Source organism: Agrobacterium tumefaciens, assembly GCA_025559845.1.
GTDB lineage: Bacteria > Pseudomonadota > Alphaproteobacteria > Rhizobiales > Rhizobiaceae > Agrobacterium.
In genome coordinates, this window is record CP048470.1 from 2,261,728 (window position 1) to 2,319,398 (window position 57,671).

Consider the following 57,671-nt stretch of genomic DNA (forward strand, 5'->3'; position numbering starts at 1 on the left):
GAACACTTCATAGGGGGGCTCCAGACACGTGATCCATCGAGATTAAAGCTTGGTGACAACCGGTTTCATACCGCCGCGCTCATTCGTTGTATTCGCTTGGATTGTTATAGGCTTGCCTGAGAGTGCTGGTCATCGGGAGCTTCAGGTTCATTCCGTTCGGGGGGATCGGAGAGGTGAACCATTTCGTGTAGAGCTCGTTGATGGTCTTACTGGTGAATACCCTCCTCAAGCTCGTATTCACGACTGCTTTGAATGCAGGATCATCGCGTCTGAACATCAAGCCGTAGGGTTCGGGTGCACTCAGCGTATCTTCGGAAAGGCTGTAGAGTTCAGGATTTTCGGACGTTGCGGCGAGTGCTGCAAGCAGGATGCCATCCATGACGAACGCCGAAGCCTTGCCCGATGCAACGAGCTCGAAGGACTCCTCGTTGGTTTTCGTGGGCATCACTGAAATGTTGAGCCCCTTCTGCCGATTGACGGCGATAAGTTGCTCAATATTGACGGTACCCGATGCCGACGTGACGGAACGGCCAGCAAGATCCGAAATCGTTTTAAGATGATCGGCGCTCCGGGACAGGAACTGGGTCGCGGTCATAAAATTGGGGTAGGAAAAATCGACCATTTTCCTTCGCTCTGCATTGTTGGTCGTTGCAGCGCATTCAAGGTCGATTTGACCGGTTTTGACAAGAATAAAACGTGTCGCGGGCGTTGCCTTGACATATTCGATATCAAGTTTTTTGAGCCCGAGTTCCTTTCGGACATCGTCAGCGATCGTTTGGCAAAGATCGGTTGAGAAGCCGACAATTTTTCCGTCCGGCAATTGATAGGAGAATGGCGGCTCGGCTTCGCGATAGCCGATCCTGATCTTTCCGGATTGAGAAATTCGCTCCAGCGTGCCGGCGTCATCAGCGGCATGCGAGACGTTGTTGGGGGCCAAGGACGTCAGGAGAAAAAGGCAAGGCATGAAAAAACGCATGTCATTTTCCTTTTGCTCAGCGCGATTGCGCTTCTTTCGGTCTAGTTTCAAATAGCTTGTGCTGAAATTTCATGTTCCCTCTCCGGCGACGGATCGATGTGCCGATGCGCCAGCGAGGGTAAAGTGTCTGCAGTCCGGTTCTTTGTAATTTCGGCAAGTGGAGCAGGTTCGGCAAAATAATATCCCTGCGCCTCGTCGCATTGGAGGAGCCTGAGTGCTTCGACCTGTGCCTCGGTTTCGACCCCTTCGGCTGTTACTTCGAGGCCGATCTGTTCAGCCATATCCGTTATGGTCCGAACGATTGCCGAGCACATTGGATTGCCAGGAAGTCCGGAAACGAACTCGCGATCGATCTTGATTTTGTCGAATGCTATGTGTGTGAGACTGCTCAAGGCCGCGTAGCCCGTTCCAAAATCATCAAGAGCGAGGCGCACGCCGCGGTCTTTCAAGCGCTTCAGGGCCCGGACGCCGCTGTCTTTTTCCAGGATAGCCGTCTCAGTTACCTCGAGTTCAAGTCGCGCTGCTGGCAGGCCCGATTTGGCGAGGGCACTGTCGACAATCTCGACTATATCGTCGTGGGACAACTGTACGGCCGAGAGGTTGACGGCGAGGCGGATATCCTGCGGCCAGGCCATGGCATCGCGGCAGGCCTGCGATATCACCCATTCACCCAATGGTTTAATGAAATTGCTTTCTTCTGCGAGAGCGATGAAGCGCTCCGGGGAAATGACGCCGAGTGTGCTATGGCGCCACCTTGCAAGCGCCTCGTAAGCCGCGATCCGGCCCGTTTTCAGGTCGATGATCGGCTGGTAATGAAGCTCGAACTCGTGGTTTTGCAGCGCCGCCTTCATGTCTATCTCGAGCGCATGTTTGTCTTGTGTCGCCATGTCCATGCCTGGCTCGTAAAAGACGAACAGACCGCATCCCATCGACTTTGCGCGATAAAGACCAAGGTCAGCGTGCTGCAGAAGCTGGCTCGAGGATGTGCCGTGAACCGGTGCGCAGGCGATGCCGATGCTCGTGTCGATGCTCACAGTTGTACTGCTGAGGCTGAAGTTCTGAGAGACGGCTTCCACCACCCGCCTTGCCAGCGCTTGGCCTTCTTTCTCTTGATCTTTATCCACAGCCTGAATGATTGCGAACTCGTCACCGCCCAGCCTGCTGACCATGTCGTTTGGGCCGAGAGCTGAGGAAATTCGTGCTGCTACCGCCACAAGCAATGCGTCCCCGGATGCATGCCCGAATGTGTCATTGACGGCTTTGAAGCGATCCAGATCAAGAAGCATCACGTTTACGCGGGTGCCTGTCGCGGCAAGTTGATCAAGGCATGCATCAAGGGTTTTCATCAGAAGGACACGATTGGGGAGGCCGGTCAGCGCGTCATGATGCGCCATGTGTTCCATCTGTTGGGCCATGTCGCGGATTTGTCTGAGATGACTGCGCTCCACTACGGCCTCGCGAAGCGTCTCGATGGCGACCGCCATATCGCCGATCTCGTCACGGCGATCCTGGAACGGCGTCACCATGTCGGTTTTCTCGCGCGCGATTTGCAGCGTCGCCTGAACGAGCACAGGTACGGGTTTTAAAACGCGACGGGCCATCACGGCGACCAGAATTCCGGTCACAAGGAGGACGGCAACCAGTGCTATCAGCGAGTTATAGAAAAGCTTGCGTTGGGCCCCGTATAGTTCTTCTGCACCGCCAATACTAACGGCCACCGCACCGATCGGCTGCCTTGTGGCGTTATTTATGATTGGCAGGAGGCCAATGTAGTGATCGGCATCGCCTATGGTTGCGAAATCGGCCACAAACTCGCCGCGCGCTGCGCTGTCCGCAAGTATCGGGCGCGTAATCAGTTTGCGTTCATCTTCCTGATTGTCGTCGTCGTAGGCCGCAGCAATTTGTTTGAAACTGGCATCTTTGGCATCGAAGCGGAAAAGCCATGACGGCTTCTTTGTCTGGGCGCTGATAAGGGCCAGCACATCGCTCGGATCAAACCCGGTGACGAGGATGGATTCGTCATCGCCGATTGGCTGGGACGTCAAAATGCCGTTGACCTGCCCGTCCGGATCGGCGTTGACGCTTACGTAAGTGTAGACGCTGCGTAGCGTTGCACTGGCAATTTGGGAGTTCAGACGCGCTTGACTTAGCCATTGTTCACCTGCTGCAGCAACAAACATGTACCAGCCAACCAGTGCGCCGACACTGTATGAGAAGATGACACCAGCCAGGAAAATAAACGTAATCTTGTTGACGAGGGAGCGGCGACCGGGCATGCGGGACCGCTTCGGCGTTTTCGCCGAGTCCGGGTTTAGCCCGTGCTGTTTCTGTCTATCCCTATGCCGATAGGCAGGCTCGTCCATTCGCGATATTCCCCCGTCGCGTGGCCTGATTGCGTGTCATGGAAATTCATAAAATATGTATTGGAATGCTGCCTGCTAATTAATTCAACAAAGTTTAGATGTGATTAAGAATTAGCCCATCTTTTTACGATCAGTGCTTGCGAATTGGAAATAATTCAGCGGCGGCGCGCATAACATGGCGAGCGTTGTCGCGGGAGCGTCCATTTTCGTTCCGTTGGGCAAGATCGCAGGCTTGCCAAGCAGATCAGAACCGGCAAGGTGCTCCGGCATGTCGTTTACCGAGGAATTCAAAATGAGCCATACCGGCAAAAACGTCTCGCAGCTTTCCGCTTTGATCCAGTCTGGTGCGCTCGATCCGCGGGAACTCGCCGAGCAAACACTGGACGCGATCCGCTCGTTTGACGACCAATCGATTTTTATCGACCTGACCGAAAAACGAGCTAAGCAGGAAGCAGAGGCTGCTTCGCGCCGCATCCGCGAGGGTCGAAGCATGGGGTTGCTCGACGGCATCCCGGTCGCGTGGAAAGACCTTTTTGACCTTGAGGGAAGAACAACGACGGCCGGGTCGACGGTGCTCGCACAAAACGTAGCTGCAGAGCGCGACGCAGATGTGGTCACGGCGCTGCAGCAGGCAGGTATGGTCTGCGTCGGACGAACCAATATGAGTGAATTTGCGTTCTCCGGACTAGGAATTAACCCGCACTACGGGACACCGCGCAATCCAGCGTCGAAGGATGGTCATCGATTGCCTGGTGGATCTTCCTCGGGAGCAGGCGCTGCCGTCGGTGCCGGACTTGTTCCCGTGGCGATTGGTACGGATACGGGCGGCTCTGTTCGCATCCCGGCAGCATTCAATGGTGTGGTCGGCTACAAAGCAAGCCGCGGTCGTTACTCCATGCGGGGTGTCTTTCCGCTGGCGAAAAGCCTCGATTCGCTCGGGCCGCTGACCCATACGGTCAGGGATGCCATCTGGGTCGACGCTGCCATGTGCGGAAAAGCCGCTCCTGATGTGGTCAGTCCGGCGTCACTCAATGATTTATCTGTTGTCGTGCCCGAGACGGTCTTTTTCGATGGTATAGAAGATGGTGTCGCGAATGCCTTTGAAGGCGCACTCGACCGTCTAGCCGGAAAAGGCGTCAGGGTCCGGCGGCAATCGTTTCCTTCTTTTTCGGCACTCTTCGATCTCATCAAGGAAAAGGGCGCGCTCGTAACCGCCGAGGCATTTGCATTGCACAAGGCTAGACTGGAAGGCGCTGAAGCCGAAGGAATGGATCCGCGTGTGGTTGCCAGAACACGGCTTGGAGCGAATATCTCCATGCCGGATTACATTGCGATCAACGATGCCCGTGAGCAGATGATTGCCGAGTTTTCAAAGCTGGTGGGCGAGGATGAATTGCTTGTTTCGCCGACACTTCCGCATGTCGCCCCGAAAATAGAACCGCTTTTGGCCGATGACGACGCGTTTTTCGCCATGAACGGAAAGACTCTACGCAATACCCAAATCGGAAATTTCTTTGACTGGTGCGGAGTTTCGATCCCATGCGGAAGGGGGGGCGCGGATATGCCGGTAGGGCTGATGCTCTCGGCGCTTTTGGGTAAGGATGAGCATCTTCTAGCTATCGCGCTTGCTGCAGAAGAAACAATTCGCGGATGACGTCGATGGTCATGCCGGGATTAACCGGCATGACGCGTTTCACTTTAATGGGGCACTTATCGTGCTGCCCAGTTTGCGCCCCGCCGAAACATGGTCTTCATCTCGGGGACGCCAAACTCCTTGGCTTGATGACCAAGTGCTGAGTAGAAAACTCGGCCCTTGCCGTATTTGCGTTTCCAGACAACAGGCATAACCACGCCGTCAATCCACCAGGCATGGTCTCCTGTAAATGTGGTTGTCGCAAGAACCTCGTTGGAGGGATCTACGTGCATGTAATACTGCTCTGATGTGTAGGGGAAATCGGAGATCCCCTCCATCAAAGGATCATCGGGGCGGGTAATGTTGATCTTGTAGTCGATGATGTTGCCGGGGTGTGCCACCCACTGTCCGCCGATCATAAACTGGTATTCGACGCACTCGCGGAAGCTGTCGCCCGCGCCGCCATGGAAACCGGCGATGCCTACACCGTTTTCGACCGCTGCCGTCAGGTTCTTGATCTCTTCCTTTTCGATCTTGGACATCGTGACAATGGGCACTACGAGGCTGAGATCATGGACCGACGGATCGGCAAATGCCTCCGTGCTGTGCTCCACATAGACCTTGAAACCGTCTTCCTCCAGAATATCCTTGACGATCGCAGCGCATTCTTGCGGCTCATGCCCGCTCCAGCCGCCCCATACAATCAGTGCTTCACGCATTTAATTCCTCCTCAGGATTATTTACCGAGCTGGCCGTCGACCAGCGAGATGTCGAGTGGGGCAGGTCGCTCCACACCGGTGGTGATGGATACGGTATTGCCGGTATCAGACGCGGTCTGGAAAGCCTCCATGACTTCCAGGACATGAAGCGCAAGATCGCCATTGGCACGATGTTGACGGCCGTCGCGGATGGCGTAGGCCATATCTGCCACACCGATAGAGCGGTAATTTCCGTCTGCATAGGGCGAGGAGAGATCCTGTGTTTCGAACGCGCCACCTTTTTTCAGCAATTGCACCTCGCCACCGAAATGGTTCGGATCGGGTACAATTAGGGTCCCCTCCGTACCGTAGATTTCGAGTGGTACGTGTTTGTGACCGGCGACATCAAAGCTCATGCCGACCTGAACGACTGCCCCGCTTTCAAATGCCAGTACGCCCGCAACATGCGTTGCCACGTGGACAGGGATCTTTTCGCCGTTCTTGGGCTGGCTGGTGATAAGGCGCTCGCTTCTTGGTGTCGTAGCAAACCCTGCAACCTTCGCTACTGGGCCGAGGAGATTGACCAAATCGGTGATGTAATAAGGGCCCATGTCAAGCATTGGACCGCCGCCGACCTCGTAATAAAAGCCGGGGTTTGGGTGCCAGCGCTCGTGTCCCGGGCACATGAAGTTGGCCGTCCCGCCAACCGGTATGCCAAGCACACCCTCGTCGATGAGCCGGCGTGCGGTCTGGTGTCCGCCGCCGAGAAACGTGTCGGGTGCTGAACCGATACGCAGCTTCTTTGCTTTTGCTTCCTCTGCCAGGCGCTTGCCTTCGGCGAAATTGATCCCGAGAGGTTTTTCAGAATAGGTGTGCTTGCCTGCATCGAGCGCGCGCAATCCAACCTCGACATGCGCTTTCGGGATTGTGAGGTTGACGATAATCTCTATTTCGGGATCGGCAAAAAGCTCATCGATTGAGCGCGCCTTAAGACCAAATTCCTCTGCGCGTGCCTTGGCCGCGTCCGCATTCATGTCAGCAAGACCGCGAATGTCCAAAATGGGAAACGACGCCATAGCCTTCAGATAGGCACTTGAGATGTTGCCACAGCCGATGATGCCGATACCTACACGTTTCATGTGATTTCCTCCCGTAAATCAGAATTGGGGGCGCTGCTAAAGAGCCGGCCCTGTTGTATTCCACGGCGATTCGTAAAGCTCATAGAGTGCGACAGCCGCCGCCCCCTGTGCCCACAATTCGTCGCTTGAAAGATCGAAGACAAGTTCCGCAACGCCAGCCAGAGACGGCGGGACCGCCGCAGTGTAGCTGTCGCGAATGGCGGCAATGAAGGGCTCTCCCAGTTCAAGGCTAGACCCGGTTATGATGACGCGTGGCGGGGCAAAGAGCGTAACGATATTGGCGAGCGTCAACCCTATGGCTTCGCCCGCGCGTTGCGCTGCCGAGATCAACCCGTCATCTTCCGCTTCGATCAATGCGTGAGCGTGTTGCATGCCGCGTCCGATGCGGATTGCTTCAGCAAAGCGACTGTCGACGGGACGTGAGCCGAGAATCGCAGTCTCGCCTGCCTGGCTCGCAAGGCGCACAGTGCCTTCACTGGCGAGATGAATAACGAGATCTCCGAGATTGTGGCTTAAACCGCCTGCGCCCCGAAAAAGCTGGTTCTGGTGCAGCACGCCTAGTCCGAGTGTTTGCTCAAGCGAAATCAGGACCATGTCTTCAAGTTCGCGCGCGTGCCCGAACCAATGATGGGCAAGCGTTATCGCGTGGGCATCGCTTTCAATGATCGTGGCGGTCGTCAGTCTGGCCGTCATCGCTTCGGCGAAATCGACGTTGACCTCCCGCAGGATCGGGCTGCTGCGGATCCTGCCTGTCCGGTGTTCGATGACGCCGGGCAATCCAAGGCAAACCATATCTACGTCTTCCAGCGACAGGCCAGCATCAAGTACACAGCGCCTTACCCCATCCTCTACAAGATCTGCAATGACGCCAATCGGTTGGCGATCGACGCGGATTGGCAGGGAAAGGGTGGAAAGGACGTTTCCGCAAAAATCGGTTACGACAAAGACCATCCGGTTAGCCGCGATCTTAGCACCAACGACCCTGGCTGCATCCGGATTGAGTTCAAGCATGACGCGTGGTCGTCCCCGTGCACTTTCAGCGCGAATGTCACCGACGTGGCGCGTCAGAATGAGACCGTCGTCGAGCAAAGATGCCGTGATGGCTGAAACGGTTGTCGTGGAAAGTTGAGTTCGTTCGCTGATCTCCACCCTTGAGATCGGGCCGTGGCGACGGATGGTATCCAGTACGCTTAACCTGTTGATCGCGCGCATCAGTTCTGGGTCTGCGGTCTTCATGGGGTCCTGCTGCGCTGTTTGTGGGTCTCGAAGGTAAATTACATCGGGATGCGGATTAAATAACGTCGCCTGGAGGGGGTGTGTCAAGCTGTTTGGGTAAAAAATTGGCAAGGCGCCTTGACAATGTGCGGCATGTCGGCTGAATTAATCCGCATTGGGGAATAAATGGTGAGGAAGTCCCCAGGGAGGATCACAGACATGACTTATTGGCACGCAGGCGCTAGCCTGGGCGGCAGGATGATGTCCTTTGCCGCGACAACAAGTATTACCCTTATGCTGGGTACGGCGAATGTTTCAGCGGCAACTGTCGTGAAATGGATGCATGTGGAGCTTGACCCGAAGGCTGTGGCAGTTTGGGAGGAGATCGCCAAGGACTACGAGGCGAAACATCCTGATGTCGACGTCCAGCTTCAGTTCCTGGAAAACGAGGCATTCAAGGCAAAGCTTCCCACACTCCTGCAATCAAACGATGTCCCGGATTTCTTTTACAGCTGGGGCGGCGGTGTCCTCCAGGAGCAGTCTCAGACGGGCGCACTGAAGGATCTGACTGAAGTTTTCGACGCCGATGGCGGCAAGCTTCGCCAATCGTACAATGGTTCAGCCATCGATGGCCTTTCGTTCGACGGTAAAGTATGGGCCGTCCCCTACAAGGTGAGCCTGGTGAGTTTCTTCTACAACAAGGAACTTTTTGCCAAAGCGGGTGTGAAAGCAGACGACATCAAGACCTGGGATGATCTCGGTAGTGTCGTCAAGAAAATCAAGGACGCAGGTATCGTTCCGATCGCAGGTGGCGGCGGTGAAAAATGGCCAATCCATTTTTACTGGAGCTATCTCGTCATGCGCAATGGCGGCCAGACAGTGTTTGAGGCGGCGCGCAAGGGGGAGGGTGAAGGGTTTAAGGACCCCGCAATCATCAAGGCAGGCGAGCAACTGGCGGAGTTCGGCAAGCTCGAGCCCTTCCAGCCAGGGTATCTTGGATCTACCTGGCCCCAGGCGCTCGGTGTCTTTGGCGACGGCAAGGCCGCGATGATCCTTGGTTTCGACAACACTGAAGCCAACCAGCGCAAGAATGCCGGCGATGGCAAAGGCCTTGCTGCTGACAATATCGGTCGCTTCGCATTTCCTGTGGTTGAAGGCGGTGCTGGAAAGGCCACGGATACGCTTGGTGGCCTCAATGGATGGGCGGTGACAAAAAATGCGTCGAAGGAGGCCATCGACTTCGCCACGTTCCTGACCAGTAAGGAAAGTGAAGAGAAGATGGCGGCTGCGGGTATGTTGCTGCCGGTCGCGACTGGTGCAGATGGTGCCGTCAAAAACCCACTTCTGGCCGATTCCGCGAAACAGCTCGCCGGGTCCACATGGCACCAGAACTTCTTCGACCAAACGCTTGGTGCTGCTGTCGGACGTGTCGTCAACGATGTGTCGGTCGAAATCGTCTCAGGGCAAATGACATCGGAAGAAGGTGCGCAGCAGATCCAGGACGCTTTCGAGCTCCGTTGACATCTGCCAACGGGATGTCGCGTGCCGTCGCGGCATCCCTCGATTTGAGAGCGTTGGTCCAGCAGGGCGTTAGGCAAAGCTCTCACCTGATTTTGGGGCGGATGGCCGAGCTTTGTTGGGTCGACTCCTCCACGGGAAATTCTCTATCTGCACTCAAGAAAGCGGATAACGATGACGGACATCTCCATGACTTCTGCACCCACAGCCGTGCGCGTGGCTGCTAAAGCCAAGCATAAGCAAAGCTCTGTTGCCCACGACCGGGCGCTCACGCTTCTTGTTTTTCTTCCGCCGGCGCTGTTGCTTTTCACGCTCTTCGTCATTTTGCCGATGGGCGAGGCCGCGTGGTACAGTCTCTATCGCTGGAACGGTTATGGTACGCCCACCGAGTTTGTCGGCCTTAGGAACTTCCAAGTTCTTTTCGGCAATGCGGCTTTCTCACAGGCGCTTCTCAACAACGGCCTCATCATCCTCATTTCCGTGTTGATTCAGATCCCACTCGCCATCTGGCTTGCGATGATGCTGGCGCACCGGATTCCAGGCGTCGTTGCCTTCCGACTTGTGTTTTTCCTGCCCTACGTGCTTGCTGACGTCGCTGCAGGCCTGATCTGGCGGTTCGTTTATGATGGCGATTACGGACTGTTTGCAGCGATTTCCAGTTTCTTCGGATTTGCCAACCCCTATGTTCTGGCGGACAAGGATGTCGCAATCTATGCCGTGCTAGGGGTTATCGTCTGGAAGTACTTCGGGTTCCATATGATGCTTTTCATCGCGGGCCTGCAGTCGGTCGACAAGAATGTCCTGGAGGCTGCCGAAATCGACGGTGCCAGCGGCTGGCAGAAGTTCCGCTACGTCACATTGCCGATGTTGGGCTCGACCGTCCGCCTCTCTGTGTTTTTTGCAGTGATAGGTTCCTTGCAGCTCTTCGACATGATCATGCCGCTCACCGGTGGCGGCCCGTCCAATTCAACACAGACCATGGTCACCTTCCTCTACACCTACGGCGTCATGCGCATGCAGGTTGGGCTTGGGAGTGCAGTTGGCGTCGTTCTTTTCATTATCTGCGTGACGCTCGCCTTCGGTTACAAAAGGATTTTCATGCGCCATGACTGATACATCCACCTCCGTCCGCATGCCGCTTCAGACGAAGCTCTATCTCTACGTTTCTTTGAGCCTGATTGCCGCGATCGTGCTGGTGCCGCTTTTGACAACTGCGCTTGGCGGCTTCAAGACGTTGGGCGACCTGCGTGTCAATCCCTTCGGTGTGCCTCAGGAGTGGCAGTGGGCCAACTACGGCGACATCCTGTTTGGCAAGCGTTACTGGCTGCAAATATTCAATTCGCTGGTGATCGCAGTCCTGACGGTCTTCTTGACCCTCACGGTGTCTGCGATGGCTGCCTTCACCTTTGCGCACGTCAAATTTTTTGGTTCATCGTTCCTTCTCAATTACTTCCTGTTGGGGCTGATGTTCCCGGCAGCGACTGCAATCCTGCCGCTGTTCATTCGTATCCGCGATCTCGGCCTGCTCGATACTTACTGGGGCGTCGTCCTGCCCCAGGTGGCATTTGGTCTGGGTATGAGCATCCTGCTTTTTCGCAATTACTTCCGCAATTTGCCCGAGGAGTTGTTCCAGGCAGCATTCGTGGATGGCTGCGGTTATTTACGCTTCTTCTGGCATATATCTCTGCCACTTTCTCGACCGATCGTAGCGACTGTCGGCATCGTGTCATTCGTCGGAAGCTGGAACAGCTACATCCTGCCTCTCATCATGCTGAATTCGGAATCCAAGTATCCGTGGCCCCTTGGGATCATGGTCTATCGCGGCGAATTCGGGACGGAATGGCAGCTTGTTCTTGCTTTTATTACCCTGACCATTCTGCCCACCGTCATCGTCTTTTTCCTTGCTCAGAAACACATCATCGCAGGTCTCACGGCCGGCGCCGTCAAATCGTGACTTGAAAGGAGCATAAATTGGCTTCCGTTGAACTTAAGGATATCCGCAAGTCCTACGCCGCGCTTGATGTCATTCACGGCATCTCTCTCGATATTGCAGATGGCGAATTCATTGCTCTGGTTGGCCCTTCCGGCTGCGGCAAGTCCACGTTGCTGCGCATGATTGCCGGTCTCGAGGAAATCACTGACGGTGACATTCACATTGGTGGCACCATCGTCAACGGAATGACACCGCGTGAGCGCAATATTGCGATGGTGTTTCAGTCATACGCGCTTTACCCGCACATGACCGTTGCCGAGAACATGGGGTTTAACCTCAAGCTTGCTGGCCAGCCGAAAAATGTCATTGATGAACGCGTTGCGGAAGCGGCGCGCATGCTTGATCTCGGTAAGTTGCTGGAACGCAAGCCTTCCCAGCTTTCCGGTGGTCAGCGGCAACGTGTCGCCATGGGACGTGCGGTCGTGCGCAACCCTGCCGTCTTCCTCTTCGATGAACCTCTGTCAAACCTTGATGCCAAGCTCCGAGTGCAGATGCGAAGCGAAATCAAGGCGTTGCATCAGAAAGTTGGGACCACATCCATTTACGTCACCCACGACCAGATTGAGGCAATGACGCTCGCGGATCGTGTTGTCGTTCTCAACCATGGCCGCATCGAACAGCAGGGTACTCCGCTCGAACTCTACAAGACGCCTGCAAATCTTTTCGTGGCGGCCTTTATTGGTTCTCCGGCGATGAACCTCATTGAATGCGTGGTTGATGGTGAAGGCAACGAACCTGCCGCTCGCCTGAAGGACGGCACGGCCATTCGCATTTCGACGGGCAAAAAGGTCAAGCGCGGTCAATCGGTGACAATAGGTTTAAGACCCGAGCATATCGGCTCGACCACAGGAGGCGACGTCGCTCTGTCCGGTCGAACGGTTCTCGTCGAGCCAACCGGTGCGCAAACCCATGTGATTTTCGAGCTTGCAGGAGATCAGGTCACTGCGGTCGTTGACGGCGAACAGCCTGTCCGCGTCAATACGCCTTTCGCTGCCAGCATCAGTCATGAGCGCGTGCACGTCTTTGATCGCGCAAGCGGTATCGCTTTGTGATCTTCTGCTCCACACGTTCTGAGTGAAATATGCTGTTTGTCTCCTCCCGATCGCATTTGGGGGTTGCCAGAAAATAACGAGCGGTTAGCTTGGCGATTGGGAGCCAAAGCGATTTTATCGCGCATCTGTATCGATACAGGAGGAGTTTTTATGAAGACGATCAAAGGGCCGGGCATTTTCCTTGGCCAGTTTGCTGGCGACGCTGCGCCGTTCAATACCTGGGACGGAATTACCAAGTGGGCGGCGGAAAAAGGTTACGCAGGTGTCCAGGTTCCCACCTGGGCAAGCCAGCTCATCGATCTGAAAAAAGCAGCTGAATCGAAAGACTATTGCGATGAGTTCGCCGGCGTCGCCCGCACAAACGGCGTGGAGGTGACCGAACTTTCAACCCATTTGCAAGGCCAGCTCGTTGCCGTGCATCCGGTGTATGACGAAGCGTTCGATGGGTTCGCCGTCCCCGAAGTTCGTGGCAACCCTAAGGCTCGTCAGCAATGGGCCGTTGAACAGGTCAAGCTCGCTCTGAAAGCCTCACGTAATCTCGGTATCAAGGCGCATGCGACATTTTCCGGCGCATTGGCCTGGCCATTCATTTATCCATGGCCACAACGTCCGGCAGGTCTGGTGGAAACGGCGTTTGATGAACTCGCCAAACGCTGGACGCCGATCCTCGACTATGCGGATGAGCAGGGAGTTGACGTCTGCTACGAAATTCATCCCGGCGAAGATCTTCACGACGGCACTACGTTCGAGATGTTCCTGGAGCGCGTGAAAAACCATCCGCGTGCCAACATGCTCTACGATCCATCACACTACGTACTGCAATGCCTCGATTATCTCGACAACATCGACATCTACAAAGACCGCATCAAGATGTTCCACGTCAAGGATGCCGAGTTCAATCCGACCGGACGACAGGGCGTTTATGGCGGCTATCAGGGTTGGGTCAATCGTGCCGGCCGGTTCCGGTCGCTTGGTGACGGGCAGGTGGATTTCGGTGCGGTCTTTTCCAAAATGGCAGCCAACGATTTCGATGGATGGGCTGTTGTCGAATGGGAATGCGCCATCAAACATCCTGAAGACGGTGCAAGAGAAGGTTCTGAGTTCGTAAAGGCGCACATCATTCGGGTCACCGAAAAAGCGTTCGACGACTTTGCATCTAGCGGCACTGACGATGCAGCCAACCGTCGTATGCTCGGTCTGTAAGTAATGGAATAGGTGAGGAAATATTATGGCAATTGAAGGAAAGACGACCGACAAGGCGGCAAGCAAGCGCATTCGTCTCGGTATGGTGGGCGGCGGTACAGGCGCATTTATCGGCGGTGTTCACCGTATGGCGGCGCGGCTCGACAACCGTTTTGACCTTGTGGCCGGCGCCTTGTCCTCGACGCCGGAAAAATCGAGGGCGTCCGGTCTTGAACTGGGGCTGGATGAAGATCGCTGCTATGGCTCGTTTGAAGAAATGGCCGAGAGGGAAGCCGCAAGGGATGATGGCATTGAAGCTGTCGCAATTGTCACGCCGAACCACGTGCACTATCCCGCTGCAAAGGCGTTTCTGGAGCGTGGTATTCACGTCATCTGCGATAAACCGCTGACCTCCAATCTCGACGATGCCAGAAAGTTGAAAGAGGTGGCCGACAAGGCCGACGCACTGTTCGTCCTGACACACAACTACACAGGCTATCCAATGGTGCGTCACGCCCGGGAACTGGTAGAAAGTGGCGCTCTTGGTGACATTCGTCTTGTCCAGATGGAGTATCCTCAGGACTGGCTGGCCGAACCTATCGAACAGACCGGTGCAAAACAGGCTGTCTGGCGGACCGATCCTGCGCAGTCGGGGGCGGGTGGTTCTACCGGCGATATCGGAACCCACGCCTATAACCTTGGTTGCTTTATCTCCGGTCTTGAAGCCGACGAGCTTGCTGCAGACGTTCACACTTTCGTCGAGGGACGTCGCCTCGATGACAATGCGCACGTCATGTTGCGCTTCAAGTCAAAAGGTTCGGTGCAACCTGCAAAGGGGCTGTTGTGGTGCAGCCAGGTGGCCGTCGGGCATGAAAATGGCTTGAAGATCCGTGTCTACGGTACAAAGGCCGGGATCGAGTGGACGCAGGCCGATCCGAACTATCTGTGGTTTACCAAGCTCGGTGAGCCAAAACAGCTTATCACTCGCGGTGGAGCGGGGGCCGGAGCTGCGGCTGGACGTGTCACGCGCATTCCATCAGGTCACCCAGAAGGCTATCTCGAAGCATTCGCAACGATCTACACCGAAGCTGCGCACGCCATCGAAGCGCGCCGTTCTGGCGACGCACTCGACAAAGCGGTGAATTACCCGACCGTCGACGATGGAGTGAAGGGCGTCGCATTCGTCACAGCCTGCATCGAATCCGGGACAAAGAACGGGAGCTGGGTAAAGCTGTAGCACCTGAAACAAATGGACCGGGAACTCCCCGGTCCATTTCGTTTGATTGTACCGGTTTAGCTATTCCGACATTGCGCGGCGATTGATTGGCCGCTTGTACATCAAATTCTCATCCGATGAGTATTGCTCTGATGTCGTTGACGTTCGTGAGCGTGGGACCGGTCACGACAAGGTCGTCTATGGCCTTAAATGCCGTATAGCTGTCGTGGTATACCAGAGACTGGCGAGCATCAATGCCCGCCGCGTGGATGCGCGAAAGCGTATCTGGGGTTACCAGCGCACCGGCCGCATCTTCAACGCCATCAATCCCGTCACTGTCGCCAGCAATAGCCCATATCCCGGCCGCACCCTTCAACGTCAGCGCAAGGCTTAACAGGAATTCGGTGTTGCGGCCGCCCTTGCCCGCGGGGCCTTTTCCGATTGTGACCGTTGTTTCACCGCCCGAAAGCAGCACGGCCGGGCCTTTGATGGGCAAGCCTTTCTTGCTGGCAGAAATTGCGATGCCTGCCATCACCGCACCGACATCCTTGGATTCTCCCTCAAGAGAATCTCCAAGGATAAGAGGCTGAAGACCGAGTTTGCGGGCTTCTTCCGCCGCGGCCTGGAGCGCCAGGGACGGGGCGGCGATAAGGCGGACATCTTCTTCGATCTCGCCCGCTTTGGGTGTTTCATCGCCTTTCTCAAGAACGTTGCGTACGCTTTCGGGCAAATCCAGTCCGTATCGCGAAACGATCTCCCGGACGGTGGCGATGTCCGTTGGGTCTGCAACGGTCGGGCCAGACGCAATTTCAGACGGATCATCGCCAGGTACGTCCGAAATCAGCAGCGAGACGACCTTTGCCGGCTTGGCCGCGAGCGCCAGACGCCCGCCCTTGATGCGTGACAAGTGTTTACGTACAGCGTTCATTTCCGAAATTGGCGCGCCACTGGAAAGAAGCGCCCGGTTGACCGCCATTTTGTCGGCAAGCGTCATTCCGTCGCCTGGAGCAACCATGAGTGCCGAGCCGCCGCCTGAAATCAGAGCGATGACCATGTCATCCGGGCCCAGATTTTGAACGGCGGCGAGAATGCGGATAGCTGCTTCTTCGCTCATCGCATCAGGGACCGGATGGGATGCCTCGATGATTTCGATCCGACCAGCAGGAACCGCATGGCCGTAACGGGTGACCACAATGCCGGATAGGTCAACAGAGGGCCAGGCGGCATCCAGAGCCGCTGCCATCGCGGCAGATGCTTTGCCGGCGCCCACCACCACACATTTTCCTTTCGGCGGCGAGGGTAGATGTGGATGCAAAACCTTTCCCGGGTCTGCGCTGGAGACAGCAGCCATGAAAATACGATTGAGCGCGTTTCTGGCCTGCAAATCGTTCCAGATTGTCATGGAATCAAACTCCCGTCGTCGCGAAGGTGAGTGCTCCGAGTGCCAGCAGGGCAGGGAGCGTCTGAATGAAGAGGATTTTGATGTTCGCGGTGATAGCGCCGAAAATCCCAGCGACCGCGACACAGATGAGGAAGAAGACTTTGAAGGTCAGTCCGGCGTCTCCCAGCAATAGACCGTACGTCAGCCCTGCAGCGATGAACCCGTTATAAAGCCCCTGATTTGCGGCAAGCACCTTTGTCTGTCTTGCGAAATCAGCAGTGAGGCCAAACGCCTTGCGACCTGCGGGTTTCTCCCAGAGCAACATCTCCAGCACAACGATATAGAGATGGATTGCGATGACGACCGCAATGAGAATATTTGCGAGCATGTGCGGCTTTCCTCCAAAAAACCTATCTGCCGGGCGGTGACCTCAAACATCGCCCGACATGAATGTTTTAATGACCAAGTAGCTCGCGGCAAGCCCGGCACTTCCTTGTAATGGCTTATTTGAATACTTTCGTGTGGCGCAATGAACCGATCGCCCTTGGTGAAAGACCAGCGGGCAGGTCGTCCCAAATGGTCTGCCGAGGAAGCGCAGGGGCTTTCGAAACGGACTATTTACGTCAACCGATCATCGCTTCGATCTCTGACGTTGCATCGCCATGGGTTGAGAAATCCTTCTTGCGGAACTGGCTTGGCGGAGCGCCAACAACACGTTTGAACGCACGACTGAAGGAGGCCTCGGAATCGTAACCAAGTTTTTCTGCTGCTGCTGTCACCCGCATTCCTTCACGCAACCAAAGCCGCGCCTGGTGCATCCTCACGCGTACCACGTAACGGGCGGGGCTTTCCCCGACCAAACGAGTAAAACGCTCCGCAAAACTTGAACGTGAAGCGCCCATCAGTGCTGCGAGTTCCTCGACACTCCAGTCTTTGTCGGGTGAAAGATGGACAGCTGCGAGGACCCTCCCGAGCTCGGGGTTCCTGACTGCCGCAAGCCAACCACTGGAATCGCCGCAGCCATGCTCGACCCAGGTTCGAATAAGCGTTGCAGTCAGCACGTCGGCAAGGCGTGCAAGAATACCGCCAGCCCCAACACGGTTGAGTTCAACCTCCCTTGTCATTGCTTCGAGCAAGTGGGGAATAGCCGGATCGCTTTTTGCCAGGTCGCTTGTCAACATCACATCGGGCATCATCTGCAAAAGCGGATGGAGATGATCCATGTTGAACCGCATGGAAGCTGTGAATGCGACGGTATCGCCGCCTGAACTGGCACATTGCATGTCAAAAATGCCTTGGCACACTTCCTTCTTGCCAAACCGATCGAAGGGCGTTGGCGCAACATTCTCGCTACTGCCCAGTACGTGCGCGTGTCCACGCGGCAGAAGAACGGCATCACCGCATTTCAGATCGAGCCAATCGCCGGATGGCTTATGCAGTTTTGCCTGTCCGACACCAATGAAATGAAATCGCGCAGCCTCCTGGTCGGGAAAGGCAGTCGCCCATGGAGATGCCATACGGCAACGACCATATTCGACACCGTCAAGGCGCAAACCGCGCAACATCTCTGTCAGGGCATCGTTCATACTGGCCTCAGTTTTTTGGACGTTATGTCAAGAATTACGGATTTTTTAGCATGGAAACGCCAGCGTGTCACGCGTAGGTTACGTGCATTCCCTGGTGCGGCGGGAATGACCTCCCGATGATCCCGCCGTTCCTTTCCATCTTCTTCACCCTGTTCTGCAAGGGATGCCTGCGTTAGCTGCACGGCGCCCGCCAGGAGATTTTTATGACCAACCGGACGACCAACGAACTTGAATATATCCCTCGCACTCGCGTACCTGACGCGAAATGGGCCGCGGTCTTCTCGCTCTCGCTCGGCGTTTTTGGACTTGTGACAGCGGAATTCCTGCCGGTCAGTCTTTTGACCCCCGTCTCTGCCGATCTTTCGATCAGTCCTGGTATCGCTGGCCAATCCATCACGGTGACAGCACTCGTAGCCGCAGTTGCCGGACCCGCAGTTGTCATCGGTACCCGAAGCGTCGACCGCCGATTGACACTCCTGGGTCTTACGCTCCTTCTCATCATCTCCAGTACGCTTGCCGCGTTCGCAAACGGGCTTTCAATGCTTTTGGTATCGCGGGTCCTGCTCGGTATTGGGCTCGGCGGTTTCTGGGCGATGTCAGGTGCCCTTGCGCTGCGGCTTGTGCCGCTCGAAAAGCTACCGCGCGCGATGTCGATCATCCTCACGGGCGTGTCGCTTGCAACGGTTTGTGCAGCACCGGTTGGGGCATGGATTGGAGCGACTTTGGGTTGGCGCGCTGCGTTCTCGGTTGCTGCGATCCTTGGCGTAGTTGCGTTCTTTGCCCAGATATTGACAGTACCTGCTCTCGCCCCGGCCGGAGCCCCGAGCTTAGGGACAATGTTCCGATTGTTGCAGCGGCCGCAATTGCGCATCGGTCTTCTGACTACCATGTTGGTTGTAGCGGGCCAGTTCGCAGGATTTACGTATGTTCGCCCATTTCTCGAAGTGGTTCCGAAATTCGGGATCGAGGCGATTTCCTTTGCGCTTTTGGCCTATGGCGTCGGTGGTTTTTTCGGTAATTTCTTTGGTGGGTTCCTCGCAGAGCGCAATGCGGCGTGGGCTGTAACTATCGTTGCGATCCTGATCGCTGCATCGGCTTCTGTCCTGGTGCTTGCAGGTACGTCTCCAGTCATTGCATCCGTGGCGATCGCATTTTGGGGCTTTGCCTTCGGTGGTTTGCCCGTCACGGTACAGAGTTTTGTAACGCGGGTTGCGTCCGACGAAGCAGAGAGTGCCGGTGCGCTGTTGCTAACCACGTTTCAGATCGCCATTTCGAGCGGCGCCGTTCTCGGTGGGCTGCTGATCGATCTTCATGGTGCAACAATGGTGTTCGTTTTCGTAAGTGTTTCAACACTTTTGGGTGCGACCCTTATGGCTTCGCGCCGTGGCGTGGTCCCGCAGGCCGAGGCCTCAAGGGGATAACGTACCGATCAATCAATGGGTCCGCACAGGCGGGCCCTTTTTCTTTAGGGCCCGTCGATTGCCCTTTGTGTCCGGTCCTTGCCGACTTCTATGACGTGTCGCATCGCCTTGATCGCCCCATCGGAATCTCTGGCTGCGATCGCATGCACGATCCGCAGGTGGTTCGAGGCGATTTCGGCAATTGTCTCAGGCGAGGATGCAGGAGACGAAAGCTTAAACGAGATTGCAAGTGCAGCCTCGATGAGACCACTTGCCGAACGCATGAACGGATTTCCCGACATATGGGCAACCGCCAAGTGAAATTCGAGATCGACCTTGGCGATGCTTTCCGGCGTGTGATGCTGATTGTCGAATTTCGCGGCTATGACGTAAAGGGAAACAATATCCTCGTTTGAAGCCTGGAGGGCGGCGGCCGCAGCGGCAGCCGGTTCCAGCGCCAAGCGGATTTCAGCGAGATGATTGACGAACTCCTGATCTATTCCAGCGTCGCAACGCCAGCCCAGTACGTCGGGGTCAAAGAAGTTCCAGCTCGAACGGTTGAGGACGCGCGTACCAACTTTTGCCTTGGGTTCCACCAGTCTTTTGGCTGCGAGCGTCTTCATCGTTTCGCGCAGCACCGTTCGTGACACGCCAAAGCGCATCGACAGTTCGGCGTCGTTTGGAAGCAGAGCGCCTTCGGCAATTTTGCCCGAAACGATGGCGCTGCCGAGTTCGGACACCACATGAGAGTGGCTGTTCCGGCGCTTTCGCCCACTTATCGTCGTTTCCAGCAGCCCCAAGTGCGCCTCCGTATGTTTCAGGCCGGATGTGGCCCGGCCAGTCTCCTGTTTGAATACCAGATGATTGCGCGCTGCAACACGATGAAGACGAAAAGCAGAATGCCGATGGCGATTTTCGTCCACCACGATGAAAGTGTGCCGTCAAAAACGATGTATGTCTGGATCAGTCCCTGAATAAGAAGCCCGACAAATGTTCCGGCCACCAGTCCGGTGCCGCCCGTCAGTAGGGTACCTCCTATGACAACGGCTGCGATTGCATCAAGTTCAACACCGACCGTTGCCAATGAATAGCCCGAGGAGGTGTAAAGCGTATAGACGATGCCGGATAGGCCCGACAAAAAGCCGGAGAGCGCATAAATGCCAATTGTCGTGGACCCGATCGGAACGCCCATGAGCTCGGCTGATTGTACATTACCTCCAAGTGCATAGACATTGGCTCCGAAGCGCGTGCGGCTTGCAATAAGGATGCCTGCTGCAAAGACAATGAGCATCAACATTGCAAGAGCCGTCAGTCGGCCGCCGCCCGGGAAGCGGACGTAAAACCCCTGGATCGCATCGATAAAGGGATGGGAGATCGGCACGGATTGCGTCGAGATCAGGTAGGCTGCACCACGTGCCAGAAACATACCCGCAAGCGTCACCACAAATGGTGGGATAGACAGGAACCGGATCATCGCCCCCATCAGGCAACCGAACAGAGTTGAGATCGCCAATACTACTGTAAAGGCGAGCAGCGGGTGGACGTTATAGGTTCCAACCATGACCGCGACGAAGACACTTGTGAAGGCGATAACAGACCCTATCGATAGGTCGATCCCGCCAGACAATATGACGAAGGTCATTCCGACTGCGGCAATCCCCAGGAAGGCGTTGTCCGTCAGAAGGTTACCGATCACGCGGGTTGAGAAGATTGCCGGATACTGAATGACGCAAAGAATATAGGCGATGACGAAGATCGTCAGAGTGGTGAGGAAGGGAAGATTGCGGCTGTGTATCATCGCGCTGCTCCCTCTTTACCCACGCCGTTGGCAGTATGGGATGGGGTTTGAGGCTTTGGCCTAGAGGTTTTGAGAAAATCGAGAAGGGTCAAAATTGCCGGAGATTGCAGTGTAAGCACGACAATAATGATACCCGCCTTGATAATGAGATTGAATTCCGGCGGAAATCCCGACACCAGAATACCGGTGTTGATCGTCTGGATGATCAGGGCACCAATCAGCGATGCCGTGATCGAGAAGCGGCCGCCATTCAGAGACGTTCCGCCGATGACCACTGCCAAGATAGCATCGAGCTCAAGCCAAAGGCCGGCATTGTTGGCGTCGGCGCCGCGGATATCGGCGGTGACAATCATGCCGGCGATTGCTGCACACAATCCCGATACGGCGTAGGCGAAAAACAGAAGGAAACGGGCTCGGACACCTGCCAGAGAGGCGGCCCGTCGGTTGATACCGGTTGCCTCAATCAGAAACCCGAGTGCCGTCTTGCGAACCAGCAGTCCGATAACCAACGCTGTCGCTGCCCAGATGATGACAGGCAGCGGAATGCCTGCAAGAGTGCCTGAACCGATCGCGGCAAAACCATCATTGTTGAAGGTCAGAATGACACCCTCGGTGATGAGCTGCGCGATCCCGCGTCCCGCGACCATCAATATGAGCGTTGCGATGATGGGCTGGATATCGAGAACGGCAACCAACACACCATTCCAGATGCCGCAGGCTATGCCGACGGCAAGAGATATAACGATAACAGATGCAATGGAGTGCCCTTCACTGATCAGTGTCGCCGCAACCGCGCCGCAAATCGCAATCACGGCACCAATGGAAAGGTCGATGCCCCTTGTCGCGATAACCAGCGTCATGCCGACAGTCAAAAGCGCAACCGGTGCGGCGCGCACGAGTATGTCGATGAGGCTGCCGTAGAGGCGCCCGTTCTGGAAAGAAACATTGAGAAACCCGGGAGAAATCACCGTGATGGCGGTGAGAATGACAACCAGGGCGGCAATCTGGGGAAACAGTCTTTTCAGGCGTTTTTTGATCGCGTGCATCAAGCAGCCTCCGTTCTTGCTGCATCTGCAATGGCACGCATGATGTTGTCTGCTGTTACGTCCGCTCCCGCGAGCTCACGTACATGACGCCTGTCCGACAGGACGACCACGCGGTGTGCTATCGCCGTCAATTCCTCGAGTTCGGACGATATGACAACCAGAGACATGCCTTCTGCGCACAGCCTCTCTATCATCTTCAGAATTTCCGCATGGGCACCGATATCGATCCCGCGTGTCGGCTCGTCCAGGATCAGAAGCCTTGGATTGGTCGCAAGCCAACGAGCGAGAATGGCCTTTTGCTGATTTCCACCAGACAGAAACTTGATCGGCCGATCCGGATCGGCGGGGCGTATGTCGAGGGACTGAATGAAATCTTTTGCGAGCTCGGATTTCTGTTTTCGGGAAAGTGGTCTGGCCCAGCCTTGCCTCGCCTGGAGGGCGAGCGCGATGTTATCTGTTACAGACAAGTCGCCAATGATGCCGTCGGTCTTTCGCTCTTCGGGACAGAAACCGAACCCTGCTGCGATTGCTGCTTCGGGAGAGCCGATTGCGACCGGCGCGCCGTCGATGATCGCTCTCCCGCTGTCTGGGCGTTCAACGCCAAACAGCAGGAACGCCGTTTCCGTGCGACCAGATCCGAGAAGACCGGCGATGCCAACAATTTCGCCCGCCCGCACATCAAGATCGAATGGCGCGACGCTGCCCCGCTTACCGTAATTCTCGAAGCGGATCGATGCCTCGCGCTCTGTGATGGTCTGTTCGGCTGCCTCATGATCGTGCGTGATGTGCTGTAACTCACGCCCGAGCATCATTGAAATCAGATCGGTACGCGGAAGATCTTCAATGGCTCGGGTGCCAACGAGCTTACCGTTGCGTAGAACGGTCACCCGGTCGGCAATGTCATACACCTGATTGAGAAAATGCGTGATGATGACGGTCCCAATACCTTGCTTCCGCAATTGCCTGAGGACCCCGAAGAGCATCTCAACCTCGTGCGTATCCAGGCTCGCTGTTGGCTCATCCAGGACAAGGACCTTGCCGGATAGGTCGACCGCCCGGGCAATGGCGATGATCTGGCGTATTGCGACTGAATAGGTTGAAAGCAGTGCGTTCACATCGATCGATAGGCCGTAACGCGAAAGCAATTCAAGCGCACGCCTGCTCATCTCACGGCGGTCGATCATACCGAACCGTCGCGGCTGGCGGCCTAGGAAAAGGTTTTCGGCAACTGTGAGGTTTTCTAGGAGGTTCACTTCCTGGTAGACCGTGCCGATGCCGAGCGCCTGTGCATCGCCAACATTGGCCGGGGAGATCTCCTGACCTTCCAGCAATACCGAGCCGCTGTCGCGATGATATACGCCCGTCAGAATCTTAATGAGAGTTGATTTTCCCGCACCATTTTCGCCGAGGAGCGCGTGAATTTCACCGCGCTGTACCGAGAAATCGACGCCATCAAGTGCTTTGATCCCGAGGAAGGCTTTGCCGATCGCGCGTGCTTCCAAAAGTGTGGCCGGTTCGGACATGTCGCAGTTTCCCAGATGGATCAAGAGTGCGGAACGGCACATCTGTACCGCTCCGCCTGAAGTGGAGCCTGGATTAATATCCGAGCCCCTTCTTCGCCTCGTAGACCTTCATAGGATCATCGGACGACGTGTAGAGCTTGGATTCGGTCTGAATCCACTTTGCCGGCTCCTTCTTGTCCTTCAGATAGGCATCCAGTGCATCAAACGCCGGTCCTGCCATGTCCGGTGTCAGTTCCACCGTTGCATTTGCTTCACCATCTGCCATGGCTTTGAAGATGTCTGGAACAGCGTCGATCGAGACAACCTTGATATCGGTTCCGGGCTTCAGGCCTGCTTCCTTGATTGCCTGGATTGCACCGACAGCCATGTCATCATTGTGTGCGTAGACGGCACAGATATCCTTGCCGCCGCCCTCGGCCTTAATGAAGCTTTCCATCACTTCTTTGCCTTTGGTGCGGGTAAAGTCACCGGTCTGCGAGCGAACAATCTTGATGTTGCTGTGCGAGGCAATTGCCTCCTCAAAGCCCTTCTTGCGGTTAATGGCAGGCGACGAACCGGTCGTGCCCTGCAATTCGACCACTTTGCAGTCCTTAGAGCCGACGTCCTTGGCGAGCCAGTCGCCCGCGACCTTGCCTTCATGAACCTGGTCGGATGTCACGGCTGTCAGATACAGACTGTCGGGTGCCTCGATCTGGCGGTCGAGGAGTATGACAGGGATGTTTTCTTCCTTGGCTTCCTTCAGGACAGCATCCCAGCCGGTGGCGACGACTGGCGCAATCAGGATTGCGTCGACACCCTGAGCGATGAAGCCGCGAACGGCCTTGATCTGGTTTTCCTGTTTTTGCTGTGCATCAGCGAATTTAAGCGTGATGCCACGCTTTTCTGCCTGCTGCTTTGTGACCGTTGTTTCTGCCGCGCGCCATCCGGATTCAGAACCGATCTGCGAAAAACCAACGGTGAGCGATTGCGCAGAAACGCCGGTTGCAAGGCATGCTGAAAGTGCGACAGTGACTGCCGCGATTGCTTTTCTCATCTTATCCTCCCAGAGATGAAGTCAGCTGACACGGCAGTATGAGCATATAGTAATATCTTTGAAAAGTGTTTTTTGAGGCTGTTCGCTCGTGCATGGGTGTCAAGATGGGATGAGGCCCATTAAGAACTATATAAATCAATAATATAATACGTTTCTGGTTCAGCAATAGACTTCGGTCGAGCGGGGAGGATTTCACGTGTTTGAAACCTTGACATCAGAGGCTCGGATTTAATAGTAATACAAATAACGGGTGGAGCCAGTTGGGTCCGGGATTAGGAAATCCCGGGGAAAACGGTTTGCCCAGGTGATCCGGAACCAAGCTGCGGAGTGCCGTTATGGTACTAAACATCGAAAAATGCTCGACTAAATTTGAAAGCAGGCGCGTTATGCCTCGTCTCTCTGCCCTCTGTCGGCTATGCCTGATCTCCTTATGCTGATTCCATTTTCTGTGCGTGCAACATAAGCTTGTCGCATTTGATAATATTTTACCGTTGGCCACTTCAGGCTGGAGACCTGCATCATGACTAAATCCGACAATCTACCCGCAACCCAGGGCAAGCTTCGCTCGCGCGCATGGTTCGATAATCCCGCGAACGCGGATATGACAGCGCTATATCTCGAGCGATACATGAACTTCGGTCTGAGCCAGGCCGAATTGCAGTCCGACCGCCCGATCATCGGTATCGCGCAGACCGGTTCTGACCTTTCACCCTGCAACCGTCATCATCTTGAACTCGCAAATCGCCTGCGTGAAGGTATCCGTGAAGCCGGTGGTATCGCCATCGAGTTTCCGGTCCACCCAATTCAGGAGACAGGCAAGCGTCCGACCGCAGGTCTAGACCGCAACCTGGCTTATCTCGGTCTCGTTGAAGTACTTTACGGCTACCCGCTCGATGGCGTGGTTCTGACGATCGGTTGCGACAAGACGACCCCTGCCTGTCTTATGGCGGCGGCCACCGTCAACATTCCTGCCATCGCGTTGTCCGTCGGTCCTATGCTGAACGGCTGGTTCCGTGGAGAACGGACAGGCTCGGGCACCATCGTCTGGAAGGCACGTGAGCTCCTGGCTAAGGGTGAAATCGACTATCAGGGGTTCGTCAAACTTGTTGCTTCGTCTGCGCCATCTACGGGCTATTGCAACACCATGGGCACGGCAACGACCATGAATTCGCTCGCCGAAGCACTTGGCATGCAGCTTCCTGGTTCGGCCGCAATTCCCGCGCCTTACCGCGATCGTCAGGAGGTATCTTACCTGACAGGTCTTCGCATCGTCGAAATGGTCAAAGAAGATCTGAAGCCGTCCGACATCATGACGAAGGATGCATTCATCAACGCCATTCGCGTTAACTCTGCCATCGGTGGCTCCACCAACGCTCCGATCCATCTGAATGGTCTTGCCCGCCATGTGGGCGTAGAACTGACGGTCGATGACTGGCAGACCTACGGCGAAGACGTGCCGTTGCTCGTCAACCTGCAGCCGGCCGGTGAATATCTCGGTGAAGACTATTACCACGCCGGTGGTGTACCCGCAGTCGTCAACCAGTTGATGACCCAAGGGCTCATCAAGGAAGACGCTATGACCGTCAATGGAAAGACGATCGGCGATAACTGCCGTGGCGCGATCATTGAAGATGAGAAAGTTATTCGTCCTTACGAGCAGCCCCTCAAGGAGCGCGCAGGTTTCCGCGTTCTGCGCGGCAACCTGTTCTCCTCGGCGATCATGAAGACCAGCGTGATTTCGAAAGAATTCCGCGACCGTTATCTTTCGAACCCCAATGATCCGGAAGCATTTGAAGGCCGCGCTGTCGTGTTCGATGGTCCAGAGGACTATCACCACCGCATCGACGATCCGTCGCTGAAGATTGACGCGAACACGATTCTGTTCATGCGCGGTGCCGGCCCAATCGGTTATCCGGGCGCGGCTGAAGTCGTCAACATGCGCGCTCCCGATTACCTGCTCAAGGAAGGCGTCAACTCACTGCCTTGCATCGGTGATGGCCGTCAGTCCGGCACATCAGGCAGCCCATCCATTCTCAACGCCTCGCCAGAAGCAGCGGCAGGCGGTGGCTTGGCTGTTCTTCAAACGGGTGACCGCGTTCGTGTTGACGTCGGTCGCGGCACGGCAGATATCCTGATTTCCGGCGAGGAGCTTGCCAACCGTTATGCGGCACTTTCTGCTGATGGCGGTTATAAGTTCCCGGATCACCAGACACCGTGGCAGGAAATCCAGCGCGGTATCGTCAGCCAGATGGAAACAGGTGCTGTCCTCGAGCCAGCAGTCAAATATCAGCGCATTGCTCAGACAAAGGGGCTGCCGCGCGACAACCACTAAGAATGTTGCTGTGCATGGTCATCCGTGGACAGCATCACCTCTGACAAGACAATAAAAAACCCGGCAGGAGCGATCCGCCGGGTTTTGTTTTTCCATTTGTAACTTCAGATCACCGGATAAAGCGACCAGAAGAACAGTTCATATTCTTGATCCTTATCGTGCTGATCGGGTTCGTTGTCCGGCTTCGGAGACTTGGGGTTCTGGAATTCTGTTTCGGCCCGCTCGGGCTGCATCGGTGCTCTCCGGCCGATGCCGAACAGGTCAAAGGAAAGCATATTAAATCCTGCTACCATGGCCAATCCCCTTTATCACGCAGTTTAACGTTGTGTTAAGTTTCGCGTTTTGCCACGATTTCGTCAAGATTGCGCCGGGGATTTGTCTACTATTTTTAACAAGAACCTATGTGCAGCTGTTCTTTCTTGCGGCCTCTTTATGGAAATTACGTTTTTCCCCGCAAAATAGAGGGGATTTTACGCGCCGTAGACGGAGGCGATGGCCAACCGACCGGCTTCGTCATCTGATGGCAATCCAACCTGCCGAAGGGCCGCAGAAACTGCGGCGATGTTCGACCTCACGGCTTCTTCTGACGCGCGACGTCCGGTGTGGTTCAGCCTGAACAGGCGTTCGGCACCAGGGCCAACGCCAGCGGTAATGTCGGCGCCTGGCGTAGAGTTCGCTGCGGTGAGGAAGGTGTCCCTGTCTATCCCATCTGGCAGGATAGCCGTAGTGACCAGAACAGAGTTGTCGGGTACGTCAACCCAAGCTGAAGTCGCAAGTGCTTCAAGTGCCGCACGAGTGGCAAGGGTTGCCTGCGCGTGACGCCGATGAACGGCTGGAAGTCCTTCTGCCTCGATGCGATCGAGAGCGGCCTCGAGCGCAAAGAACTCCAGCGGTGCAGGTGTACCTGGGAGAGCTGCACGTCCGCAGTCCAGCCAGAGCTTCTTCTGATCGAGGAGTGACAGCATGGAATTTGTCGGCGCGCGGTCATGGTCAAGGATTTTCCAGGCTCTCTGGCTGACCGAAATTGCCGAAACGCCGGCCGGGCCGGCCAGCGCTTTCTGTGGCCCGACGACCGCGATATCTATGCCCAGCCTGTCAACGTCAACAGGATGGCCCCCAATCGATGCAACGGCGTCAACTATGGTAAGTACGCCCTTTTGTCTCGCGAGTGCGGCGATTTCTGGAAGAGGATTGAGGATGCCGGTTGCCGATTCTGCATGTACGATAGACAAGACATCATAATCTGCCTTGTCCAACGCTCGTCTCACCGCTTCGAGCGTGATCGGCTTGGCTGGTGTGGCGCAGACATTGTCGACGTCAGCGGCTCCTCTTGTCAGCCAGTCGCCAAACCATGTGCCGTAGGGGCTGGTGACAATGTTAAGGGCCCTTATTCCTTCACGCGCAATGCTGGTTGCAACTGCCTCCAGCGCAAGTACGGCCTCAGCCTGAATGAGAAGAACGTCATTCGTCGTCCCGAGAAGGAGGGCCAGTCTGTCAGCAAGGCGTCCGTATCGCTCCGCAGGGTAGGGTGGGGCGTCCAGGAGCGATGAAATATCCATTCGCATGTCATGTCCTTATCTTGTCTTCGACAGCCGCGGCGCTGCGGCAATAAGGTCCCGCGCGGCTGACGATTGGGGGAATTTTATGATTTTGCCGGTTTCCCCGATCTCGACGATGCGCCCGCTCTCCATGATAGCAACGCGGTGACAAACAGCGTGGATGACGGCAAGGTCGTGTGAGACGAAAAGGCAGGCGACTTGGGTCTCGCGCTGGATTTCTACCACCAATTCCAGGATTTGGTTTCTGACCGATATGTCGAGCGCGGAAACAGCCTCGTCAAGGATAAGGAGGGCCGGGCTGAGTGCAAGCGCCCGTGCGATAGCAACACGCTGTCTTTGACCTCCAGAAAGGCTAAAGACCGAACGTTGAGCGTAGATCGAGGGCAAACCCACCCGATCCATCAGTGCGTGTATCTCAAGCGATCGTTTGGCAACAGATCCACCTTTATGGATGCGTAACGGTTCACCAATGGAGCTTTCGACAGTCGCGCTTGGATTGAAAGCGCTATGCGTATCCTGAAATACCATCTGCATGCGCGGCCGCGCTCTGCGAAGGTCATTGCCTTCAAGTGATAGCCAGTCGTACTTGTCGAAACGGACAGTGCCCTCATCGGCTGTTATAAGCCGCATCAGAATACGCGCTAACGTCGATTTGCCACAACCTGATGGCCCGGCAAGACCAAGCGTTTCACCGGCCTGCAGGGAGAACGTGACGTCTGCAAGTGCGGCGACTTTGCGTTGAGGGCTCTCGAATGTCTTGCCGACACCCTCCACCGAAAGTAGGCTCATGGCTTGGCTCCATCAATCAGGGATGGAGTGTCGAAGTCTATATAGCTCGCCAGAAGCGACCGGGTGTAGTCTTGTGTCGGCGTCGTCAGCACCGGCCCCGTCTGACCGGTTTCGACCATCCTTCCGCGACTGAGAACCACGATGTCGTCAGCCAGACTGGAAGCAAGTCCTATATCGTGTGTCACGAAAACGAGCGTGCGGGCACCTTCGACCACGAGATCATTTAATAACGAGATAATCGAGGATTGGCTCACGGTATCAAGCGCACTCGTAGCCTCGTCGGTAATGAGAATGGAGGGTTCTGCAGCTATTGCTGCGGCAATTGCAACGCGCTGACGCTGACCACCTGATAGTTGGTGCGGATAGGCCGAAAGCAGGTGCGTGGGGTGCGGAAGATTGACCTTTTCGAGTAGATCGCGGGCGCGTTCCCTTGCTTGAGACCATGAAAGTCCCAGATGACGAACCGCACCTTCTGAAACCTGTTCGCCCACAGTCAAAAGCGGGTTGAGTGAAGCACCCGGATCCTGAAAGACATAACCGATGTCCTTGCCAGACAATGGCGCGTTGGTGATATTGCCGGATGGACCCTTCCACGTAATTTCACCACTAACTGTGGTGCTTCCCGGCAAGAGGTTGGCAATGGCCTTGGCAAGCGTCGATTTCCCAGAACCGCTTTCACCGATAATCGCCAGCTTCCGCCCTCTGGTGATCGTGAGTGTTACATCTATCAACGCCGGTTCGCCTGTCCGGCGATAGGCAACACTGAGTTGGTTGATGTGGCAAAGCGTCGATGTTGCTGTCATGCTAACTTCGCCTTGTTCGCGAGTGCGGTGTTGATCCCTTCACCCAATAGGTAAACGCCAAGGACGGTTATCAGTAGGCCGAGGCCAGGAATAACGGAAAGAAATGCTGCAGATCGCAGGACGTTGCGCCCCTCTGCGATCATCGAACCCCATGTTACGATGTTAGGATCGCCCAAACCCAGAAATGAAAGCGCTGCCTCTGTTAAAATTGCGGCAGCGACAATGATTGCCGCCAGCGCCAGTACTGGGCCCAACGCATTTGGAAAGACCTGACGAAATGCAATCTCCAGGGGATGCATGCCGATTGCGCGTGCCGATTGTACGTAGTCGCGCTCACGTACAGACAAGACCTGCGTCCGCATCAGTTTTGCAGGGTCGGCCCATGCACCAAGCGCGATCGCTATGATAACCACCGGCATCGAGGCGCCAATCGTACTGACGAATGCAAGGGCCAAGAGGAAGCTCGGTACGATCTGGAACGCATCTGCCAGCCTCATCAGGGTCTCATCTACAAGCCCGCCTGAAAACCCGGCGATGGTACCGATCACTGTCCCGACCGCCAGCGCAGCAAGGGCAGCACCCAGTCCGACGAGCAGCGAGGTTTGTGCTCCGTGAGCGAGACAGGCGATCACATCGCGACCCAAATGATCGGTGCCGAGCGGGAAGGCTGGGTCTTTAAAAGGAGCAACGAGCGGTGCGCCGACAATGGACAGCGGATCGCCAGGAAAAAGCAATGGGGCTGAAATTGCAACTACCGTCAACACCAAAAGGATTGACGCGCCCGTAACGCCCTCAGGGGTCTTGAGCAATCGGGAAAGGAAGCTCATCCCACCTGTCCTCCATTCCCAATCCTGGGGTCGAGCGCGGATAAAACGAGATCGACGGCGAGATTGACCAGGATCACAAACACCGCGCTCACCAAGATGATTCCCATAAGAAGCGGTGTGTCGCGACCGCTCACGGCTTCCTGCGCCAATCTTCCGAAGCCTGGAATTGCAAAGACACTTTCTATGACAACGCTGCCACCAAGCATGGTGGCAGATTGCAGGCCAAGAACGGTGATGAGCGGCAACGCGGCGTTTCGAGCCACATGCCGGATGACAATCCTTGATCTCGAAAGGCCCTTCGATTGTGCAAACAATACGAATTCGAGTGGCCAGATTGCTGCCATGGAAGTCCGCATCACTCTCAAAAAAAGGGCGAGGTAGATGAGACCGAGGCTTGCGACCGGCAAGACGAGATGCCTTGTTACATCAAGTATTCGTGGCAAGCCTGATTTCCCGGAGGCAACTGTTTCGATCCCCGAGGTTGGCAGCCACCGCAACTGCACGGCAAAGACGATTGCCATCACAAGTCCGAGCCAAAATCCTGGCATCGAATATAGTGCCAGTGACATTGCCGACAGTAACCGGTCGGTCAAGCCACCAGGACGGGCACCAGCGACAATTCCGAGCGCTGTTCCAAACAGGAAGGCGAGCGTTGTGGCACTCGCCATCAAAAGTAGCGTGTTTGGCAGCCGCTCGAGAATGAGGTTGAGAACGGGGCGGTCAAAAGAAACTGACCAGCCGAGATCGAGCCGTAAAACGGAAGTGATGTAGAGCCAGAAGCGCGCGAGGATCGAACCGTCCAAACCATACTGTTGGCGAAGCGCGTCGCGAAGCCCCGCATCGCCACCGCCAATAGAGACGAGATAGGCGTCGACCGCATCTCCGGATGCGTTCTCCATCAGCACAAATGTGAAGACGAGGACAATCAACATCACCGGAATTGCAGTGAGTGCCCTTCGCTTCAACAACAGCAATGCACCTGCCATGGCTGAAGCCCCATTTATCTGCTGATTGTCGTATCGGCCCAGTTGGAAACGGCCCAGCGCGGATTGCTGGCGACGTTGTGGACGCTATCGCGGGCAACAGTGATGAAACCCCATTCAGCGACATTGATGATTGGTAAGTCAGTAACCACCTGTTTCTGGAAATCCTTATAGAGTTCCGTTCTTGCAGTCGCATTGACGGTGATTGCTGCTTTATCGATCAGTTCATCAAGCGACTTGTTTTCGTAGCCGCCCTGATTGGAGAAGCCAACGCCCGCAGGGATCCCGGAGCGTACAAGGATGGTCGTGGAGATCGCAGGATCACCGCGGAAAACCGGTGGTGCAACAGCCAGATCGAAGTTGTGATCGGTGTAGACAGCCTTTTGATGAGCTGCGGAATCATTGTTTACCAGCTCGGCATCAATCCCGATCTTTTGGAGCGCCTGTCGTAGGTAAGAGCCGAATTGTTTTGTCTCGTTGAAATATGGCGCGGGCAAAAGTTTCAGCGCAAAACGCGTCCCGTCCGCCTTTCGCGCATAGCCCGCTTCATCGAGAAGGGCATTCGCCTTTGCGATATCGAAATCGTAAGAGGCAACGTCATCCGAATAAAACTCGGTAGAGTTCTTTGGTATTGGTCCAGTCGACGCTGACGCGTAACCGAGGAAAATGGTGTCGACGACGAATTTCTTATCGATTGCGTGGGCAATCGCCTGCCGAACCTTGAGGTTAGAGAGCTCTTTACGACGATGGTTGATCTCCACCACAAGCTGGTAGGTCAGCGCTTCGTAGCCATCAGCGATTACCTTGATGCCAGGTACTTTTGAGATCCTCTCAAGGTCGGCAAGCGGCACTGCGGAGAACGCAGCAAGCTGGATCTCGTCTGCTTCCAGTGCCGAAGCTGCAGCGGCGCGATCCGGCAAAACCTTGTAAATGATATCATCAAGAAGGGCCTGGCTTTTGTCCCAATAGTTCGCGTATCGGGCAAGGCGATAATATTCACCGGGCTTGTGTTCCGCAAACACGTACGGACCGGTGCCGACCGGCTTGGTGTTTGCAGGGTTGTTCGCAATATCGGTCCCTTCATAGAGGTGTTTTGGCAAGACGCTCGTCACGACCGGCAATGCGTTGCGGACGAGCTGGAACGGGGTGGGGCTTGAGAAGCGGAAAATCGCCGTGTGGTCATCCGGCGTATCAACAGCCTCGAGATTTGCGAATACGAGACGTCCAAGATTTTGCAGTGGCTTCCATACCTGAAGCGCCGAAAAGGCTACATCGGCTGAGGTAAATGGCTTGCCGTCATGCCATGTTACCCCTTCGCGCAGCTTGAAAGTGGCAGTCAGTCCGTCGTCGGACCCGCTCCACTCAGTTGCAAGTCGAGGTTCGAGGCCATCTGCTCCTTTGAACGAGGCTTCTGCAAGTGGCTCGATGACCTTGCTGGAGATGTAAAAAACCCCGTTCGAGGCGACAATAGCTGGATTGAGGTTCTTCGGCTCGGAGTCTGCCGCAACGACCAGTCGACCTCCACCTGCCTGCTGGGCGGCGGCAATCCCGGTGAGCCCAGTTGAAGCCGCAAGGATCAAAGAAGTCTTGAGAAGCGAGCGGCGGGAAATCGAAACAGGCAACATGGACATACTCCGGAAGATAGGAAGCCGGGCGCGGCTGAACAGCATTTGGCTCGCACCGATCTTATGATCGAGGGATTGCCACTGTCCACGCTAAATCGTTGGTGTTACAGCAATGAATTTACGCAGCTGGGTCATTGGCGGAAACAATATCCTTCGGATCGCAAAAAAAGTGGGGATGGCCATTCGGCGTAACCAGGTGCCTCTTATGATTTTGGACGCAGTACTTGCATGTGGGGTCGCGATGACGGATTGTCGCCTCCCGCTGAAACCCTTCTGCCCCTTTTCCAAGAGAACAAGATGTCTGCCGTATTCAATCCGCTCGTTGCGTCAATCCTCCCGCCGCCTGTACCGTCAGTTTTTGCGTGGGCGCGCGCCTATGACGGCAGCAAGGGGCTGGCAATCGATCTTTCGCAGGCCGTTCCGGGCTACCCGGCGCATAAGGACATCCTTAGCTGGTTAGCAGAGGCATCAGGGTCACTCGCCTATACCGGTTATGGCCCGATTGAAGGTGAAACGCTTCTGAGAGATGCCTACGCGGAACATGTGGGCGCGATCTATGGCGTAGGCCTCAATGCCGGCAATATTCACATCACGTCGGGTTGCAATCAGGCCTTTATGTGTGCCGCGATGGCCGTTGCGGGAGCTGGCGATACCGTTGCGCTGACAAATCCGTTCTACTTCAATCAGGATACGACGCTTGAGATGCTCGGAATAAACCGGGTTCTGATCGAATGTGCGGCCGAGAACGGATTTTTGCCCAAGATTGAGGACGTCGATGCCGTCCTGTCGAAGGGAGTTAAGGCATTGGCAGTCGTAACGCCCAACAATCCGACCGGCGCGGTCTACTCCCCCAGCCTGCTTGCAGAGATATTTCATGCATGCAGAAAACACGGCGCGTGGCTCATCCTCGATGAGACCTATCGTGATTTCCTTCCACCAGGAGACGACAGGCCCCATGATCTGATGAAGATCGAGGGCTGGGAAAAAAATCTGATCATGCTCTACAGCTTCTCAAAGTCGTATTGCATTCCCGGTCACCGCCTCGGTGCTATCACAGCTGGCGAAAAAGCTCTTTTTGAGATCACCAAGATCATGGACAACCTCCAGATTTGCGCGCCTCGAGCGCCGCAGGCAGCTGTTGCAAAGGCCATTCCGGCACTTGTCGAGTGGCGGGAAGCAAACAGGTCGGAAATCGCATTGCGCGCTGACGCTCTTCGCCGGGTCATGCGTGAGCTGCCAGAATGGGGCCTGGCGTCGGCGGGAGCCTATTTCGCATTTGTACGGCATCCCTTTGACGGTGTTTCATCCGCTGCCGTTGCCGAAAAAATGGCGCGTGAATTCGGTGTGGTTTGCCTGCCGGGCAGCTATTTCGGCACGGACCAAGATGATTTTTTGCGCTTCGCCTTTGCAAACGCCGGGGCCAAAACGATCGAAGGCTTGGCCTCGCGCCTCAAAGACTTCTCCATGGCAGGGTGAGGTTGGCGCGCACGGCAATATCGGCGCGATCAAATTCAATTTAACCAATTAATTACAAGCGCTTGGGGGTAGCCTTGGGCGCTTTTCCTATTCTATGCTGAACGTATCCGAGAGAAAAAATTGCGTGGTTGGGTCCTGGTTGGAAAGGGGTGGTTAACCTTTATTTTTTATTTCAGGGAGACCGAAATTATGTACGTTTATGATGAGTGTGCACGCTGCCATGAGCTTCTCCCGATCCAATTTTCCGAATTCCGGCAATAGCGCAGGGGAGGGGGGCGTAAGCCCTCATGCCAAACCCAATGATGGGGTCGGGCGTGTCGCGAGCGCACACGCCGATCACTCCACCAGTCTTCCTCGTCAGAATGCAGATGTCGTCGCGGCTGACGCAATAGAGGGGCGTTCCGACATGCCCGGCTGGCAAAATGCTTTTGTATTGGGGCCAAATGTCCGCTTTACAAGGACGCCAGAAAGCGCGTTCTCACGTCGCGGGGCCGTCGAGCCTCAGCAAGACGAAGCAGACATCGTTCCTGCCGAAATTGAGGTCGAAACCGTTGAGCCGGTTATTGCTACACCGGTCGAGGAAGCTGTCGCGCCCGTTTACAAGAAGCCGGAGCCAAGGGTCCCGCAGCCTCCGCGTATTCCCGTTCTCCCGCAGCCCCCACATGCGCAGGGTGCGCGTGCCTTGACGTACAAGTTGCGTCGCGAGCTGGCCCTGAAACAACAGGCGGAACAGAGTACAGTGATGGAAGACGTTACTGTCGCCGTCGCAATTGCAGACGTGACGGAAGTCACACCTGTCGTGTCAGTCGCGCCCGTACAGGATCTAATCGCCGACGAGGCCGTCAGACCCACTTCGTTGCTCCCGGCATTTGCAGCGAATTTGCCCGACGAAATCTTCTTCGAGGTGATGGATCTCGATCTGGCACCCGTGCCCGTTGCAGTGCCAAACCCGGAGGCCTCAACAATTTCACAACCGATGCCGTTTCCTGCCTCTGCGCCGGCGATTGAGCTATCTACAGAACCACCCGTCATCACCGTTCCGGGTGGATCCGCAGTCCGCCTTTATCGCGAAATCGGTGTCCGTGCGGCCGCATCATCCATGTTGACGCTCGGCAATGCTTCTCCGGTTGAAGTAGAAATCAATGCTCCAGCACCCGAGGCAGCTATTGCTTGCGAGCCTCCGCCGCCGGTCGAGCCACGCTTCGTCGCACGTGCGCCAATTCAAGCGTCGCAGCCGATGTTCCGTGACGCACCGGTCTTCGCCGAGGGCGAATACGAATACCCTTCGATCGAGCTGCTGCAGCAGGCTCGTGTCCAGCAGACAACCACCATGACGCCGGAAGCGCTCGAACAGAGCGCAGGCCTTCTCGAAAGCGTGCTTGAAGACTTCGGTGTCAAGGGTGAAATCATCGACGTCCGTCCCGGGCCGGTCGTAACGCTTTACGAGTTCGAACCTGCACCAGGCGTCAAGTCTTCTCGCGTCATCGGTCTGTCGGACGACATTGCTCGCTCGATGTCCGCTCTTTCAGCACGTGTCGCCGTTGTTCCCGGCAGAAACGTCATTGGTATCGAGTTGCCAAATCCGGTTAGAGAAACGGTCTATCTGCGCGAGCTGATTGAATCGGGAGACTACAGCGAAACTCGTCAGAAACTGGCCCTTTGCCTTGGCAAAACGATCGGTGGCGAGCCTGTAATCGCTGAACTTGCCAAGATGCCGCACCTGCTCGTCGCAGGCACGACCGGCTCCGGTAAGTCTGTCGCCATCAACACCATGATCCTGTCGATCCTCTACCGCCTTAAGCCGGAAGAGTGCCGCCTCATCATGGTCGATCCGAAGATGCTTGAGCTGTCAGTGTATGACGGTATTCCACATCTCCTGACCCCCGTTGTTACCGATCCCAAAAAGGCCGTCATGGCCCTGAAATGGGCTGTGCGGGAGATGGAAGACCGGTATCGCAAGATGTCGCGCCTCGGTGTGCGCAATATCGATGGCTATAACGCAAGGGCAGCCACTGCGCGTGCCAAAGGCGAAACGGTGTTCTGCAACGTTCAGACTGGCTTTGATCGGGCAACCGGTGAAGCGGTTTATGAGCAGGAGGAAATGGATCTTAGCGCGATGCCCTACATCGTCGTTATCGTTGATGAGATGGCAGACCTGATGATGGTTGCCGGTAAGGAAATCGAAGGTGCGATCCAGCGCCTCGCGCAGATGGCGCGTGCTGCAGGTATTCACCTGATCATGGCCACTCAGCGTCCTTCCGTCGATGTCATCACCGGGACTATCAAGGCGAACTTCCCAACCCGCATCTCGTTCCAGGTAACCTCCAAGATCGACAGCCGTACGATCCTCGGCGAACAAGGTGCCGAACATCTGCTCGGTCAGGGCGACATGTTGCACATGATGGGCGGTGGTCGCATTGCTCGCGTTCATGGCCCGTTTGTCTCTGACGAGGAAGTCGAAAAAGTCGTCGCGCATCTGAAGACACAAGGCCGTCCCGAGTACCTTGGTACAGTCACGGAAGACGCTGAAGAGGCTGAGGACGAGGCTGAGGACGATAGTGCAGTTTTCGATAAGACCTCGATGGCAGAAGACGACACAGACGACCTCTATGAAAAAGCCGTCAAGGTCGTGTTGCGCGACAAGAAATGCTCGACCTCATACATTCAGAGGCGCCTTTCGATTGGCTATAACCGCGCGGCGTCTCTCGTAGAGCGGATGGAGCAGGAAGGCATCGTTGGTCCAGCAAACCATGTTGGCAAGCGCTCTATCATTGCCGGTGAGCGTGACACCTACGAGGCTATGGGCAGCGACAGCTAACTGTCCTTCCGAGTGCGATAGCAGTTGCAAAATCGCGCCCGGTGAATAGCGTGGAGCCCGTTGTCTGAGGAATCGGGAGGGGGCTTTTCATGCAATTGGTGGCAGAACCGACAAGCGTATTGTCAAAGCTTTCAGAACTGGACCGCTTTTGCCGTTCGGTCTTGTTAGCCGCCGGTGTCGATACAGATACGTCGGATGCAGCAACGCGAGCAATGATGCACGGCACCCGCCTTGGCGTTGATAGCCATGGGGTACGCTTGCTTGCGCACTATATCACGGCCTTTGCGGGTGGGAGGCTGAACCCCCGCCCGGAAATCAAGCGAGTTTGCGGATTTGGTGCTGTAGAAACCATCGACGCAGATCATGCTCACGGCGCTCGCGCCACCTTTCATGCGATGGACAACGCCATCTCGCTTGCCGGTCAGTTTGGTATCGGTGCTGTCGCAATACGCAATTCTTCGCATTTTGGACCGGCCGGCGCTTACGCACTTGAGGCCGCTAAAAAAGGCTTTATCGGGATCGCCTTCTGTAATTCGGACAGCTTTGTCCGGCTTCATGATGGCGCTATGCGGTTTCACGGCACCAACCCGATCGCGGTTGGTGTTCCCGTAGATGGGGGTATGCCCTGGTTACTTGATATGGCGACGAGCGCGGTACCCTACAATCGCGTCCTGCTTTATCGCAGTCTCGGTACGACGTTGCCTGAAGGCGTCGCATCGAACGGCCATGGTATCAATACGCGTGATCCCAATACGGCGGAAATGCTTGCCCCGCTCGGTGGAGATTTCGGTTTCAAAGGCGCTGCGCTTGCCGGCATGGTCGAGATTTTCAGCGCCGTCCTGACCGGGATGAAGCTAAGCTTTGATCTCGCTCCAATGCCAGGCCCGGATTTCTCCACGCCGCGCGGGCTTGGAGCGTTCGTGATGGCACTGAAGCCTGAGGCCTTCATCGAACGCAGCGTTTTCGACGAGGGCATGAAGCGCTATCTCGAGGTGTTGCGGGAATCTCCGGCCCGCGAGGATTGCAAAGTGATGGCGCCTGGTGACCGAGAGTGGCGCGTTGCAGCCAAGCGCGAAAGGGAGGGCGCTCCGGTTGATCCCGTCACATGCACAGCTTTCGCAGAGCTTGCAGATCGCTTTTCTATAGAACCCCCAGTCTACGAAACCGGAGATTAGGGTTCGAACCTTTCCACGCGCTCCAGAAACTGATTCACCTGCTTTTCGAGGCTGTTGCTTGGTGCATTATCGGGTGTAATCGGGTATAATCGGGTATGGAATCGGATATTTGGGCGACCCGTTTATGAGGGAGCCGAAAATCAATCTACCCCAAGACCTTGTTAAACTCATAGCGGAAATCGATGAGTTTAAGGGGCGGTGGGATGCAATGAAAACGCTATCGCCCGATCGGCTTGACGCGTTGCGCAAAGTTGCGACCGTCGAAAGCGTCGGCTCCTCGACCCGTATCGAAGGAGCGAAGCTTTCCGATGCTCAAGTCGAAGAGCTTCTTTCCAATATACGGATGCAGTCTTTCAACACGCGCGACGAGCAGGAGGTCGCGGGCTACGCCGAGGCCATGGACCTTGTGTTTCAATCCTTTGATGACTTGCGTCTCACCGAAAACCATATCTTCCAGCTCCACCAAACGCTTCTGAGACATAGCGTTAAAGACGAACGTCATCGCGGCTCTTACAAAACCTTGCGCAACGATGTTGTCGCTTTTGATGCTGACGGTCGGGAGCTCGGCGTCGTGTTCGAGACGGCAAAGCCCTTCGATACGCCGCGTGATATGGAGGCTCTGGTTGCCTGGACGCGTAAGGCAATCGACGAGGAAAGCCTGCATTCTCTGCTGATTATTGCTGTCTTTATCGTGACGTTCCTCGCGATCCACCCTTTCCAAGACGGAAACGGGCGGCTCTCGCGTGTCCTCACGACATTATTGTTGCTGCGCGCTGGCTATCTTTACGTCCCTTACGCTTCGCTAGAGCGCGTGGTCGAAGAGAACAAAGACCTCTACTACAAGGCTCTACGTCGCACGCAAACGACCCTCAAGAGTGGCGCTCCGGATTGGGAGCCGTGGATTGGGTTCTTCCTTCGTGCCCTGAAAAAGCAAAAAGACAGTCTCGCGAAACGCCTCGATCGCGAACGGGAACAGGAAGCTGCAGACGACGCGTTGCCGGAGCTGTCGGTGCGAATACTCGCGCTGTTCAAATCACACGATCGGCTCACACCGGCCGCGATCGAAAGCGAGTTGGGTGCAAATCGTAATACCCTCAAAGTTCGCTTGCGAGAACTTGTCGAGGCTGGACGGATCAAAAGACATGGAAAGGCTAGGGCGACCTGGTACACGCGCGGATAGGCGTGGCAGGCTCTACGCTGGCGCTTTAACTACTGCACCGCAGGGTTCAGCGCATGCCGCTGACGATCCTTCGCCCATAATTAAGGAGGGCTCGGGAGCCACTTGCTCGGGCCGGTCATCGTTAGACCCCTCCGTTGGCGCCTAGGGTTTCGCGCGCGGTTCGGAATGCGTCGCGCAGCACCGTGTGGCCGTTGAGGCCCTCAAGGGCGTAACTGTTTAGGAACCGACGTCCTGCGAACAACTTGCGATCAACGGGGCTTAGGTCTGCTTCGTCGCAGACTCCTGCCCACTGTGCGGCGATGGTTTTGATCTGGTTTTCGATCAATGCGGCAGCTTCGGCCTCTTTGAGGTGGTAGTCAGGCGCGGAGGCAAGGCAGGTGGTGAGCGAGCTCGCGCGGTCCTTGCCCTTGATGAGCATGGCCTGCGTGGCTTCATTGCCGGTGCGGCCTTGTGGGCAGATGTCATGGGCGGGAGTGAGCGAGAGCATCCTGCCGTCCCAGAAATATGGTCAAGAAATGTCCATTTTATTGGACGTAGAAGACGCTTGTGACCGGAATTCTGTACAAAACCTAACGCGCCAAAACGGCAATAAGCTTATTGTGCTCCGCAACCGTCCTCCATCCAGGCGGCGGGGCGGCCGAAAAGCTTGGTGCATTACAGGCTATAATTAAAGTGAGATTGTCTCGAAACAGGAATGTCTCTCGAGATCCCGCCGGAATTGGTGAGCGGCGACAGTCACGCCGGTCTCACAAGTCCGGTGGGTCTGGCGTAACGGCGCCGCTCTGCACGGAACTGCTCCAAGGGCTCAGGTCGTCCAATGAAATAGCCCTGTGCATAATCGATTTGGAGAGCACGTGACAATGCGAGTTGTTCGCGCGTCTCGACGCCCTCGATAAGGATCTTGTGACCGCGATTGCGGACAAGTCTTATCATGTCCTGAAGCATCGCTCTTCCGCGAGGGGTCTCGCTGTCGTGCAGGAACGAGCGGTCGATCTTGACCGTGTCAAAGTCGGTGATGCGCAACCAGGAAAGTCCTGCAAATCCGGTTCCGAAGTCATCGAGCCAGATATTGATACCGAGTGTTTTCAGGTCGCTGATGCACCGCAGGACATCTGAATGCATCTCCATTTCCAGGCCCTCGGTGATTTCGAAGGCGAGGCGCGAACCAGATATTCCTGCCTCGACAAGGATGGCAGCGACAGATGTCGCAAAACCGGGATTCTTGAGCTGCATTGGTGAAACGTTGACGCTGATCACGCGCACGTTGTCATCCGTCAAAATCTGACGGCAGACGGTGCGGATCGTCCAGAGGCCGAGGTCGTTGATGATGCCGGTCCGCTCAGCGATCGGGATGAACAAGCTTGGTGGAATGGGAGTGCCGTCAAGCAAGCGCAAGCGCATCAAGGCCTCGGCGCCCTCGATTTCGTTCGTCCGCATGTTCTGGATCGGCTGATAGACAAGTGAGACAAGGTTCTCGTTAATCGCGATTTTGAGGAGCGCGGCGATGTTTTCCGTCTCGTCGCTCGTTTGAGGGTCATTCGGATCGAACAGCTTCATGCAGTTTCGACCATTCGCCTTGGCAATATAGAGAGCCCTGTCAGCCTCGTTGATCACCTTTTCAAGTTTGGCATCCGGGTTTTTGCGTGTGAAGGACGCGCCAATGCTGACAGTGACGACGAACGTGCCGTCCCTGCGCTGCTCATGCTCAAGTGAGAGGTCTTCGACTGTGTGGCGAATGATCTCCGCAAGTTCGCCGACCTGCTGCCTGGACTTGAACGGGACGAGAACGATGAATTCCTCACCCCCGTAACGCCCGATTGATGCGCCGAAATCGGCGATCGCATCCTGCAACGCATTTGCAACCGTGATCAAGCAGCGGTCGCCTTCCTGATGGCCGTAGCAATCGTTGTATTTCTTGAAGAAGTCGACATCGATGAGAAGGACAGCAAAACCCTCTGACTTTTTACCCCAGTTTTCCCAAAGAAGTCGTAGGCGCTGATCGACGGCGCGCCGGTTTTCAAGTCCGGTGAGGGAGTCCGTGTGGGAAAGCCTAAGGAGGGCCAGTCCCCGTTCCTCAGCTGCTTTCTGCTGGGCCTTTGCTTCCTGGGCATTGAGGAAGACATGATACCGTTCGCGGTTCAGGTTCCAGTTCACATAGGAGGTGAAGACAAAACAGGAAATGTAGAACGTACCGAATGCGACCTTGTAGAATATGTCCTCAGGAAAGAGGGTCAGTGCCAGAAAATAAGTAAAAAGGATAATGCCGGACGATATCAGGGAAAGAAAGAAGCGGAAACTGAAGAACAGGTTGGCGCCCATCATGAAGATTGCGCCGAACACCATGTAATAAGACATGTTTTCGACGTATTCCGTCAAAAGGGCGGGTACTAGCCAGCAAATGTAACCCATGATCAACGCCGCGGCGCAGGTCAGGTCGAGTGAGGCAGTCTTTGCCTTTCGCCGAAATTGTATTTCAAGGGTTGCCAGTGACGCTGCGCCGACAAGCATACGCGAGACGAACGTGTATATAGTTACGTCGGGGATCAGAATGGCATCGGTGACGACAAAAAGAATATAGACAACAACGGCGATCCAGAGACCCTGGCGAATAGAGCCTCGACGCGTTCTTTCGCCTTCTTGCTGGTATAGAGCAAGAAGTTCCTCGTACAGTTGTCCATCAACCTGTCGATGGCTCTGTAAGCCTGTCACATCTCCGTAGTTGTGCTTCATGCACGTTCCCATGTTGTTTTAGTAAAACTGTGGGCTGGCGCCTCTATCTTCCACTTTCCCGTGTATTTTAGCAGGCGTCTTGAATGCCTCCCAGTTCCTCCCATGGGTATGATCACTCAATGAGCGGCAAACGCAACATACGGTCGCCGCATTAAGTTTTGCTAAATTTTGAAGGTGCATTTTGGCACAGTTCGACTGTGACCAAAATGGCACGATCAGGGCCAAACAAATTCGTACTATGTGTAAAAGTTGAAAGCGAGTGGCCTTCGCTGTCCCAGAAACGTATGGTTAACAATGCGTTAACGCTGGAGGCTCATGTGAAGCAGATAAAGAAAAGAAATCTGGACGGCCAAAGTCTCATTACCCCTGATACTGTCGCAAAAGAAATTTTCTCGAGCAGAACGGAATCATTCGACGACAACTTTATTGTCGCAAAAGCAGAAATTGCCCTCATTCTCGAAATGGTACAGCAGAAAATCGGCAAGGGTCTTCCCCCGCAGGAGGTAATACATTTCACTGCGGGTGCGCTACATGGCTTGCGCGACAAAATCCACTCAAGCGTGTGGGCCGAACTCATTCCGCTCGTTCAGAATCACGCCATTTCTGACTATTTTCTCGAAGATCCCTTCACCCGCTGGTCATTTGAAAAACCGAGAGGTTACTCCGGGGATGCCCAGCTTCTCGATTTCATCTACGGCCATGAGAGTGTGGCCGGCCTGGTCCGCAATGCCTCGCCGGTTGGGGCTGCTCTTTATGACTACACCAAGGACGCGAGTTCTTCGGTTGCGGTGCGTGAGCGACGCGATCTTCTGACACGCTTCGTTGACGAGGCTGCCAAGCGGCATGCAGGGGATGCCGAAATCCTTACCATCGCATCGGGGCATCTACGCGAGGCGAATAACTCGACAGCGCTCAAGGAAAAGCGGATCAAGCGGTGGGTGGCGCTCGATCAGGATCCCATCAGCGTTGGATCCGTGATGCGTGATTTCCACGGCACCTGCATTGAGGCGATTGATGGATCTGTCCGGGATATTGTGTTGCGCTCACAAGAACTCGGTACGTTCGACTTCATCTACGCCGCTGGGCTCTACGACTACCTTAACGACAAGGTCGCCATCAAGCTGACGAAACGGTGCATGGAGATGCTCAAGCCGGGCGGGATGTTCCTGTTCGCCAATTTCTCCGAGGATATTGTTGTTGATGGATATATGGAGACCTTCATGAACTGGGCGCTTCTGCTTCGTTCGAAGGCGGATATGTGGAAGATCGTCAACGAAAGCGCTGAGCCGTCGTCGGTTGAGGCGGACGTTTTCTTTGGTGAGAACCACAACATCGTTTACGCGACGATCCGCAAGAAAGACTGATCGAAAGATGCATCAGATAGCGGGCGAGGGGGAGCGCCTGCATTTGCATTTCCATCCTTTGGCCGGCGGCAACTGGGGCCGCTTACGGCCTCGTTCAGTCGATATTGTCGTTGCCTAATGGTCACGCCGCGCATAAGGGTTTTGCAACAACATTTGGGGAATGGAACGAAAGCATGAGCAAATACTATTCGGAAATGGGTGGCTTGCCAGGGCAGAGCGAACTGCTCTCGAGCAAGGCTGTCTTCAAAACGGCTTATGCCGTTATTCCGAAAACTGTGATGTCCGATATTGTGACGAGCGTGTTGCCTCACTGGACGGAAACGCGTGCCTGGATCATCGCAAGGCCGATGACCGGATTTTCGGAAACTTTTGCGCAGTACATTGTCGAGGTCTCGCCAGGCGGCGGCAGTGAGCGGCCTGAGCCCGATCAGCGCGCTGAGGCAGCGATCTTTGTCGTGGACGGCGAGATGACAATCGAATTTGATGGCAAGACGCACGCACTCCGCGCCGGGTCGTTTGCATTCTTGCCTGCAGGTTCGAGCTGGAAGCTTCACAACGGTGGGAGCGTTGCTGCAAAATTCCACTGGGTGCGCAAGGCATTCCAGGCTGTAGACGGGATCGAACCGCCACCAGCAATCTTCTCTCATGAAGAAGATCACACCATGGCTGCAATGCCGGACACGGACGGAAAGTGGGCGACAACGCGCTTTATCGATCCATCCGACGTTCGGTACGACATGCACCTTAATATCGTAACCTTCGAACCTGGTGCGACCATTCCTTTCATGGAGACGCATGTCATGGAGCACGGCCTCTATGTGCTGGAGGGCAAGGCAGTCTATCGTCTGAATGAAGACTGGGTGGAGGTGCAGGCAGGAGACTTCATGTGGCTACGCGCCTACTGCCCGCAGGCTTGTTACGCGGGCGGACCCGGCAGGTTCCGTTATTTGCTTTACAAGGACGTCAATCGTCACGTTAAACTCTGGTGACGGACGTTGCCGACCAATGCCAACTGGGCGGTTGCGCGCAGTTGGTGACGGTCATGAATTGGATTGGCGCGAAGTCTTTGCTTGCCCATCAAGACGAACGGCAGTGGGGCGTCGACGTGAGAAAGAAGATTGCATCGGATGAGTGAGACAAGCGATACCAATGTCTTCAATCTCGCGCCTGTAGCGATGTGGATCGAGGATTTCAGCGACGTAAAACAGCAATTCGACCGCTGGCGCGCAGAAGGTGTCGAAGACCTACGCGGTTTCCTGCTTGAGGATAAATCGCGGGTGGCGACTTGCTCCCAGAAAATTCGGGTTTTGGACGTCAATCCGAGAACACTCGAGCTTTTCGAAGCAAACGATCAGCAGCACCTTATTGATAACCTCCACCGGATTTTCCGCGACGACATGCTTGAAAGCCATGTCAACGAGCTTTCCGAGCTCTGGGACGGGAAGTCAGAATTCACCAGTAATGCGGTCAACTATTCCATCGGCGGCAAACGGCTCGATATCCAGCTGAAGGCGACGGTCGTTCCGGGGCACGAGGAGACGCTCGCCCGTCTCCTGTTGACCACGGAAGACGTGACGGAGCGTGAAGAAGCCCGACGTCGGGAGCGGTTCAACCGTCATTATGCGGAGGGTCTTTTCCAGCACTCGCCCGTATCTCTGTGGGTGGAGGATTTCAGTCGGATCAAACGCCTTATCGATGAAGTGCGTGATCGTGGCATCGTCGATTTCCGCGTGTTCATGGATGTCCATCCGGAATTCGTCCGCCAGTGCATGAGCGAGATCAGGGTGATTGATGTAAATCAGGCGACGCTTGACCTATTTTGCGCTCCGGATCGCCAGGTACTTCTACAGCGACTTAGCGATATCTTCCGTGACGAGATGGAAAAACCATTCCGCGAGCAGCTGATGGAGCTCTGGAACGGGAACCTCAATCATCATCGCGAGGTGGTGAACTACGCGCTTGATGGTTCGATGAGGAACGTGCTGCTGCATTTCTCCGTGTTTCCGGGGCACGAACACGATTGGTCGCTTGTTCAGGTTGCCTTGACGGATATCACAGCCCGCAAGAAGGCAGAGGCTTACCTTGAATATCTCGGCAAGCATGACGTGCTGACCAAACTCCATAACCGGGCATTTTATTCAGAGGAGCTCAACCGGCTTGAGCGAAATTCGCTTCGCCCGGTCTCTGCCATCGTTATCGATCTGAATGGCTTGAAGGACGCCAACGATAGTCTTGGGCACGATGCAGGAGACTCGCTTCTCCGTCGCGTCGGCGAGGTCCTGAACGGTGTGGCAAAAGCCCCAAACCATGCGGCGCGCATTGGTGGGGATGAATTCGCAATCCTCTTGCCCGGAGCCGATAAACAGGTCGCAGCATCGGTCGTGGATACGATCAACGAACTCCTGAAAATCAACAACCAGTTTTATTCCAGTGCGCCTCTCAGTATCTCGTTGGGTGTGGCGACCAGCGAGGCAGGTGAAGCAATGGAATCGCTCGTTCGGCGTGCCGACATCAGCATGTACGAACAGAAGAAGGCCTATTATGCTGCGGCACGGGCGCGCCTCGCCGCTGAGCCATCAGATGAGGTCAAACAGCCGATCGTCACAGAGCGGAACTTGTCTCTGAAGCGGTAGCCTTTACCGCATCCCACGAGTAGTGCTGTGAGGCGTTTCACTCTTCTTGGTTCCCAGGAAACGCGAATTTTCCTGAATTTATTCCGTTAATTTCCAACGCGTTCTTGCGATTGTCTCAATTTCGGGTGGCCCGGTCAGGCGTGCTCGCTTTACCTTGCGTCAATTTCAAAGCGCCCTTTTCATACCTTGGATGACAGGAGGGCTCTCACTGACTTTCACAAGGCTGTGAGAGTTCTGTTGCACTGCGAAAGGTCAATTGTTAAATTTTACATACGTGTTAGAATGTATGTAACTATTTGTGTATTTTTTTGAATTCGGAGCGAATGATGGCGAAGAGAATGGGGCAGGTTTTCGCGGTGCTTTTGGCGGGCGTGGCGCTGGCGGGGTGCAGCGAGGAGACGGCGTCTGCCCCAGGTGCGCCGCCGCCAGGCGTCGTCAAGGTAGTGACGGCACATCAAGAAGAGCTCCCGATCACAAACGACTTGCCGGGTCGCATCGCGCCGACCAGGCTCGCCGAGGTCCGGCCACGCGTTTCGGGAATTATCGTCGAGCGCGTCTTCGAGCAGGGCTCGCTGGTGAAGCAAGGTGATGTCCTCTACAAGATCGATCCGGCTCCGTTCCAGGTTCGAGTCGATAGTGCAGAAGCCACTCTCAGACGCGCACAGGCTGCGCAGCTACAGGCGCGCCAAACCTCTGACCGACAGCAGCAGTTGCGGCGTTCGAACGTCGCCTCCCAGCAGGAGTTCGACAACGCGATCGCCATGCTTGCACAGGCGGACGCCGAGGTTGCTGTCGCTGAGGCTGGCGTTGCCGAGGCAAGGCTCAATCTTCAATATGCCAATGTAACTGCACCGATTTCCGGCCGCATTGGAAGGGCGCTCATTACGGAAGGGGCGCTGGTCAGTGCCACCGGATCCGAAAATCTTGCGACCATCCAGCAGCTTGATCCGATCTATGCGGACTTTACCCAACCTGCGGCTGACCTCATCCGGTTGCGTAAGGCACTCCAGGATGGACAGCTGATGACCGGGCCAAATGAAGCCGAGGTCAATCTCCTTTTCGATAACGGAAGCCGTTATCCCGTCGCAGGCCGGCTTTTGTTTTCTGAGGCCGCCGTCGACGAAACTACGGGGCAGGTAACCTTGCGCGGCGAATTCCCCAATCCTCACGGTGACCTCCTTCCTGGCATGTATGTTCGTGTGCAGATCCAGCAGGGCATCCAGAAAGCGGCAATCGCCGTTCCACAGCAAGCTGTGCAACGCGATGCAGGTGGGCAGGCAAGCGTGCTTGTCGTTAACGCCGAAGACACTGTCGAGCAGCGTCGCGTCAGCGTGGATCGCGCCGTCGGTGATCGCTGGGTTATTTCCGAAGGCATCACCACCGGCGATCGGGTTGTTGCAGAAGGTTTCCAGAAAACGGCGCCAGGCGCCAAGGTCAAGCCGGAGCCATGGACAGATGCCGTTGAGGCAAATGCAGGTTCCGCTGCCCCGGCCACGAACTAACAAGGACTGGCCAAATGGCACGCTTTTTTATTGACCGCCCGATTTTCGCATGGGTCGTCGCGATTTTCATCATGTTGGCGGGTCTGCTTGCGATCCCCATGCTGCCGATCGCCCAGTATCCAAACGTGGCGCCGCCGCAGATCTCGGTATCAACGACCTATCCTGGTGCGTCGCCGGAGGATATTTACCTCAGCGTTACGCGTCCGATCGAAGAAGAGTTGAACGGTGTTCCTGGTCTCATCTATTTCGAGTCGACCTCGGAATCGTCCGGCCGTATTTCGATCAACGTCACCTTCGCGCCGGGGACCAATATCGGCGAGGCGCAGGTTGAGGTTCAAAACCGTATTGCTCGTGTTGAACCACGCCTTCCGCAAGCTGTGACGCAACAAGGTATGCGCGTCGAACAGGCCGGCACGTCGTTCCTGATGATGGTGGCGCTCACCTCCGTTGACGGAAACACGGATGCTATCGGCCTGGGTGATTACCTCAGCCGCAATGTCGTCGGAGAAATCCGTCGCGTGCCAGGTGTCGGCAGCGCGCAGCTGTTCGCGACCCAGCGGTCCATGCGTATCTGGATGGACCCGGACAAGATGCTGGGGCTCAAACTGACGTCAGCCGATGTCATCGGTGCTATCCAAGCGCAGAATTCCCAGGTCGCGGCCGGCCGTATCGGTGCGTCACCCAACCCGGTCGGCCAGCAGATATCGGCGACAGTGAATGTTCAAGGGCAGCTTACATCGCCTGAAGCGTTCGGATCGATCGTGCTTCGTGCCAATCCGGATGGGTCATCTGTTCGCTTAAGAGACGTAGCGCGCGTAGAAGTCGGTGGCGAAAGCTACAACTTCTCCAGCCGCTTGAATGGAAAACCAAGCGCGGCGATTGGTGTCCAGCTTTCTCCTACCGGCAATGCATTGCAGACGTCCGAGGGCGTACGGGCAACGATGGAGGAGCTGTCGCAATATTTCCCGCCGGGCATCGAGTTTGAAATTCCCTACGATACGAGCCCATTCGTAAAGGTATCGATCGAGAAGGTGATTCACACGCTGATCGAGGCGATGATTCTCGTCTTCGTGGTGATGTTCCTGTTCCTCCAGAACATTCGCTACACGATCATTCCGACATTGGTCGTTCCCGTCGCTTTGCTCGGGACCTGCGCGATCATGTACGTCTCTGGATTTTCGATTAACGTGCTGACGATGTTTGCCATGGTGCTTGCCATCGGCATCCTTGTCGATGACGCCATCGTTGTGGTGGAAAATGTCGAACGCATCATGGCGGAAGAACACCTTTCGCCGAAGGAAGCGACGCGGAAAGCGATGGGGCAGATATCCGGTGCCATCATCGGGATCACGCTGGTTCTGACAGCGGTATTCGTGCCAATGGCATTCTTCCCGGGAGCCGTGGGGATCATCTATCAACAGTTCAGCCTGACGATGGTGGTATCTATCCTGTTTTCAGGTTTCCTCGCGCTTTCGCTCACACCAGCACTTTGCGCCACCTTCCTCAAACCAATCACCGGCGGACATCACGAAAAGCGCGGGTTCTTTGGCTGGTTCAACCGTGGATTTGACAAAGCATCTCATCGCTACTCGTCTTCTGTCAGTGCAATCATCAAGCGCTCCGGTCGCTTCATGATCATTTACGTCGCGCTTTTGGCCGGGCTTGGCTGGGCGTTTTTGCAATTGCCGAAGTCGTTCCTGCCGAACGAGGACCAGGGTTATCTCATTGTCGACGTTCAGGCGCCGGCCGAAGCAAGCAGTGAACGTACTCTCCAGACCATCCAGCAGATCGAGAAGATCTTCATGGAAGAGCCAGCTGTAGAGCGTGTAATTGCCGTGACCGGGTTCTCGTTCTCCGGCTCCGGTCAGAACGCCGGTCTTGCCTTCGCAACGCTGAAGGACTGGAGTGAGCGTGGACCTGAGGACTCCGCCGCTGCCATCTCTGCTCGCGTCAATGGCAAGCTCTGGGGTCTGCCTGATGCAATGTCGTTTGCCCTTTCGCCGCCACCAATCCAGGGGCTTGGCAATTCAAGCGGCTTCACGTTCCGCTTGCAGGATCGGTCGGGCGCAGGCCAAACGGCGCTGAGTGCCGCTGGCGGTCAGCTGATGGCGGCCGCGCGCCAAAGTCCCGTCCTTGCCGGATTGCGTATTGAGGGGATGCCTGACGCAGCGCAGGTCAACCTCATCATCGATCGTGAGAAGGCCAACACATTCGGCGTGACCTTCAGTGACATCAATGCCACCATTTCCGCAAACATGGGGTCATCCTATGTCAATGACTTCCCGAATGCAGGCCGTATGCAACGGGTGACCGTACAGGCCGAGCAGGGCCAGCGCATGAAGACCGCGGATCTGTTGAACCTCAACGTCCGCAATGCCAACGGCGGAATGGTTCCTATGGCGTCCTTTGCGTCTGTCGAGTGGGTGCGTGGGCCGTCGCAGGTCGTCGGCTATAACGGTTATCCCTCGATCCGTATCAGCGGACAGGCAGCGCCAGGCTTCTCGTCTGGTGATGCAATCGCCGAGATGGAGCGACTTGCCAAGGAATTGCCGACAGGTTTCGGCTTCGAGTGGACCGGGCAGTCCTTGCAGGAAATTCAGTCCGGATCTCAGGCGCCAGCTCTGATCGGGCTCAGTGTCCTCTTCGTGTTCCTGCTGCTTGCGGCCCTCTACGAAAGCTGGACTATCCCGTTATCCGTCATGCTTGTCGTTCCTCTCGGGGTTATTGGATCGGTCGCGGCTGTGATGCTGAGGGGCATGTCTAACGATGTGTACTTCATGGTGGGTCTCATCGCGATCATCGGCCTCTCGGCGAAGAACGCGATCCTTATCATCGAATTCGCCAAGGATCTCCGCGCAGAGGGTAAGTCTATCTATGATGCGACGGTAGAGGCAGCGCACCTGCGCTTCCGTCCCATCCTTATGACTTCGCTCGCCTTCTCGCTTGGTGTGTTGCCGATGGCAATTGCATCGGGTGCCAGTGCTGCCAGCCAGAACGCGATCGGTACGGGCGTCTTGGGCGGTATGATCTCAGCGACTGTTCTTGCCATCTTCTTTGTTCCGGCATTCTTCGTGTTCATCATGAAGATTTTCGGCGGGAAACAAAAAGACAGCCAGATTACTGCTGACGCGCCATCTCCGGCGGAATAGAACTTAAGGGTTGCGGAGATAAACAGGACAGGACATTGGCGGTGCGATTACACCAATGTCCAACAAGAAGTACGGCGCGCATACGCGCCGTGCTTTTGATGAGGGAGGCGTCACGATGCGACGAACCAAAGCAGAAGCAGAAGAGACCCGTCAGGCGATCCTTGCTGCTGCCGAACTGGTATTCTTCAAAAAAGGTGTGGCGAACAGTTCGCTTGATGAGGTTGCTGCGGCGGCCGGCGTAACACGCGGTGCGATTTACTGGCATTTTTCCAGCAAGGTCGACCTTTTCCTTGGGCTTTACGAATCGGTTTCGTTACCGGAGGCTGATCTCCTAGATCTAGGCGATCCCGATTTGAGCGGCAGCGATCTGTTCGCGCGGCTGGAGCAGGCGTGCTGCAGCTGGCTGGCACTCCTCTCACGTGATGAACAACGCCAGCGCATCATGACGATCACCCTGCGGACAAATTATTCGGACGAATTCGCACCCGTCCTGCGTGCTCAGGAAGAATTGGACAGCCGCCACAAGTCGCTCCTGAAGTCAGTGTTCGAAAGGCTTGAGTTAGCAGGCGCTTTCAATGAAAACTGGACCGCGACATCCGCCTTCGGGGCAATCTACTGGCTCATCAAAGGTATGTGCTCTGACTGGTTGTTGTTCGGAAAGCGCTTTGATTTAGCACAAGAAGGCGCCGTGGCCGTTAACCGCCTCCTGACGAGCTTCAAACGCTACCCCACGGCTTGATCAGCTCTCTACATACGATGTCGATGGACAATACTGTTCAAATTTAAGTGTATCCGAATAGATGTACGAAATTTGCTTTACGTACCTCAAATCGGGCGCTAGCTTCATTTTCGAGCTTTGGGAGGAGTTCGATAATGATCAAAAATTTTCGGTTGGAAATAGTGTCGACGCCTGTCTGTTGTCTGGACGGGTGACGCTCCATGGTATCAACGGGTGTTCAGTCCGTACCGCCAGTGGTTGAAACTGCGGGTCTGTCGAAGTCATTTGGCCCTGTCCAGGTTTTAAGAGAAATTAGTCTTGAAGTTCGCGCTGGCGAGGTTCACGCCATTATCGGCGAAAATGGCGCAGGCAAATCAACACTGATGAAGCTCCTGGCAGGCAATGAAAAGCCGAGCTCAGGGGAGATTAGAATAGATGGCATTCCTGTTTCGTTTACTGGACCGGTCGACGCGGAAGAACGTGGTATCGTTCTCGTCCATCAGGAAATCCTGCTCGCACCAGATTTGACAGTCGCTCAGAACATTTACCTTGGACGGGAACTCGTAAAAGGCCCTGTCGTCGATGACCGTGCAATGCGGGCGGGTGCTCGCGATGCTGTTAGCGGATTGGGTGGTCAGATCGATCCCGACGCGCTAGTCGGTAGCCTCTCGATCGCCCAGCGGCAACTGGTCCAGATTGCCCGCGTTTTGCTTGTTCCCCACCGCGTTGTAATTTTCGATGAGCCAACCGCAAGTCTGACGCCGGTTGAGACAGATGCACTCCTAAATGTCATTCGTGAAATCAGGGCAAAGGGTGTCGCAGTCCTCTATATTTCGCATCGTCTGCCCGAGGTGAAAGAGATTGCCGATCGCGTGACCGTGCTTCGCGATGGTAAGCTTGTTGCTTCGCACTCGGCCCTTGATTTGGAACCGGCTGATATGGCGAGGCTGATGGTCGGCCGGGATGTCGCGAAGCTTTATCCGGACCGGATCGCAGCCGAAGAGCAGCAAGCCGTGCTGGAGGCGGTCGATTTTGCCGTGCCAGGATTTGTGAGTTCGGCCTCCTTCAAGCTGCACAAAGGCGAGATTTTAGGGTTTGCCGGTCTTGTCGGAGCGGGCAGAACCGAACTGATGGAAGGGGTTCTTGGACTTCGACCGGGCCGTGGCGCGGTTCGACACCTGGGCAAACCCGCGCATTTTACCAGTGCCAGGGATAGTCTCGCAGCCGGCATCGTCTACCTCAGTGAGGATCGAAAGGGGAAGGGACTGCTGCTCGGCAAGGATCTCCGGATCAACCTCACACTCGCGTCGCTCAAACGGTTCAGCAGTTTCTTGCGGATCGATAAAACGCGCGAAAATGCTGCGCTCGACAATGCAGTGCGGGATTTTGACATTAGAACGGGCCGTAAAGACCTGCTCGCTGGTCAGCTATCGGGCGGAAACCAGCAAAAACTGCTCCTGGCCAAGATGATGTTACTCGATCCTTCGATTGTCATCATCGATGAACCAACGAGGGGCATCGATATTGGCACCAAGGAACAGATTTATCGCTTCATCGCAGAACTTGCGGAGGAGGGACGATCAATCATCGTTGTTTCATCGGAAATGCCTGAACTGATCGGCATATGCGACCGTATTCTTGTCATGCGATCAGGACGGATAGCTGGAGAAGTCAGCGGCGATAGAATGACCGAGAACGAGATTGTCGCGCTGGCGACCGGCGTTCATAGCGATAAGGTTGCTTGAGGGGGAAAATGACCGAGGCTGCAATCGAAAAAGGCAAGACGCCCAAAACATCGAAAGACTGGGACCTGCGAGCTGTTGCACCATTCGTTGCACTGGCTCTGCTGCTGGTGCTCGGCACCATCGCCAATCCCAATTTCATCGGTATAGACAATCTTCTTAACGTTGTGACCAGAAGCGCGTTCATCGCCATCATCGCGCTTGGTGCGACCTATGTCATCACGTCAGGAGGACTTGACCTTTCAGTCGGTGCGATGGTTGCATTTGTCGCAAGTCTGATGATCCTGTTTATGAACAGTGGAGCCATTGCCAATCCGTTGATGATGCTCATTGCGGCAATGCTGCTTGCCATCGCCATTGGAGCCGCGTGCGGGTTGGTGAATGGCCTCATTACCACTGTTGGGCGAATAGAGCCGTTCATCGCGACGCTCGGCACGATGGGAATATACCGCGGCTTGACGACCTGGTTGTCGCAGGGTGGTGCGATCACCCTGCGCAATCCGGAAATCCAGACCTTATACCGGCCGGTTTATTTCGGGAGCTTCGCCGGAATACCCGTGCCAATAATCGTCATTTTCGTCACCGCGGCGATTGCGGCCTTCGTGCTTTATCGTACCCGTTACGGCAGACATCTTATCGCTGTCGGTTCGAGTGAGGATGTCGCGCGTTATTCTGGCATTTCGGTCGCGCGCGTGCGGACTGTCGCCTATGTCGTTCAGGGGCTCTGCGTGGCAATTGCTGTCCTGCTTTACGTGCCGCGCCTTGCCTCGACCTCTGCCACGACGGGTATGCTTTGGGAGTTGCAGGCCATCACCGCAGTCGTCGTTGGCGGAACTGCGCTCAGAGGCGGTGTCGGCCGCATATGGGGAACGATCTGCGGCGCCTTTATCCTGGAGATCGTCGGGAACATCATGATCCTGTCGAACTTCGTCAGCGAGTATCTGATCGGAGCCATTCAGGGTGCGATAATCATCATAGCCATGCTGGTGCAACGCTCTTTGAGCCGTCGGTGATGTGAGCCGTACCAAAAAATACAACCGTGCAGTTCTGGGGCAGGCGCGGTGCGTAGAGGAGGAATGCCCTGATCTTCGGAGGAGAGAGAATGCGTAGAAAATTCATTGGTGTGGCTTTTGCTGCGCTCGCCGTGGCGTTCACCGGAGCGGCCCAGGCCCAGGACAAGAAGGTCACCATTGGTGTTTCGATACCTGCAGCCGACCACGGTTGGACGGCTGGCGTTGTTTATCATGCAGAGCGTGTCGCAAAACTTCTGATGGCCGAACATCCGGGTTTAAACGTCATCGTCAAAACGTCGCCAGACGCTGCAAACCAGGCAAACGCGCTGCAGGATCTTGCTGTGCAAGGACTTGATGCACTGGTCGTCCTGCCTTCAGATCCTGATCCGCTTGTGAATGCCATCAAGGAAATCAAGGACAAGGGCACATTTGTTGCCCTGGTGGATCGGGCACCAAGCGTGAACGACAACTCCATCCGTGACCTTTACGTCGCCGGTAATAACCCGGCACTCGGCCAGGTCGCGGGCGAATATATCAAGAAGACCACGCCTGATGCAGAAGTGGTTGTTATTCGCGGATTGCCGATCCCGATCGATCAACAACGCCAGGATGGCTTTGACAAGGGTATTGCGGGATCAAACGTGAAGGTCTTGGATCGCCAGTATGGCAACTGGAACCGTGATGATGCTTTCCGCGTGATGCAGGATTACCTCACCAAGTATCCGAAGATCGACGTCGTATGGTGCCAGGACGACGACATGGCTGTTGGTGTGCTGCAGGCAATTGAGCAGGCAAAACGCACGGATATCCAGTACGTGGTGGCCGGTGCAGGCTCCAAGGATATGATCAAGAAGGTCATGGATGGCGATAAGCTGATCCCTGTCGACGTTCTCTATCCGCCGGCAATGGTTGCGACGGCGATGGAGCTCACAGCAGGTCATTTCTACGACCAGGTTCCTGTCAGTGGCGAGTACATCCTGGACGCAACCTTGATCACCAAGGACAATGCCGAGCAGTTCTATTTCCCGGACTCTCCTTTCTGAAAACGCTCGGATCCGCGCCAACGAAAACGCCCGCTTCCCGCGGGCGTTTTTATAGCTACAGCTTTGTTAGAGACGCGTGCCGCTTCGATCAAACAGATGAAAGTCTTTCATCTGTGCTGCAATCGTAACCGTCTCCCCAATCCGGATCTGTGATCTGCCGGGAACACGGAAAACAATCGTGACGCCGTCAGAAAAAGATGCGTGCACGTAGCTCTCTGCGCCGACCAGTTCGACGGCATCGACGCTGACCGTCGCAGTCAGGCCCGGGTCGTCAATACTTCCCGCGAGCGTGATGTCCTCAGGTCTGATGCCGAGCGTTGCGGCTTCACCAGAGAGGGTCACGGTGTCGGAAAGTGACCAACTCCCGTTCGAAGATCTGCTGCAGTCCAGCAAGTTCATCGAAGGCGAACCGATAAATGTCGCGACAAACGTTGTCGCCGGTTTTTCGTACAATTCGATCGGCGTACCAATTTGTTCAATGCGACCGGCATTCAAAACCACAAGCCGGTCTGCCAGCGTCATGGCCTCCATCTGATCGTGGGTGACGTAAACGCTTGTGGTCGCCAGTGAGCGCTGGAGGCGTCTGATTTCGACGCGCATCTGTACGCGCAGTTTCGCATCGAGGTTAGACAGTGGCTCATCGAAAAGAAATGCAGCCGGTTTTCGCACGATGGCGCGCCCCATGGCTACGCGCTGGCGCTGCCCGCCGGACAATTGCCGCGGTTTTCGATCGAGAAATTGCTCGATCTCAAGTGCCTTTGCGGCTTCCGCAATGCGGCGATCTATTTCGTCTTTTGGGGTGTTCCGGTTCTTCAAGCCATAAGCAAGGTTCTGCCGCACCGTCATGTGCGGATAAAGCGCGTAGTTCTGAAAAACCATGGCTATATCGCGGTCAGATGGTTCAAGGTCATTCACCACCCGACCGTCAATCATGATCTGGCCACCTGATATACTCTCAAGTCCGGCGATCATGCGCAGCAAGGTTGATTTGCCACAGCCGGACGGCCCGACGAGAACAATCATCTCACCATCGTCGATTTCCATCGAGACGCCTTTGATCGCGTCGATATTGCTTCCATAAACCTTGCGGACATCTCTCAGCGCAATTTTAGCCATTATTTTTCGGTCTCCACGAGGCCTTTGACGAACCAGCGCTGCATCAGCACTACGACAATGATTGGGGGGATGATGGCAAGGATTGCTGTCACCATGACATAGTTCCACGGCGTCGACGCGTCGGTGAAATCCACCATACGTTTGAGACCGATAATGATGGTGTTCATCTTCGCATCGTTTGTGACGAGGAGTGGCCACAGATATTGTGTCCATCCGTAGATGAACAGGATCACGAACAGTGCTGCGATGTTCGTCTTCGATAATGGCAGCAGGATATCGCGCATGAACCGGAAGGGACCGGCGTTGTCTATTCGTGCAGCTTCAACCATCTCACCTGGAATG

The 57,671-nt window shown here is 55.6% G+C and carries 46 protein-coding genes and 1 pseudogene (2 of these 47 only partly in view); 22 read left to right on the forward strand and 25 right to left on the reverse strand.

Features of this window, described 5'->3' with window-relative positions; translation table 11 throughout:
• The 3 genes from FY156_26695 to FY156_26705 form a co-directional block, all read right to left on the reverse strand.
• A protein-coding gene (locus FY156_26695; GenBank protein ID UXS05025.1) for an amino acid ABC transporter substrate-binding protein crosses the window boundary here: on the reverse strand, positions 1 to 11 show its 5' portion. The gene continues 892 nt to the left of window position 1, outside the view; 11 of the gene's 903 nt are visible here — the first part of the coding sequence; its start codon is at positions 9 to 11; its stop codon lies off the left edge, out of view.
• A gap of 68 nt (positions 12 to 79) precedes the next feature.
• Positions 80 to 976, reverse strand: coding sequence for an amino acid ABC transporter substrate-binding protein (locus tag FY156_26700; protein UXS05026.1), 897 nt, complete (start codon positions 974 to 976; stop codon positions 80 to 82).
• Between the two features lie 47 nt (positions 977 to 1,023).
• Positions 1,024 to 3,339: an EAL domain-containing protein gene (locus tag FY156_26705; protein ID UXS05027.1), complete on the reverse strand. Its 2,316-nt coding sequence runs from the start codon at positions 3,337 to 3,339 to the stop codon at positions 1,024 to 1,026.
• Positions 3,340 to 3,631: 292 nt separating this feature from the next.
• Here FY156_26705 and FY156_26710 point away from each other — a divergent pair, with 292 nt between their 5' ends.
• Positions 3,632 to 4,993, forward strand: a complete 1,362-nt coding sequence (locus tag FY156_26710; protein UXS05028.1) for an amidase — start codon at positions 3,632 to 3,634, stop codon at positions 4,991 to 4,993.
• A 56-nt stretch (positions 4,994 to 5,049) separates the two neighbouring features.
• On the opposite strand, the gene FY156_26715 is transcribed toward FY156_26710, so the two are convergent.
• Genes FY156_26715 through FY156_26725 form a run of 3 tightly spaced genes read right to left on the reverse strand, consistent with a single transcriptional unit; the run spans position 5,050 to position 8,045 of the window.
• Complete coding sequence (locus tag FY156_26715; protein UXS05029.1) at positions 5,050 to 5,691, reverse strand: hypothetical protein; 642 nt, start codon at positions 5,689 to 5,691, stop codon at positions 5,050 to 5,052.
• 17 nt (positions 5,692 to 5,708) lie between these two features.
• Positions 5,709 to 6,809 (reverse strand): Gfo/Idh/MocA family oxidoreductase, encoded by a 1,101-nt coding sequence (locus tag FY156_26720; protein ID UXS05030.1) that lies wholly within the window; start codon positions 6,807 to 6,809, stop codon positions 5,709 to 5,711.
• 36 nt (positions 6,810 to 6,845) lie between these two features.
• Positions 6,846 to 8,045, reverse strand: a complete 1,200-nt coding sequence (locus tag FY156_26725) for an ROK family transcriptional regulator (protein ID UXS05031.1) — start codon at positions 8,043 to 8,045, stop codon at positions 6,846 to 6,848.
• A gap of 198 nt (positions 8,046 to 8,243) precedes the next feature.
• Here FY156_26725 and FY156_26730 point away from each other — a divergent pair, with 198 nt between their 5' ends.
• From FY156_26730 to FY156_26755, 6 genes are all read left to right on the forward strand, one after another.
• Positions 8,244 to 9,545, forward strand: coding sequence for an extracellular solute-binding protein (locus FY156_26730; GenBank protein ID UXS05032.1), 1,302 nt, complete (start codon positions 8,244 to 8,246; stop codon positions 9,543 to 9,545).
• Between the two features lie 171 nt (positions 9,546 to 9,716).
• Positions 9,717 to 10,655 carry a sugar ABC transporter permease gene (locus tag FY156_26735; GenBank protein ID UXS05033.1) on the forward strand — a complete coding sequence of 313 codons (939 nt, stop codon included), beginning with the start codon at positions 9,717 to 9,719 and terminating at the stop codon, positions 10,653 to 10,655.
• Positions 10,648 to 11,496: a carbohydrate ABC transporter permease gene (locus FY156_26740; GenBank protein ID UXS05034.1), complete on the forward strand. Its 849-nt coding sequence runs from the start codon at positions 10,648 to 10,650 to the stop codon at positions 11,494 to 11,496. The genes FY156_26735 and FY156_26740 overlap by 8 nt, the downstream gene beginning before the upstream one ends.
• 17 nt (positions 11,497 to 11,513) lie before the next feature.
• Positions 11,514 to 12,587 carry a sn-glycerol-3-phosphate ABC transporter ATP-binding protein UgpC gene (gene ugpC, locus FY156_26745; GenBank protein ID UXS05035.1) on the forward strand — a complete coding sequence of 358 codons (1,074 nt, stop codon included), beginning with the start codon at positions 11,514 to 11,516 and terminating at the stop codon, positions 12,585 to 12,587.
• 150 nt (positions 12,588 to 12,737) lie between these two features.
• Positions 12,738 to 13,790, forward strand: coding sequence for a sugar phosphate isomerase/epimerase (locus tag FY156_26750; GenBank protein ID UXS05036.1), 1,053 nt, complete (start codon positions 12,738 to 12,740; stop codon positions 13,788 to 13,790).
• A gap of 25 nt (positions 13,791 to 13,815) precedes the next feature.
• Positions 13,816 to 15,006 (forward strand): Gfo/Idh/MocA family oxidoreductase, encoded by a 1,191-nt coding sequence (locus tag FY156_26755; GenBank protein UXS05037.1) that lies wholly within the window; start codon positions 13,816 to 13,818, stop codon positions 15,004 to 15,006.
• A 109-nt stretch (positions 15,007 to 15,115) separates the two neighbouring features.
• Here FY156_26755 and FY156_26760 read toward each other — a convergent pair whose 3' ends face one another.
• The 3 genes from FY156_26760 to FY156_26770 form a co-directional block, all read right to left on the reverse strand.
• A complete protein-coding gene (locus tag FY156_26760; GenBank protein UXS05038.1) occupies positions 15,116 to 16,387 on the reverse strand; it encodes a glycerate kinase in 1,272 nt (423 codons plus the stop codon).
• 4 nt (positions 16,388 to 16,391) lie between these two features.
• Complete coding sequence (locus FY156_26765; protein UXS05039.1) at positions 16,392 to 16,754, reverse strand: DUF1304 domain-containing protein; 363 nt, start codon at positions 16,752 to 16,754, stop codon at positions 16,392 to 16,394.
• A gap of 235 nt (positions 16,755 to 16,989) precedes the next feature.
• On the reverse strand, positions 16,990 to 17,952 hold the full coding sequence (locus tag FY156_26770) for an AraC family transcriptional regulator (protein ID UXS05040.1): 963 nt from the start codon (positions 17,950 to 17,952) through the stop codon (positions 16,990 to 16,992).
• Positions 17,953 to 18,155: 203 nt separating this feature from the next.
• On the opposite strand from FY156_26770, the gene FY156_26775 reads away from it, so the two are divergent.
• Positions 18,156 to 19,373 carry an MFS transporter gene (locus tag FY156_26775; protein ID UXS05041.1) on the forward strand — a complete coding sequence of 406 codons (1,218 nt, stop codon included), beginning with the start codon at positions 18,156 to 18,158 and terminating at the stop codon, positions 19,371 to 19,373.
• A 44-nt stretch (positions 19,374 to 19,417) separates the two neighbouring features.
• Here the strand turns inward: FY156_26775 and FY156_26780 are convergent, their stop codons facing one another.
• The 5 genes from FY156_26780 to FY156_26800 all read right to left on the reverse strand — a co-directional run bounded on the left by FY156_26780 (position 19,418) and on the right by FY156_26800 (position 24,752).
• On the reverse strand, positions 19,418 to 20,152 hold the full coding sequence (locus FY156_26780; GenBank protein UXS05042.1) for a FadR family transcriptional regulator: 735 nt from the start codon (positions 20,150 to 20,152) through the stop codon (positions 19,418 to 19,420).
• Between the two features lie 17 nt (positions 20,153 to 20,169).
• Positions 20,170 to 21,150: a sugar ABC transporter permease YjfF gene (gene yjfF, locus FY156_26785; GenBank protein ID UXS05043.1), complete on the reverse strand. Its 981-nt coding sequence runs from the start codon at positions 21,148 to 21,150 to the stop codon at positions 20,170 to 20,172.
• On the reverse strand, positions 21,147 to 22,196 hold the full coding sequence (locus FY156_26790; GenBank protein UXS05044.1) for an ABC transporter permease: 1,050 nt from the start codon (positions 22,194 to 22,196) through the stop codon (positions 21,147 to 21,149). Before FY156_26790 ends, yjfF begins: the two co-directional genes overlap by 4 nt.
• Positions 22,196 to 23,719 (reverse strand): sugar ABC transporter ATP-binding protein, encoded by a 1,524-nt coding sequence (locus FY156_26795; GenBank protein UXS05045.1) that lies wholly within the window; start codon positions 23,717 to 23,719, stop codon positions 22,196 to 22,198. The genes FY156_26790 and FY156_26795 overlap by 1 nt, the downstream gene beginning before the upstream one ends.
• Positions 23,720 to 23,792: 73 nt before the next feature.
• Complete coding sequence (locus FY156_26800) at positions 23,793 to 24,752, reverse strand: ABC transporter substrate-binding protein (GenBank protein UXS05046.1); 960 nt, start codon at positions 24,750 to 24,752, stop codon at positions 23,793 to 23,795.
• Positions 24,753 to 25,272: 520 nt separating this feature from the next.
• On the opposite strand from FY156_26800, the gene FY156_26805 reads away from it, so the two are divergent.
• Positions 25,273 to 27,084, forward strand: a complete 1,812-nt coding sequence (locus tag FY156_26805; protein UXS05047.1) for a dihydroxy-acid dehydratase family protein — start codon at positions 25,273 to 25,275, stop codon at positions 27,082 to 27,084.
• A gap of 104 nt (positions 27,085 to 27,188) precedes the next feature.
• Here FY156_26805 and FY156_26810 read toward each other — a convergent pair whose 3' ends face one another.
• The 7 genes from FY156_26810 to FY156_26840 all read right to left on the reverse strand — a co-directional run bounded on the left by FY156_26810 (position 27,189) and on the right by FY156_26840 (position 33,670).
• Positions 27,189 to 27,377 carry a hypothetical protein gene (locus FY156_26810; GenBank protein UXS05048.1) on the reverse strand — a complete coding sequence of 63 codons (189 nt, stop codon included), beginning with the start codon at positions 27,375 to 27,377 and terminating at the stop codon, positions 27,189 to 27,191.
• Positions 27,378 to 27,554: 177 nt separating this feature from the next.
• Positions 27,555 to 28,649 carry an alanine--glyoxylate aminotransferase family protein gene (locus tag FY156_26815; GenBank protein ID UXS05049.1) on the reverse strand — a complete coding sequence of 365 codons (1,095 nt, stop codon included), beginning with the start codon at positions 28,647 to 28,649 and terminating at the stop codon, positions 27,555 to 27,557.
• Between the two features lie 9 nt (positions 28,650 to 28,658).
• A complete protein-coding gene (locus FY156_26820) occupies positions 28,659 to 29,432 on the reverse strand; it encodes an ABC transporter ATP-binding protein (protein UXS05050.1) in 774 nt (257 codons plus the stop codon).
• The gene (locus FY156_26825) at positions 29,429 to 30,235 is read right to left on the reverse strand and encodes an ABC transporter ATP-binding protein (GenBank protein UXS05051.1); all 807 of its coding nucleotides are present in this window, start codon (positions 30,233 to 30,235) and stop codon (positions 29,429 to 29,431) included. The genes FY156_26820 and FY156_26825 overlap by 4 nt, the downstream gene beginning before the upstream one ends.
• On the reverse strand, positions 30,232 to 31,062 hold the full coding sequence (locus FY156_26830) for an ABC transporter permease (protein ID UXS05052.1): 831 nt from the start codon (positions 31,060 to 31,062) through the stop codon (positions 30,232 to 30,234). The genes FY156_26825 and FY156_26830 overlap by 4 nt, the downstream gene beginning before the upstream one ends.
• Entirely contained in the window at positions 31,059 to 32,048 is a 990-nt protein-coding gene (locus FY156_26835) for an ABC transporter permease (GenBank protein ID UXS05053.1), read from the reverse strand. Before FY156_26835 ends, FY156_26830 begins: the two co-directional genes overlap by 4 nt.
• Before the next feature lie 14 nt (positions 32,049 to 32,062).
• Positions 32,063 to 33,670, reverse strand: coding sequence for an ABC transporter substrate-binding protein (locus tag FY156_26840; protein ID UXS05054.1), 1,608 nt, complete (start codon positions 33,668 to 33,670; stop codon positions 32,063 to 32,065).
• A 297-nt stretch (positions 33,671 to 33,967) separates the two neighbouring features.
• Here FY156_26840 and FY156_26845 point away from each other — a divergent pair, with 297 nt between their 5' ends.
• From FY156_26845 to FY156_26860, 4 genes are all read left to right on the forward strand, one after another.
• On the forward strand, positions 33,968 to 35,146 hold the full coding sequence (locus FY156_26845; GenBank protein UXS05055.1) for an aminotransferase: 1,179 nt from the start codon (positions 33,968 to 33,970) through the stop codon (positions 35,144 to 35,146).
• Between the two features lie 199 nt (positions 35,147 to 35,345).
• The gene (locus FY156_26850; GenBank protein ID UXS05056.1) at positions 35,346 to 37,964 is read left to right on the forward strand and encodes a DNA translocase FtsK; all 2,619 of its coding nucleotides are present in this window, start codon (positions 35,346 to 35,348) and stop codon (positions 37,962 to 37,964) included.
• Positions 37,965 to 38,053: 89 nt separating this feature from the next.
• A complete protein-coding gene (locus FY156_26855; protein ID UXS05057.1) occupies positions 38,054 to 39,139 on the forward strand; it encodes an Ldh family oxidoreductase in 1,086 nt (361 codons plus the stop codon).
• A gap of 124 nt (positions 39,140 to 39,263) precedes the next feature.
• Positions 39,264 to 40,319, forward strand: coding sequence for a Fic family protein (locus FY156_26860; protein UXS05264.1), 1,056 nt, complete (start codon positions 39,264 to 39,266; stop codon positions 40,317 to 40,319).
• 121 nt (positions 40,320 to 40,440) lie between these two features.
• Here FY156_26860 and FY156_26865 read toward each other — a convergent pair.
• Positions 40,441 to 40,821 (reverse strand): annotated as a pseudogene (locus FY156_26865) (HipA domain-containing protein).
• Positions 40,822 to 41,054: 233 nt separating this feature from the next.
• Positions 41,055 to 43,049, reverse strand: a complete 1,995-nt coding sequence (locus tag FY156_26870; protein ID UXS05058.1) for a GGDEF domain-containing protein — start codon at positions 43,047 to 43,049, stop codon at positions 41,055 to 41,057.
• A gap of 317 nt (positions 43,050 to 43,366) precedes the next feature.
• Here FY156_26870 and FY156_26875 point away from each other — a divergent pair, with 317 nt between their 5' ends.
• The 9 genes from FY156_26875 to FY156_26915 all read left to right on the forward strand — a co-directional run bounded on the left by FY156_26875 (position 43,367) and on the right by FY156_26915 (position 56,213).
• Entirely contained in the window at positions 43,367 to 44,413 is a 1,047-nt protein-coding gene (locus tag FY156_26875; GenBank protein ID UXS05265.1) for a class I SAM-dependent methyltransferase, read from the forward strand.
• Positions 44,414 to 44,586: 173 nt separating this feature from the next.
• Complete coding sequence (locus FY156_26880; protein UXS05059.1) at positions 44,587 to 45,402, forward strand: (S)-ureidoglycine aminohydrolase; 816 nt, start codon at positions 44,587 to 44,589, stop codon at positions 45,400 to 45,402.
• A gap of 138 nt (positions 45,403 to 45,540) precedes the next feature.
• Positions 45,541 to 47,046, forward strand: a complete 1,506-nt coding sequence (locus FY156_26885; GenBank protein UXS05060.1) for a sensor domain-containing diguanylate cyclase — start codon at positions 45,541 to 45,543, stop codon at positions 47,044 to 47,046.
• 326 nt (positions 47,047 to 47,372) lie between these two features.
• The gene (locus tag FY156_26890; protein UXS05061.1) at positions 47,373 to 48,548 is read left to right on the forward strand and encodes an efflux RND transporter periplasmic adaptor subunit; all 1,176 of its coding nucleotides are present in this window, start codon (positions 47,373 to 47,375) and stop codon (positions 48,546 to 48,548) included.
• A 14-nt stretch (positions 48,549 to 48,562) separates the two neighbouring features.
• The gene (locus tag FY156_26895; GenBank protein UXS05062.1) at positions 48,563 to 51,697 is read left to right on the forward strand and encodes a multidrug efflux RND transporter permease subunit; all 3,135 of its coding nucleotides are present in this window, start codon (positions 48,563 to 48,565) and stop codon (positions 51,695 to 51,697) included.
• A 115-nt stretch (positions 51,698 to 51,812) separates the two neighbouring features.
• Entirely contained in the window at positions 51,813 to 52,436 is a 624-nt protein-coding gene (locus FY156_26900; protein UXS05266.1) for a TetR family transcriptional regulator, read from the forward strand.
• Between the two features lie 200 nt (positions 52,437 to 52,636).
• Positions 52,637 to 54,160, forward strand: a complete 1,524-nt coding sequence (locus FY156_26905; GenBank protein UXS05063.1) for a sugar ABC transporter ATP-binding protein — start codon at positions 52,637 to 52,639, stop codon at positions 54,158 to 54,160.
• 8 nt (positions 54,161 to 54,168) lie between these two features.
• Complete coding sequence (locus tag FY156_26910) at positions 54,169 to 55,170, forward strand: ABC transporter permease (protein ID UXS05064.1); 1,002 nt, start codon at positions 54,169 to 54,171, stop codon at positions 55,168 to 55,170.
• 89 nt (positions 55,171 to 55,259) lie between these two features.
• The gene (locus FY156_26915; protein UXS05065.1) at positions 55,260 to 56,213 is read left to right on the forward strand and encodes an ABC transporter substrate-binding protein; all 954 of its coding nucleotides are present in this window, start codon (positions 55,260 to 55,262) and stop codon (positions 56,211 to 56,213) included.
• Between the two features lie 66 nt (positions 56,214 to 56,279).
• On the opposite strand, the gene FY156_26920 is transcribed toward FY156_26915, so the two are convergent.
• The gene (locus tag FY156_26920) at positions 56,280 to 57,329 is read right to left on the reverse strand and encodes a sn-glycerol-3-phosphate import ATP-binding protein UgpC (GenBank protein UXS05066.1); all 1,050 of its coding nucleotides are present in this window, start codon (positions 57,327 to 57,329) and stop codon (positions 56,280 to 56,282) included.
• Positions 57,329 to 57,671: the end of a sn-glycerol-3-phosphate ABC transporter permease UgpE gene (ugpE, locus tag FY156_26925; protein ID UXS05067.1), read on the reverse strand. The gene runs 506 nt beyond the window's last position; only the last 343 of its 849 coding nucleotides appear in the window; the start codon falls outside the window, past its right edge; its stop codon occupies positions 57,329 to 57,331. The genes FY156_26920 and ugpE overlap by 1 nt, the downstream gene beginning before the upstream one ends.

Coding starts and splice junctions, on each gene's coding strand:
- FY156_26700 (UXS05026.1), bottom strand. CDS start 976: ATGCGTTTTTTCATGCCTTGCCTTTTTCTCCTGACGTCCTTGGCCCCC.
- FY156_26705 (UXS05027.1), bottom strand. CDS start 3,339: ATGGACGAGCCTGCCTATCGGCATAGGGATAGACAGAAACAGCACGGG.
- FY156_26710 (UXS05028.1), top strand. CDS start 3,632: ATGAGCCATACCGGCAAAAACGTCTCGCAGCTTTCCGCTTTGATCCAG.
- FY156_26715 (UXS05029.1), bottom strand. CDS start 5,691: ATGCGTGAAGCACTGATTGTATGGGGCGGCTGGAGCGGGCATGAGCCG.
- FY156_26720 (UXS05030.1), bottom strand. CDS start 6,809: ATGAAACGTGTAGGTATCGGCATCATCGGCTGTGGCAACATCTCAAGT.
- FY156_26725 (UXS05031.1), bottom strand. CDS start 8,045: ATGAAGACCGCAGACCCAGAACTGATGCGCGCGATCAACAGGTTAAGC.
- FY156_26730 (UXS05032.1), top strand. CDS start 8,244: ATGACTTATTGGCACGCAGGCGCTAGCCTGGGCGGCAGGATGATGTCC.
- FY156_26735 (UXS05033.1), top strand. CDS start 9,717: ATGACGGACATCTCCATGACTTCTGCACCCACAGCCGTGCGCGTGGCT.
- FY156_26740 (UXS05034.1), top strand. CDS start 10,648: ATGACTGATACATCCACCTCCGTCCGCATGCCGCTTCAGACGAAGCTC.
- FY156_26750 (UXS05036.1), top strand. CDS start 12,738: ATGAAGACGATCAAAGGGCCGGGCATTTTCCTTGGCCAGTTTGCTGGC.
- FY156_26755 (UXS05037.1), top strand. CDS start 13,816: ATGGCAATTGAAGGAAAGACGACCGACAAGGCGGCAAGCAAGCGCATT.
- FY156_26760 (UXS05038.1), bottom strand. CDS start 16,387: ATGACAATCTGGAACGATTTGCAGGCCAGAAACGCGCTCAATCGTATT.
- FY156_26765 (UXS05039.1), bottom strand. CDS start 16,754: ATGCTCGCAAATATTCTCATTGCGGTCGTCATCGCAATCCATCTCTAT.
- FY156_26770 (UXS05040.1), bottom strand. CDS start 17,952: ATGAACGATGCCCTGACAGAGATGTTGCGCGGTTTGCGCCTTGACGGT.
- FY156_26775 (UXS05041.1), top strand. CDS start 18,156: ATGACCAACCGGACGACCAACGAACTTGAATATATCCCTCGCACTCGC.
- yjfF (UXS05043.1), bottom strand. CDS start 21,150: ATGATACACAGCCGCAATCTTCCCTTCCTCACCACTCTGACGATCTTC.
- FY156_26790 (UXS05044.1), bottom strand. CDS start 22,196: ATGCACGCGATCAAAAAACGCCTGAAAAGACTGTTTCCCCAGATTGCC.
- FY156_26795 (UXS05045.1), bottom strand. CDS start 23,719: ATGTCCGAACCGGCCACACTTTTGGAAGCACGCGCGATCGGCAAAGCC.
- FY156_26800 (UXS05046.1), bottom strand. CDS start 24,752: ATGAGAAAAGCAATCGCGGCAGTCACTGTCGCACTTTCAGCATGCCTT.
- FY156_26805 (UXS05047.1), top strand. CDS start 25,273: ATGACTAAATCCGACAATCTACCCGCAACCCAGGGCAAGCTTCGCTCG.
- FY156_26810 (UXS05048.1), bottom strand. CDS start 27,377: ATGGTAGCAGGATTTAATATGCTTTCCTTTGACCTGTTCGGCATCGGC.
- FY156_26815 (UXS05049.1), bottom strand. CDS start 28,649: ATGCGAATGGATATTTCATCGCTCCTGGACGCCCCACCCTACCCTGCG.
- FY156_26820 (UXS05050.1), bottom strand. CDS start 29,432: ATGAGCCTACTTTCGGTGGAGGGTGTCGGCAAGACATTCGAGAGCCCT.
- FY156_26825 (UXS05051.1), bottom strand. CDS start 30,235: ATGACAGCAACATCGACGCTTTGCCACATCAACCAACTCAGTGTTGCC.
- FY156_26830 (UXS05052.1), bottom strand. CDS start 31,062: ATGAGCTTCCTTTCCCGATTGCTCAAGACCCCTGAGGGCGTTACGGGC.
- FY156_26835 (UXS05053.1), bottom strand. CDS start 32,048: ATGGCAGGTGCATTGCTGTTGTTGAAGCGAAGGGCACTCACTGCAATT.
- FY156_26840 (UXS05054.1), bottom strand. CDS start 33,670: ATGTTGCCTGTTTCGATTTCCCGCCGCTCGCTTCTCAAGACTTCTTTG.
- FY156_26845 (UXS05055.1), top strand. CDS start 33,968: ATGTCTGCCGTATTCAATCCGCTCGTTGCGTCAATCCTCCCGCCGCCT.
- FY156_26850 (UXS05056.1), top strand. CDS start 35,346: ATGATGAGTGTGCACGCTGCCATGAGCTTCTCCCGATCCAATTTTCCG.
- FY156_26855 (UXS05057.1), top strand. CDS start 38,054: ATGCAATTGGTGGCAGAACCGACAAGCGTATTGTCAAAGCTTTCAGAA.
- FY156_26860 (UXS05264.1), top strand. CDS start 39,264: ATGAGGGAGCCGAAAATCAATCTACCCCAAGACCTTGTTAAACTCATA.
- FY156_26870 (UXS05058.1), bottom strand. CDS start 43,049: ATGAAGCACAACTACGGAGATGTGACAGGCTTACAGAGCCATCGACAG.
- FY156_26880 (UXS05059.1), top strand. CDS start 44,587: ATGAGCAAATACTATTCGGAAATGGGTGGCTTGCCAGGGCAGAGCGAA.
- FY156_26885 (UXS05060.1), top strand. CDS start 45,541: ATGAGTGAGACAAGCGATACCAATGTCTTCAATCTCGCGCCTGTAGCG.
- FY156_26890 (UXS05061.1), top strand. CDS start 47,373: ATGGCGAAGAGAATGGGGCAGGTTTTCGCGGTGCTTTTGGCGGGCGTG.
- FY156_26895 (UXS05062.1), top strand. CDS start 48,563: ATGGCACGCTTTTTTATTGACCGCCCGATTTTCGCATGGGTCGTCGCG.
- FY156_26900 (UXS05266.1), top strand. CDS start 51,813: ATGCGACGAACCAAAGCAGAAGCAGAAGAGACCCGTCAGGCGATCCTT.
- FY156_26905 (UXS05063.1), top strand. CDS start 52,637: ATGGTATCAACGGGTGTTCAGTCCGTACCGCCAGTGGTTGAAACTGCG.
- FY156_26910 (UXS05064.1), top strand. CDS start 54,169: ATGACCGAGGCTGCAATCGAAAAAGGCAAGACGCCCAAAACATCGAAA.
- FY156_26915 (UXS05065.1), top strand. CDS start 55,260: ATGCGTAGAAAATTCATTGGTGTGGCTTTTGCTGCGCTCGCCGTGGCG.
- FY156_26920 (UXS05066.1), bottom strand. CDS start 57,329: ATGGCTAAAATTGCGCTGAGAGATGTCCGCAAGGTTTATGGAAGCAAT.